Source organism: Actinokineospora xionganensis (genome assembly GCF_014323725.1).
Taxonomy (GTDB): Bacteria; Actinomycetota; Actinomycetes; order Mycobacteriales; family Pseudonocardiaceae; genus Actinokineospora; species Actinokineospora xionganensis.
In genome coordinates, this window is sequence record NZ_JABVED010000007.1 from 227,851 (window position 1) to 285,383 (window position 57,533).

The following is a 57,533-nucleotide window of genomic DNA, read 5'->3' on the forward strand; positions in this document are numbered from 1 at the left end:
GACCCGCGCGACGTCCTGTTCGCCACGGGCTCGGCGATGTTCGTCCGCGCGGGCGTGTACCGCGAGCTGGGCGGGTTCGACGAGAGCTTCTTCATGTTCTACGAGGACGTCGACCTCGGCTGGCGGCTGAACCTGCGCGGCTGGCGGGTGCGCTACGAGCCCAAGTCGCTGGCCTACCACCGCCACCACGCCTCCATGTCCGAAGTGGACACCAAGGACCAGTCCCGCGAGCTGTACCTGCTGGAGCGCAACGCGTTGGCGGCGCTCTACAAGAACCTCTCCGACGCCACGCTGGCCAAGGCGCTGCCCGGCGCGCTGGCCTTGGCGGTGCGCCGGGCGACCGCGCGCGGCGAGATCGACCCGACTCAGCTCGAGATCACCCGCCGCGGCCGAGGTGACGGCTCGGAGACCGTCCCGATCGCCCGCACGGCGCTCGCGGGAATGCTGGCGATCGACCAGTTCGTCGAGATGCTGCCCGCGCTGGCGGCGTCCCGCGCGGTCGAGCAGGCCGCCCGGGTGCGTTCGGACGCCGACCTGGTTCCCTTGATGCGCAAGGCGATGGAGCCCGCCTACCCGCTGCCGCGCTACCTCGCCGCGCACGAGGCGATCGTCGAGGCGTTCGGGCTGGAGCAGGCGTTCGGTGCGCGCAGGCGGGTCCTGGTGATCACCGGCGACGCGGTGTCAGAGCGGATGGCCGGTCCGGCGATCCGCGCGTGGAACATGGCCGACGTCCTGTCGGCCGAGCACGAGGTCCGGCTGGTCACGGTCAACCCGGTGTGCGCCCCGCCGCCCGCGGCTTTCCCTGTGGCGCAGTCGAAGCGGCGCGACTTGGAGTCGCACGTGACCTGGGCGGACGTGGTGATCCTGCAGGGTCACGCGATGGAACTGGTGCCGTCGCTGAAGAAGGCCGACTCCAGCAAGATCGTCATCTGCGACGTCTACGACCCGATGCACCTGGAGTTGCTGGAGCAGGGCAAGGACGAGGGCAACAACACAGACGAACAACGTCAGCTGGATCTCGTCGGTGCCACGAAAGTGATGAACAACCAGCTCGACCGCGGCGACTTCTTCATCTGCGCCTCCGAGCGGCAGCGACACTTCTGGCTGGGCCACCTGCTCTCCCTGGGCAGGCTCACCCCGGCGCTCTACGACAACGACCCGACGCTGCGCTCCCTGCTCGACGTCGTCCCGTTCGGGCTGTCCGGCAAGCCGCCACAGCAGAGCAAGTCGCCGATGAAGGGCGCGGTCCCGGGCATCGCCGAGGGCGACAAGGTCGTGCTCTGGGCGGGCGGAGTCTACAGCTGGTTCGATCCGCTGACCCTGGTCAGCGCCATCGGCGTGCTCGCCCGGCGACGCCCGGACGTGCGGCTGATGTTCCTGGGCATGAAGCATCCCAATCCCGAGGTGCCGGAGATGGACATCGGCGCCCGGGTGCGCGCGCTGTCCGGGCAGCTCGACCTGACCGGCAGGCACGTCTTCTTCAACGAGACCTGGGTGCCCTACGAGCAGCGGCAGGACTGGCTGCTCGACGCCGACTGCGGTGTCACCACGCACTACGAGCACGTCGAGACCACGTTCGCCTTCCGCACCCGGGTGCTCGACTACCTGTGGGCGGGCCTGCCGATCGTCACCACCGACGGCGACTCGTTCGCCGACCTGGTGCGGCAGGAGAAGCTGGGCGTGGTGGTGCCCGCCGAGGACACCGACGCACTGGCCGACGCCCTGGAGCGGGTGCTCTACGACGCCGAGTTCGCCGCCGCCTGCCAGGAACGCATCGCCGCCGTGCGCGAGCGGTTCACCTGGGAGAACGTGCTGGCCCCACTGACCGCCTTCTGCCGCGACCCGCGCCCGGCGACCGACCGCCTGCCGGGCTCGGAACCCCTGGTGCGCAAACCCGCCCTGGGCGCCGCGGGCACGGTTCGCCGGGACCTGGCGCTGGTCCGCGAGTACCTCGACGGCGGCGGCGCGACCGAGTTGGCCCGCCGCGCCGCGGGCCGGGTCCGCCGGGTCGCCCGTCAGCGGATGGCCGGACGCGGGGGGCGCGGAGATGGCTGACAGACCGATTCGGGTCCTCATCGACGGCACGCCGCTGTTGGGCTCGCGCACCGGCATCGGCCGCTACACCGCCGCACTGGCCGAGGAACTGGCGTCCTCACCGGATGTGGACATGCGCGCGGTGGCGTTCACCCTGCGCGGCTGGCGCAAGCTTCGCCACGTCCTGCCCCACGGCTCACAGGCACGCGGGATGCCCGTGCCCGCCCGACTGCTGCGCAAGGCCTGGCTGCGCGGCTCGTTCCCCCCGGTCGAGCTGTTCGCCGGGCTGACCGATGTCGTGCACGGCACCAACTTCGTGCTCCCGGCGGCGTTCCGGGCGGCGGGCGTGCTGACCATCCACGACCTCGCATTCCTGGACTACCCCGGCGACCTACCACCCAGCGACGCCGAACTCCCGGAACTGGTCCAGCTTTCGGCACGGCGGGCACACGTCATCTGCACCCCGACCAGGGCCGTCGCCGAACGGGTAGTAGAGCGCCTGGGTGTCTCGGACTCGAAGGTGCGGGTCACCCCCCTGGGCGTCGACCCCCAGTGGTTCGCCGCCCGCCCACCGAACGAGTCCCTGGTGGAGCGAGTCGGACTCCCGTCGGAATACCTACTGTTCGTCGGCGCGGCCGGCCCACGCAAGGCGTTGAGCTGGCTGCTTGACGCCCATGCGGCCACACCTTCACTGCCACCGCTGGTACTGGCCGGGCCTGGTCACACCGTTGGGTCGGAGCGCGTCATCTCGACCGGATATCTTTCCGAAGTGGATCTTCGGGGTGTGGTGGCAGGAGCCAGCGCGCTGGTGCTGCCTTCGCGTGATGAGGGTTTCGGGTTGCCGGTACTGGAGGCGATGGCCTGCGACGTACCGGTGGTGTGCTCCGACGTCCCGGCGTTGCGCGAGGTTTCAGGCGGCCACGCCACCCTGGTTCCGTTTGGAGACAAGGAAGCGATGGCCGTCGCCCTCACCGCCGCACTCGAGAATCCGCCCTCACCCGCGGTCATGTCCGCGCGACGGACCCACGCGGCCGCACACACATGGCGACGCTGCGCCGAGTTGACGATCGCGGCCTACCAGTCCACTTAGGACTCGGTGCGCCAGATCCGGTCGACAGCGATGCTCGCGAGCCGCCAGTCTCCGTCGCGACGAGCGGTGAAGCGGTAGATCCCACCCATTTCCAGCACGACCCGAGCGGCCGAGTCGACGAAGGTCCCAAGCAGATTGGCCCGCACAGCGGCGCGGTCTCCGTCGAGGTCGACCACCACATTTGTGATCAAGTGCTGGATGCGGTGGTACTCGCCATGATTCCTGGTCGCCTGTGCGATCACCGCGTCCCGACCCCGCGCCAGACCACCTGGCGTCGCCGCGGTGACGTCGTCCGCGAACAGTTCCTTCAGGTCGTCGAAACGGTGGTCGTCCAGGCACGCGCCGAGACGCGAGACAAGGTCGGTGATGGCCGCGCGATCCTCGATGACGCTCACGAAGCTCTCCTTCTGACATTTCGTTGGAATCACCAACGTTGGCATTGCCAACGTTAGCGAGTGGCCGCGGCCACCGTCAAGCGTTTACGGTGTTCGGCATGGACACTCGCTCGGCACCGGGCAGGCTGCGTTCGCTGACGAGCTGGCTGATCAACCAGAACGCCATCACCGCACGCAACCTCGTCGCCGCCCATCTGGCGGGCGCCGCGACCCGCCGCTACCACTACTCGATGCTGGCCGCGCTCGACGAGTTCGGGCCCGCGAGCCAGGCGGACCTGGGCAGGCGGTGCGGGCTGGACCGCAGCGACGTCACGGCCTGCGTCACCGACCTCGCGGAGCGGGAGTGGATCGAACGCGCGCCGGATCCGGTGGACAAGCGGCGCAACATCGTGCGGCTGACCAAAGCGGGTCTCAAGCAGCTGCGCGCACTCGACCGGGTGGTCGCGGACGCGCAGGACGAGCTACTGGAGCCGCTGTCGGCCGCCGAACGAGCGCAGCTCAACGAGTTGCTGACCCGTGTCGCCGACCACCACACGGCTACTGCTTGAACGCCGCCGCGTTCTCCTTGAACGCCCGCGCCAGGGACTCGCGCCACTGCGGCATCGGGGTGAGTCCCGCCTCGGCCCACGACGTGGGCGACAGCACCGAGTACGCGGGGCGCTTGGCGGGCGTCGGGTACTGCGCGGTCGTGATCGGCTGGACCCGAGACGGGTCGGCGCCCAACTCTTCGAAGACGGCGCGGGCAAAGCCGCACCAGGTCACCTCGCCCGCTCCCGTGCAGTGCGACACTCGACCCGTGGGAGCGTTTCCGGCGGCGATCTTGCCCGCCAGCTCGACAAGTCCGCGCGCCAGATCGCCGGTCCACGTCGGCGAACCCACCTGATCGTCCACAACGGACAGAGTGTCGCGCTGACCCTCCAGTCGGACCATGGTCTTCACGAAGTTGTTGCCGTGCGCCCCATACACCCACGACGTGCGGACCACCCAGGCCCGCGCGCCCGAGGCGAGGACCGCGTTCTCCCCGGCGAGCTTGGTGATTCCGTACACCGACTGCGGCCGGGTCGGACTGTCCACTTCATACGGCTCGGTCCCGTCCCCGGGGAACACATAGTCCGTGGACACGTGGATCAGCGGTACCCCGCGAGACGTGCAGGCGGCGGCGAGGACCCGCGGACCGTCGGCGTTGACCGCGACCGCTCGCGCGTGGTCGTTCTCAGCTTGGTCGACCGCCGTGTACGCGGCGGCGTTGATCACGACCGGCTTGCGCCCCTCGGCGCGGGCCCGGTCGGCCAGTTCCGCCACCGCCCGGATGACCGCGCCGGTGCTGGTGACGTCGAGCGTCGCCGAGCCGGGGGCGCTCACGGCCACGGAGTCGCTTGCCAGCGCGGCGATCTCGGCGCCGAGCTGCCCGGTCCCGCCGGGTACGAGGAGTTCCAGAGCCACGCTCAGCCTCCGGCCTTCAGCGGTTCCCACCAGCCGCGGTTCTCCGAATACCACCGCACGGTCGCGGCCAGACCCTCGGCGAACGGAACCCGCGGCTGGTAGCCGAGTTCCTCGGAGATCTTGGTGATGTCGACCGAGTAGCGCCGGTCGTGGGCCAAGCGGTCGATCACCGGCTGCACGAACGAGTCATCCGCGCCGGTCGCCTCCAGCAGCAGAGCGGTCAGCTCACGGTTGGTCAGCTCGGTGCCGCCGCCGATGTTGTAGATCTCGCCCGCGCGGCCGCCGTCGGCGACGAGCTGGATGCCGTGGCAGTGGTCGTCGACGTGCAGCCAGTCGCGCACGTTGAGTCCGTCGCCGTAGAGCGGGATCTTCTTGCCGTCCAACAAGTTCGTGGTGAACAGCGGGATGACCTTCTCCGGGTACTGGTACGGCCCGTAGTTGTTGGAGCACCGGGTGACGCACACCGGGAGCCCATGGGTGCGGAAGTAGGAGCGGGCCAGCAGGTCCGAGGACGCCTTCGACGCCGAGTACGGCGAATTCGGCTCCAGCGGGTGGGTCTCGGGCCAGGATCCCTCGTCGATCGATCCGTACACCTCGTCGGTGGACACATGGATGAACCGGCCGACCTCCGCCTCCAGCGCCGCCTGCAGCAGCGTCTGGGTGCCCAGGACGTTGGTGCGGACGAACTCCGCGGACCCGGCGATCGAGCGGTCGACATGGGACTCGGCGGCGAAGTGGACGACCAGGTCGACCCCGGCCATCGTCTCGGCGACCAGTTCGCCGTCGCAGATGTCGCCCCGCACGAAGCGCAGCCGGTCACTGTCGGCGACGGGTGCGAGGTTCTCGCGGTTGCCGGCGTAGGTCAGCTTGTCGAGGACCACGACCTCGGCGTCGACCAGCGTCGGGTAGACACCTGACAGGGCTTGCCGCACGTAATGCGACCCGATGAATCCGGCACCACCCGTGACCAGCACCCGCATGTCGCTTTCCACCGATCCTCTCGCTGTACAGGCCCCGAGTCTGTCATGCCAAACGGCATGAGCGCCCACTCATGCGGGTAATCGACGTGAGGGCCAAGAGCCATCCGGGTGGCCTCTGGGTAATCTGAGGATGGACGGGATGGTTTGGGGAGGGCGGCTCGTGACCGAGCGTGCGCAAGGGGGCGTGGAGACCGCGGCGGCGCCCGTCGCGGAGTCCGCCGACGCCCAGGCTTCTCCCGGTCCCTGGTTATGGTTCGGCACGATCCTCGGCCGGACCCTCGCGCTGCTGACCTCGATGGTCGTGCTGGCCGCGATGGGGTACGGCTGGTGGACCTTCGGCGACGTCGACGACCACACCGTCACCACCGACGTCATCGCCGAGAAGGTGGGCAACCAGCCGACACCGCTCGACGGCGCCATCGACATGCTCCTGGTCGGTATGGACAGTCGCACCGACGCCTTCGGCAACCCGCTGCCGAAGGAAGTCCTGCAGCTGCTCAACGGCGGCAAGGTCGACGGTGAGCGCAACACCGACACGATGATCCTGGTGCACATCCCGGTCGACGGCAGGCGCGCGATCGCGTTCTCCTTCCCGCGTGACTCCTGGGTCGACGTCGGCGAGGGATTCGGCAAGCACAAGCTCAACTCCGCGTTCGTCTACGCCTACACCGACGCGCGCAAGACGCTCAGCGAGCAGGGTGTCACCGACCCGAGGGAACTCGAGACCAAGGCGACCGTCATCGGCCGCAAGAACCTCATCTCCACGATCGAGCGACTGGTCGGCAACGCGGTCACCATCGACCGGTACGCCGAGGTCAACCTGGCGAGCTTCTACGAGGTCACCAAGGCCATCGGCGGCGTCGAGGTGTGCCTGAACAACGCCGTCAGCGAGCCGAAGTCGGGGGCGAACTTCGCCGCGGGCCGCCAGGTCATCTCCGGCAAGGAGGCGCTGTCGTTCGTGCGGCAGCGCTACGAGCTGCCCAACGGCGACCTCGACCGGATCGTGCGCCAGCAGGTCTTCCTGGCCGCGCTGGCCGACAAGGTGCTGTCGGCGGACATGCTCACCAATCCGTCGCGGGCGCGCGACCTCATCGGCGCTGTCCAGCGCTCGGTGGTGCTGTCGAAGAACTGGAACCTGTCCCAGTTCGCCTCGCAGATGCAGGGCCTCAGCGGCGGGAACATCGAGTTCCACACCATCCCGAACGACGGCCCGGCCAAGATCGGCGGCGCCGACGTCATCAAGGTCGACCCGGCGAAGGTGCACGAGTTCGTCGAGCAGCGGACCGGCGGCCCGACCCGGCCGACCTCGGGCAGGCCGACGGCGACCACCACCCCGTCGAGCAGCGACCCGTTCCCGGAGACCACGTCGGCGACGCCGTCGTCGACCAACGGCGTCATCGTCGACGTGCGCAACGGGTCGAAGACCAAGGGCCTGGCGGGCGTCGTGCTCGACGAGCTGAGCGGGCGCGGCTTCACTCGTGGCCAGGTGGGCGACAGCCCGGAGCAGATCGGCTCCGTCATCCGCTACGCGGCGGGCGAACTCGCCACGGCCAAGAGCATCGCGGCGGTGTTGGCGGGCCCGTTCGTGTTCGAGGAGGACCGGACGCTGAGCGCGCAGCGGGTGCGGATCGTGCTCGGCACCAGCTACCAGGCAGGCGACTCGCTGCGGCACGCGCCGATGCTGCGGCTGCAGCCCACGCCGACCGGATCGTCGAGCCCGTCCACCACCTCGTCGGTCAACCCGCCACCGAAAATCGAGGCGGGCGGCCTCAACTGCGTGAATTAGGGGTCATCACGCTGCGTGTCCAACTAGGCTGCGACCAGGCGTGGACACGGTCGATTGGGGACACAAAGTGACGGAGCGGACGCGGCGACGCCCGTGGCTGGTGCTCGGCCGGGTCTTGCTGGCGCTGGTGTCGACCGCGGCGCTGGTGGGCACCGGATTCGTGTGGTCGCGGGTCGACGCGCTGCAGGAGAGCGTCAACACGACCGACGCGATCGCCGCAGCGGCGGCCGGGCCGGACGCCCCCTCGGCTGACGACGGCGCGAACGACATCCTGGTCGTCGGCAACGACACCCGGACCGACCTCAAGGGCAGGCCCCTGTCCGCGCGGGTGCTGCGCGAGTTGCGCACCGAGGCGACCGACACCATCAACACCGACACCCTGATCCTGCTGCGCCTGCCCCGCAACGGCGGCAAGAGCTTCGCCATCTCCATTCCGCGCGACACCTACGTGAAGGTCCCGGACTACCGCGAGGAGAAGATCAACGGCGCGTACGGGGTCATCAAGGCCCGGCACGCGCGGCGGATGGTCGACGGCGGCGAGCGCGACCGGGAGAAGATCGAACGCGAGTCGGACAACGCGGGCCGCACCGCCCTGGTGCAGACCGTGCAGGGCCTCACCGGGGTGCGCGTCGACCACTACGTCGAAGTCACCCTCTACGGGTTCTACCTGCTCACCGAGGCCATCGACGGCGTCGACGTGTGCCTGAACCACTCGACCAGCGACCCGGACTCCGGCGCGAACTTCCGCAAGGGCCCGCAGACCGTGCGCGGCGGTGACGCGGTGGCGTTCGTCCGCCAGCGCAAGGGCCTGCCGCGCGGCGACCTCGACCGGATCGTGCGCCAGCAGACGTTCCTGGCCTCGGCGATGAACAAGGTGCTCAGCGGCGGGACGCTCGGCGACCCGGGCAAGCTCACCGCGCTGGAGGGCGCGGTGGCGAAGACCGTGGTCATGGACCCGGGGCTGCACTTCCTCGACCTGGTGAACCAGGCGCAGGCGCTGGCGTCGGGCGCGGTGGAGTTCGTGACGATCCCGGTGACCGGCGTGGGCGCGCGCAACGACCGGGGGCAGAGCATCATCACCGTCGACCTCGCCGCGGTGCACGCCTACATCAGCGGCCTCGCCACGGCCAACCCGCCGCCCGCCCCCGCGCAGCCGTCGACCGTCGGTGAGAACCTTGGTGGGGGCCGCCTGCTCGACTTCGGCGCACCCGCACCGCGGCGCACCGCGCTCGTGGCGCCGAACTGCATCGACTGACCGGAGACGTTTCCTGTGAGCCTGACCGACCTCCTCCTGCGTCCGCTGCGTGCGGCCTCGGCGAAACCGCTGATCACCCACTACGACGACACCGTCGGCAGCCGGGTCGAGCTGTCCGTCGCGACGGTGACGAACTGGGCGGCGAAGACGGCGAACTGGCTGGTCGAGGAGCACGACGTCGAGCCGGGCACGCCGGTGTCGGTGCGGCTGCCCGCGCACTGGCAGACCGCGGGCATCCTGCTGGGCGCGTGGTGGTGCGGCGCGCACATCACCGACGAGGACCCGGTGGTCACGTTCGTGGCGCCCGGCGAGGCGGGGGCAGGCGTGGTCGCGGCGGTGTCGCTGGACCCGATGGGACGCGACCTGGGCGGGTCCACCGACGGGGTGACCGACTTCGTCGGCGAGGCCCGGATGTTCGGCGACGACTACTTCGGGTCCAGTGTGGACGGCTCGACGCCTGCCCTGCTGGGGTCCACTGTGGACGAGGTGCTGGCCGCGGCGCGGCTGCTCGGCGCCGAATACGGTGCGGGGGCCCGGGTTCTGTGCACGCGGGAGTGGGCGATGCCCGATGGGCTGCTCGCGGCGCTGGTCGCACCGCTGGCGGTGGGCGGCTCGATCGTCCAGGTCAGCAACGCCGACCCGGCCCGTCTCGACGCCCACCGCGCAGCGGAGCGCACCACCGTCGACCTGTTCGCCTGACACACCCCTCGCGTATCAAACAGGAACCGGATCCTCGGCCAGCTCGCGCAGGTGACGAACCCTGCTGAACCACAGCAACACCGGATCCACCAGGGTCATTCCGCAGAACACGATCAGGGCGGTGCGCGTGTCCGCCAGGGTGGCGACCACGCCGCCCGCGAGCGCGCCGACCGGGATGGCGCCCCACGAGACGAACCGCACGGTCGCGATGACCCTGGACAGCAGCTCAGGCGGGCTCGCGACCTGCCGGTGCGTCCGCGCGCCGATGCTGAAGACCACAGTTCCGGCACCGAACCCGATGTTGCCCAGCGCGAAGAGCACCATCCCCCAGACGCCCGTGCCCAGCGGCATCAGCAGGGCGAGCGCGGCGCCGCCCGCGGACCCAACAATGATCGCCTTGGCGCTGCCCAACCGGCCGATCAGCCACGGCGCGAGCGCCGCGCCGAGCAGGCTGCCGACGCCATCCGCGGCGATGAGCAGGCCGACGAGCACCGGTGAGGCGAACAGGTCCCGGACCAGGAACACCGGGATGAGTGCCATGAACGCGCCATTGGCGAAGTTGCTCGTGGTCGCGGCGAACATGCACGGCCGCATGACCGGATGTCCGACCACGAACCGCCAGCCCTCGCGGATCATCGCGGCCATGCCCGGCCGGTCCTCGACCCGGGGAGCGCTCGCCTTGGGCAGGCCCCGCAGCAGGACGGCGGAGGTCAGGAAGCTGACCGCGTCGATGATCAGGGTGGGCACGGCGCCCACGAGTTGGACGACGACGCCCGCGAGGCTGGGTCCGCCGAGGCTGGTGACCGAGTGCGTGCCGGAGACCAGGCTGTTGCGGGCGGTCAGCTCGTCGCGGCTGACGATCTGCGGCAGGAACGTCATGTTGCCGACATCGAAGAGCACGTTCGCCAGGCTGATCACCAGCGCGGTCACGATGAGGTGGGCCAGGGTCAGCCGGTCCAGCCACCACGCCACCGGGATCGAGCCGATCGCCACGGCCCGAATGAGATCCATCGCCACCTGCGTCTCGCGCAGCGGCAGGCGCTGGACGATCACTCCCGAGGGCAGGCCGATCAGCAGCCACGCCAGATAGGAGGCGGCCGTGATGAGGCTGACCTCGAACGCCGACGCGCCCATGGTGCTCACCGCGACCAGGGGCAGCGCCACGGTCGTCACAGCCGTCCCCGTGTTGCTGATCGTCATGGCCGACCAATATCGCCAGAACACCGCCACCCCCAGTAAGTGAGTTCCCATTCGGAACGCACTATAGTGGTGGCAGCATCCGCGAAGCGAGGAGCATGAAGCACACCGAACTCTCCGACGCCGACTGCGCGATCGCCCAGGCGCTCAGCGTGGTGGGCGACTGGTGGACGCTGCTCGTCGTGCGCGACATCGCGGGCGGCATCACCCGGTTCGACGCCTTGCAGCGCGAACTCGCGGTCAGCCGCAAGACGCTCACCGAGCGACTCAAAGCGTTGGTGGAGCACGGAGTAGTCGAGCGACGGCAGTACTCCCAACACCCGCCGCGGTTCGAATACCACCTGTCCGACGCCGGCCGCGGGCTGCTGCCGGTGCTGATCGCGTTGCAGGACTGGGGAACCCGTCACGTCACCGGCGATGGCTCGCTCACCGCCACCACCACGCCGACTTCGACGGAGGCCGCTCGGGTACACGGCCTGGTGGGCCGCAGGATTCCGACGCTGACGCTGACGTCAGACCGCGGCGAACCGATGAAGCCTGTCGACGGGCGCTGGACGGTCCTGTACTGCTTCCCCGGCGCCTTCGCCCCTGGCGGGCAGGGCTATCCGCCGGGCTGGACCGACATCCCCGGGGCGGCCGGGTGCACCCTTGAATCGACGACGTATCGCGACCGGTTCACCGACTTCGACCGACTCGGCGCCGCGGTCCACGGCGTGAGCACCCAGCGGCCGGACCAGCTGCGGGCGTTCGCCGAACACGTCGACCTGCCGTTCACCCTGCTCTCGGACGAAGACCTGGCACTGGCCGCGGGCCTGCGGCTGCCCACGTTCCGGGCCGCGGGGGTCGACCGGCTCAAGCGGGCGACGCTCGTCGTCGACCCGGAGCGAACCGTGCGGGCGGTCCAGTTTCCGGTGGTCGACCCGGCGGCATCGGTCGACGAGACCCTTGCCCAGCTAACTTACTTCAAGTAAGTTACTCGAAAGTCAACAACTTCGGGAGGCGTCGGTGAGGTCGTTCGCGGGCAAGGTCGCAGTGGTCACCGGCGCGGGCTCCGGCATCGGCCGGGCGCTCGTCGTCGCCCTGGTCGCCGAGGGCGCCAAGGTGGCCGCCTCCGACATCGACGTGGCCGGGCTGGCGGAGACCGCGACCCTGGCGGGCGGCGAGGTCCGCACGTACAAACTCGACGTCGCCGACCGGGACGCCATCTACGCCCACGCCGAGCAGGTCGCCGCCGACTTCGGCAAGGTCGACCTGGTCATCAACAACGCGGGCGTGGCGCTGCAGGGCACGGTCGCGCAGATGACCGACGAGGACATGGCATGGATCATGGACGTCGACTTCTGGGGCGTCGCCCACGGTTCGCGCGCCTTCCTGCCGCACCTGGTCGCCTCGCGCGGGCACCTGGTGAACATCTCCAGCGTGTTCGGGCTGATCGGGGTGCCGACGCAGAGCGCGTACAACGCGGCGAAGTTCGCGGTGCGCGGCTTCACCGAGGCGCTGCGGCAGGAAATGCAGATCGAGGGGACCAAGGTCGGGGTGTCGTGTGTGCACCCGGGCGGGATCAAGACCAACATCGCCCGCAACGGCCGGGTGTCCAACCCGGACGACGCCGCCGCGTTCGTGAAGGCGCTGGACAAGGTCGCCATGACGTCCCCGGAGAGCGCCGCCCGCACGATCCTCAACGGCGTCAAGCGCGACCGGGCCCGCATCCTCATCGGCGCGGACGCCTACGCGATCGACGCGCTGCCGCGGATCTTCGGATCGTTCTACCAGCCGCTCGTGCGGATCGCGTCGAGCCGGTTGAACTCAGGCCGCTGACACGGTGACGGGAACGCCGTTGAGCACGGCGTTCCCGCTCACGTCGAGCACGGCCGGGTCGGTCAGGTCGTTGGCGCTGACCTCCGCGTAACCGTGCGGCAGGCTGACGACGCCGGGCATGATGTCCTCCGTCGCGGCGACCGTGGCCGTGACTTCGCCCGCGGCGGACCGCACTCTGACCGAATCGCCGTCGCCTAGACCGTGCCCCTTCAGGTCGTCGGGGTGCATGAGCAGGTGGCTGCGGGCCTTGCCTTTGGTCAGGCGGGGGATGTCGTTCATCCACGAGTTGTTGGCCCGCAGGTGTCGGCGTCCGATCAGCAGCAGCCCTTGCGGCGCGGTCATTTTCCCGACTTCGCGGGCGGCGTCGGCGAGGAACTTCGGGGCTATGTCGAGCTTGTCCAAGCCGCGCGGGGTGAGTGGTCCCAGGTCCAGGCCGTGCGGGTGCTTCTTCAGTGTCCGCAGGGATAGTTTGCGGGATCCGGTGCGCAGCAACAGATCCACGATCCGGGTCGGCGAGAGCCGCAGCAGCTGCGCCTTGAACCACTTGTCCCGGAACCGCTTCGCGTAGCGCAGGCCAAGTTCGCGGAAGATCTCCCAGTCGTGCCGGGCGCCCGCGGGCTTGGGGAACAGCGCCGGGGAGAACTTGGCCGTGTTGCGGACGGCGAGGGCATGGAAGACCAGGTCGTAGTGGTCGCGTTCCAGTGCGGTGGTCGGAGGGAGGATCACGTCGGCGTGCTTGGTGGTCTCGTTGATCTTCGGATCGACGGCGACCATGAAGTCGAGGGTGGACAAGGCTTTGTCGAGCTTCCCGCCGTCCGGAGTGGACAGAACGGGGTTGCCCGCGGACACCACCATGGCCCGTATCCCACCGATCTCCTCGGCGAGCGCGGCCACCGGCAGCTCACCCGCGAACTCCGAGAGACCCCTCACCGAGCTTCGCCACCGGTCCCGCCCGCCTGCGCTCGTGATCCGCAGCAAATCCACCGCGGGCTTGGTGAACATCGCGCCTCCGGGCCGGTCAAGGTTGCCGGTGATGACGTTGAGGACCTGGATCGCCCACTGGCACACCGCGCCGTGGGCCTGCGTCGAGACACCCGTCCGGCCGTAGGCGACCGCGGTGTCCGCGGCCGCGAATTCCTGGGCGAGCGCACGGATTCCTGTGACACCGGTGACGGATTCGGCCCACTCCACCGTGATCGGCTCGACGATCTCCCGCACCTCGTCGTAGCCCTCCACCTTCTCCAGGACGACTCCCACCATCGCCAACAGCAGCGCCGCGTCGGTGCCCGGCCGGATGAAGTGGTGCGTGTCGGCGATCTTCGCCGTCTCCGTGCGCCTGGGGTCGACCACGACCATCCGCCCACCCCGCTCCCGCAACTCCGCCCGACGCCGGGCGAAGTCGGGGACGGTCATGATGCTTCCGTTGGACACCATCGGATTCGCGCCGATGACCAGGAAGAAGTCGGTGCGGTCGATGTCCGGGATGGGAATCAGGAACTGATGCCCGAACATCAGCGACGCGACCAACTGGTGCGGCAACTGATCGACCGAGGTGGCGGAGAAACGGTTGCGGGTGCGGAGGAGAGACAGGAACGTCGTGCCGTGAGTCAGCGCACCAAGGCTGTGGACCGTCGGATTCCCAAGATAAACCCCGACGGCGTTGCGCCCGTGCTCATTCCTGATGGCGGCCAGCCGCTCGACAACCAGATCGAACGCCTCGTCCCACGAGATTTCTTCCCACCCGTCGGCGGTCTTCCGCACGGGGGTGCGCAGCCGCTCACCTTCGTGGAGGTCTTGGAGGGCAACGCCTTTGGGACAGATATGTCCACGGGAAAGCGGGTCGAGCCGGTCGCCCTTGATCGAGAGCACCCGCCCGGAGTCCACTTGGAACTCCAGACCACAGAGCGCCTCACAAAGCGTGCAACTCCCAAACCTGGTCTCCGCCACACCCCCAGTCTCGCCCCCCGCCCACCCCCAGTCCACCCCCGCACCGGCGAGTCGCCCCCTCCCAGCAACTGAGTCGCCCCTTCCGGCAACCGCGTTCGACATTCGCGCGTTCCGAACGTGCGACACACGTGCCCGATGGGGCGACTCGTGGGTGGGTCAGCCCATGCTCTTCTGGCCGTCGAGGGCTTCCCGGATGATGTCCGCGTGCCCGGCGTGCTGCGACGTCTCCGCGAGGATGTGCAACAACACCCGCCGCGCCGACCACCGAGCCCCCTTCTCGAACCACGGCGCCTCGGGCAGCGGGTGGTCGACATCGAGATCGGGCAGCGAGGCGACGATCTCGTCGGTCTTGCGGGCCACCTCCTGGTACCGGGCAAGCGCCCCGGCCAGCGTCTCCCCCTCCACCAACCGGTGCCCGTTCGCCCAGTCCTCGTTCCCGCCTGCCATCGCGGCGGGCCCCTCGACGATGAACCGCGCCCAGCTCTCCTCGACGTCGGCGACGTGCTTGATCAGCCCACCGAGCGTCAGCTCACTCACCGTGGTGCGCAGCTTGGCCTGCTCCTCGGTGATGTTCTGCACGGTGAAGAGGAGGAATCCCCGGTGCTTGCCCAGGGTCTGCAGCAGGTCCGCGCGCTCGCCGGTCAGGGTCGGGGTGGTCTGAGCGATGGTCATCTCGTTGGCCTTCCTCGTTGTCTGTTACTGAAAACGATAGAAGACCTTCCGGACAGCTTCGGTCCTAAAGAACAGACTTATTCGAACCAGTACGCGGATTCCAGCGCGGGCTCGGTGACCTTGAGGTCGATCGTCGGGCTCACAGCCACAGCACCCCACGGCCCGCGCCCACCGCACCTGCGCCCGAAGCTCGGCGACGTCGGGAAAGTCCGGCGACAACATCGCCCGGAGGGCAGCCCGCCCAACGGCGGTCAGCAGTTGATCCACCTGCGGCGGTTAAGTGCGACCAGGCTCCGAGCACACCTGATTTCCACGGACCTGCGTCAGCCCCGGCCCGAAGAGTCCCGGCCGGGGCTGACGAGAGTCCGCTTTTAGCCCTTGAGCAGCTGTCGGGCCATGACCATGCGCTGGATCTGGTTGGTGCCCTCATAGATCTGGGTGATCTTCGCGTCGCGCATCATGCGTTCCACGGGGAAGTCGCGGGTGTAGCCGGCACCGCCGAACAACTGCACTGCGTCGGTCGTGACCGACATGGCGGTGTCCGAGGCGAAGGTCTTGGCGGCGCTTGAGGCGAACGAGGCGTCTGGTTCGCCGCGTTCGACCTTCGCCGCCGCGGCGTAGACCAGGTGGCGGGAGGCTTCGATCTTCATCGCCATGTCGGCGATCATGAACTGGACGCCCTGGAATTCGGCGATGGCCTTGCCGAACTGCTTGCGGTCACGCACGTAGGCGATCGACGCGTCGAGTGCGCCCTGGGCGATGCCGAGGGCCTGGGCGCCGATGGAGTGGCGGGTGTGGTCGAGGGTCTTGAACGCGAGCTTGAGGCCCTGGCCCGGGTCGCCGATGATCCGGTTCTCCGGGATGGCGCAGTCCTCGAAGTAGATCTCGCGGGTGGGCGAGCCCTTGATACCGAGCTTGCGCTCCTTCGGCCCCACCACGAAGCCCGGGTCGTCCTTGTGGACCATGAACGCGGAGATGCCGTTGGCCGGACGGTCGGCGTTCGGGTCGGTCACGGCCATGACCGTGTACCAGCTGGACTCGCCCGCGTTGGTGATCCAGCACTTCGTGCCGTTGAGGACCCAGTGGTCGCCATCGAGCCTGCCGCGGGTGCGCATCGACGCGGTGTCCGACCCGGCCTCGCGCTCCGACAGCGCGTAGGAGGCCATCTCGCCCGCGGCGATCGAGGGGAGGACGAGCTTCTTGAGCTCCTCGGACCCACCCAGGATCAGGTTCATCGTGCCGAGCTTGTTGACCGCCGGGATCAGCGACGAGGACGCGCACACCCGGGCGACTTCCTCGATCACGATGTTCGTGGCGATCGAGTCCGCGCCCTGGCCGTCGTAGGCCTCGGGGATGTGCGGGGCCGCGAAGCCCGCCTTGGTCAGCGCCTTCTGCGCCTCGACCGGGTAGCGCTCGTTCTCGTCGACGTCGGCCGCGTGCGGCGCGATCTCCTTCTCCGCCAGGTCGCGAACGGCCTCGCGCAGCGCGTTGTGCTCGTCGCCGAGCTGGTAGAGACCGAAGCCCGCGTCCACGTCTTACCTCCAGGAAATCGTTGAGTCCACGAATGATGTTAGTACGCGTTTACTTGGATGTCCTTGTGTCTTGCCGCACCGCTTCCCAACAAAGTTACCACCGGGTAACTTGACCCCTATGACAAGTCTGCTGTTCAACCCCTCGGACTATGACCCGCGACACTTCGACGCGGAGACCCGCAGGCTGCTGCGCGCGACTATCGACTGGTTCGAGCAGCGCGGCAAGCGGACGCTCGTCGAGAAGTTCCACGCGAAAGAGTTCCACGCGGACTTCCTGGAGTTCGCCGCCAAGGAGAACCTCTTCGCGACGCTGCTGACCCCGGCGGCCGACGCCAAGGGCGACCCGGACAAGCGCTGGGACACCGCCCGGGTGGCCGCGCTGTCGGAGATCCTGGGCTTCTACGGGCTGTCCTACTGGTACCCGTGGCAGGTGACCATCCTCGGGCTCGGCCCGGTCTGGCAGAGCGCGAACCCGGCCGCCCGCGAGCGCGCCGCGAAGCTGCTCGCCGACGGTGGGGTGTGCGCCTTCGGCCTGTCCGAGAAGGACCATGGCGCGGACATCTACGCCACCGACATGGTCCTCACCCCGGACGGCCAGGGCGGCTACCGCGCCACCGGCGGCAAGTACTACATCGGCAACGGCAACGTCGCGGGCGTGGTCTCGGTGTTCGGCCGCATCGAGGGCGTCGAGGGCCCTGACGGCTACGTGTTCTTCGTGGCTGACAGCAGGCACGAGAACTACCACCTGGTGAAGAACGTCGTGCCGTCGCAGATCTTCGTCTCCGAGTTCCGGCTCGAGGACTACCCGGTGACCGCCGACGACATCCTGCACACCGGCCCGGCCGCGTTCGACGCCGCGCTGAACACGGTCAACGTCGGCAAGTTCAACCTGTGCTTCGGCGGTATCGGCATCGCCGAGCACGCGTTCTACGAGGCCATCACGCACGCGCACAACCGGATCCTCTACGGCCACCCGGTGACGGACTTCCCGCACGTCAAGGCCCAGTTCGTCGACGCGTACGCGCGCCTGGTCGCCTCGAAGCTGTTCTGCGACCGCGCGGTCGACTACTTCCGCTCGGCGAACCCGGACGACCGCCGCTACCTGCTGTTCAACCCGGTCACCAAGATGAAGGCGACGACCGAGGCGGAGAAGATCATCGCGCTGCTGACCGAGGTGGTCGCGGCCAAGAGCTTCGAGGCCGACAGCTACCTGACGGTCGCCGCGACCGATATCCGCGGCCTGCCGAAGCTCGAGGGCACCGTCGCGGTGAACCTGGCGCTGATCTTGAAGTTCATGCCGAACTACCTGTTCGCGCCCACCGAGTACCCGCCGGTGCCGACCCGCCAGGACGCCGCGGATGACGAGTTCCTGTTCCGCCAGGGCCCGGCCCGCGGCCTGGGCAAGGTCCAGTTCCACGATTGGCGCGAGGCGTACCGGACGTTCGTGCACGTGCCCAACGTCGAGCGGTTCGCCCTGCAGGCCGAGGGCCTGGCCGAGTTGCTGATGACCGCGCCGCCGTCGGCCGAGCAGCAGAAGGACCTGGACTTCTTGCTGACGCTGGGCGAACTGTTCACGCTGGTCGTCTACGGGCAGCTGATCCTGGAGCAGGCAGAGCTGACCGGGGTGGACCCGCTGGTGCTCGACCAGATCTTCGACACCTTCGTGCGCGACTTCTCCGGCTACGCCGTGGCCCTGCACGGCAAGCCGTCGACGACGCTGCCGCAGCAGCAGTGGGCGGTCGGCCAGATCCGCAAGCCGGTCGTGGACGCCGAGCGCTTCGCGCACGTGTGGTCGCAGGTGGAGAACCTGTCCGGCGCGTACGAGATGCGGCCGTAGCTCGAGCGGTGGCCCCACGCACCAGGCGGCGGGGCCACCGCTCAGGTCAGGTCTGCGAGGTCTACGGAAAGGTCGAAGGGATCGGTGACCAGCAGCGTGCCGGTATCCACACCCGCGACCGCGTAGGTTCTCGTCGTCGGATCGAGCCGATACCGGAAGACGGTCAGCTTCTTCTCGTCCATCTCGGCGCTCTCGATCCGCCAGAAATACGGGATCTCAGAGGCAGCGTACTCGGCGGGCTTGTCGGTCTGGTCGGTCGTGATCGATCCCGGCGACATGATCTCGACGACCAGGAGGCAGTGCTGGGGACGCAGCACCGCATCGTCTGGGAGCATTCCGTCATAGACGACGATGTCGGGTCGTCGGTTCAACAGTGGAACATCGCGCAATCGGAGATCGACGTCAGTGTCGACAGCGAAACGCCGGCCGCAAACCTCCTCCAGAGCGTTCGCCAGGCGGCGTGCGGCTCGCTGGTGCGGGCGACGTGGGGCGGCGTTCACGACGATGGCTCCGTCGATGACCTCGATACGGCGACAGACCTCTTCTGGCAGCGCCTCGTAGTCCGCCGCGCTCAGCCCCTCGGGGCGTAAGACCATCCAGTCAGGCAGCGCCGTCACGTCGACCTCCTCCCGCGTCGTCACAACAAGGGTAGCCGGTCCCAATCACACGACGCACGACTCAGAGCGATGCGCGCAGGGCGGCATCCTTCTCCAGAACCAGCTTCTCCAGGTCGGCCTGGAACGTCGCGACCCGCTCCCGCAAGGCCGGGTCGGCCGCCGCGAGGATGCGCACAGCCAGCAGGCCCGCGTTGCGCGCGCCCGCGACCGAGACCGTCGCGACTGGAATGCCCGCGGGCATCTGCACGATGGAGAGCAGCGAGTCCATGCCGTCGAGGTACTTCAGCGGCACCGGCACGCCGATGACCGGCAGGACCGTCGCGGAGGCGACCATCCCCGGCAGGTGGGCCGCGCCGCCCGCGCCGGCGATGATCGTGCGCAGGCCGCGCTCGGCGGCGGAGTTGGCGTAGTCGAGCATCCGCTGCGGGGTGCGGTGCGCGGAGACCACGCTGACCTCGTAGGGCACGTCGAACTCGGCGAGCGCCTCGGCGGCGAGCTTCATCACCGGCCAGTCCGAGTCGCTGCCCATGATGACGCCGACCAAGGGGGTGGAAGACACATTCACTCCTAGTGGATCTCGTACCCGTCAAGCCATTCGCCGTGCGAGAGCCAGTGGGCGGCCAGGTTGGCGCGCGTGCGCACGTCCGCCATGGCCTCGCCGAGCATCGTCACGTGGCCGATCTTGCGACCGGGACGCTCCTGCTTGCCGTAGTAGTGCACGTGCGCGTCGCGGTATCGCGCGAAGAGGTGATGCAGGCGTTCGTCGGCGCCCATGGCCGGGGCCTGCGGCGCGCCCAGGACGTTCACCATGACGACGGCGGGCGCGAGGGGATCGGTGTCGCCCAGGGGGTAGTCGAGGACGGCGCGCAGGTGCTGCTCGAACTGCGACGTCCGGGCGCCCTCGATGGTCCAGTGCCCCGAATTGTGCGGGCGCATCGCCAACTCGTTGACGACGATCCCGCCGTCGGTCTCGAACAGTTCGACCGCCAGTACGCCGACCACGTCGAGCTCGGTGGCGACCCGTAGCGCGAGGTCCTGCGCGGCGATCGCGTCGGCCTCGGACAGGTCGGGGGCGGGGGCGAGCACCTCGACGCAGATGCCGTCGACCTGGACGGTCTCGACCAGCGGCCAGCAGGCGCCCTGGCCGAACGGCGAGCGGGCGACGAGCGCGGCCAGCTCGCGGCGCAGGACGACCCGCTCCTCGACCAGCAGCGGGGTGCCCGCGGCCAGCAGGTCGGGGACGAGCGCGGCGGCGTCGGCATCGGAGTCGAGCATCCAGACGCCGCGGCCGTCGTAGCCGCCGCGGGCGGCCTTGAGGACGCACGGGGTGCCGAACTTGACCACGTCCTCGACCGAGGTGACCTCGGCGAACGCGGGAATCGGCAGGCCCAGCTCGGCGAGCTTGTGCCGCATGACGAGCTTGTCCTGGGCGTGCACGAGCGCGTCCGGGCCGGGCCGCACGGTGACGCCGTCGGCGATCAGGGCGCGCAGGTGCTCGGTCGGCACGTGCTCGTGGTCGAAGGTGAGCACGTCACAGCCCTGGGCGAAGCCGCGCAGGGCGTCGAGGTCGGTGTGGTGGCCGAGCGTGACGTTGGGCGAGACCAGGGGGGCGGGCTCGTCCGCGGAGACCGCCAGGACATGCAGCGACTGGCCGAGGGCGACGGCCGCCTGATGAGTCATCCGGGCCAGCTGTCCGCCGCCCACCATCCCGACGACGGGAAAACCGGTACGTGAGTCCACGACCGAGAACCCTAACGCCGCGCCTGTCTGATCAGGACAATCGCCCCCGCCACGAGCGGGACCAGCAGGTAGGCGCTGCCGACGACGTACTCCAGCGGGTTCCAGTCGAACTCGACCGCCTTGCCGTTGCGCATGGCCAGCAGGACGCAGCTGGCGAAGACCGCCACGACCGAGCCCACGCCCGCCGCCTCACGCCACGTGGGCGCGCGGTCGGGCAGCCGGGAGAGCAGGAACACGACGAGCGGCACCACCCAGACCCAGTGGTGCGACCACGACACCGGGCTCACCAGCAGCCCGAGGAACGCGGTTACCAGCAGCGCGGGCAGCGCCCGGTTCTGAGTGTGCAGCCTGCGCACCCACATCAGGCACGGGATGGCCAGCAGCGCGCCGATCGGCAGGGCGACCCGCAGCGTCCAGTCGGCGTTGTCGGTCAGCCGCAGCAGCAGGCCGTTGATCGACTGGTTGCCCGCCCAGTAGATCGGCCCGATGCGCTGCGGGTCGCGCACGGCGTGGCCCCAGAACTGGAAGACGTCATGCGGGACGAGGACGAACATCAAGCCCTGCAACACGAAGAAGGTCACGACCGCGCGGACGGCGTCGGCTTTGCGGCCGATCGCGAGCAGGTGCGGCACGAAGATCAGTGGGGTCAGCTTGATCGCGGCGGCCACTCCGATCAGGACGCCGCCGAACCGGGTGCTCTTGGCGCCCACCAGCAGGACGTCGACCACGACCAGGGCCATGAGGACGAGATTGATCTGACCGAGGAACACCGTGCGCCACACCGGTTCGATGCCCAGCAGGACGATCCCGAGCACGGCGGTGGTCCGGGCCGGGTCCATCCACTGTGGACGGCTGGGCAGCGCCTCGACGGAGAGCTTGATGACCCACGCCATCCCGATGATGGACACCGCGCCGAGCACCCCCCAGGCGACCTGGGTGGGCACCAGTGCCAACGGCACGAACATGAGCGTCGCGGTCGGCGGGTAGGTGAAGGGCAACCGCGCCCACGACGGCTCGTCACTGAGGAAGGGCAGGTCATAGAGCGGCTCGCCGTGCAGCAGGGCGACGGCGCCGGACCGGTAGACCGCGTTGTCGACACCGAGATGCCAGCCGAGCAGCCACCCCACGACGCCCGCAACCACACACACCATGGGGAAGATCGACACCGCTGCGGCTGATCGCGGCCGGACGTCCAAGACAGAGGCGGTCACGCGCGAGAGCAAATCATGGAGCCGATCAAGACTCGCGCACCGCTCCCCCAGGATGAGATCAGCACCACCAGCCCCGGTGCCGAGAGTCGTCAGGCGCGGCGGACGGCGTGGACCAGGGATTGGGCGGCTTCCTCCGCGCACGGCAGGCGTTCGACGCGGACCTCTGCCCGGCGGGCGCCGCGTAGGTCCGGGTCCACCGCCAGGCGGTCGGCTATCCGCATGCGGGCCTCGAAGGTCCGTTTGGGCAGTGCCGCGTCACGTTCGGCGAGGACCACGGCTACCGACGGGCCGATCACGGCCAAGGTCTCGCCGCCGTCGAAGACCGAGCGCAGGACGTCGCCGACCAGGATCATCGCCATCAGCCTCGGCCAGCCCGCGACCTCGGTCAGGTCCAGGGTGACCACGAGCAGCACGTACCGGTCGGCCGGGTGGAAGCCCTTGCGCCTGCCGAGCCGGTACAGCTCGCCCAGCCGGATCCGCAGGTACTCCTCGGTGGCCAGCCCGGTCAGCGACTCGCCCGGCTCGACGCCGCGCAGGTCGCCGAGGGTGGCGTCGGCCCATGCGACCGCCACGGCGCGCAGCAGCCTGCTCGGGGTGGCGTCCGGGTCGGGGGCGACCAGACCGCCGACCTCGGCCGGATTGGTCACCACGGCGTGCAGGGCGGCCAGGTCGGTGAGGGTCTCCTCGAGACCGGCCCCGGAGCGGGCGCGGGCCCTGCCCAGTTCGGCGAGGGCGCCCGCGAGTTCCGCCTCGGTCACGACGCTGGCGCAGACCTCGTCCACCTCCGGCACTCCCCAGTCGTTCGGGAACCGCCAGCCCGCGGCGAGGCTGGCCGTGCGCCAACGCGCCCGCAGGACCCTGAGCTGGCGGTCCGTACCGTCCGCGTCGCCACGGTGCCACCGTGAACCCGCTTCTCGTACCGACACGCTGAGAGTCCCTTCTTCGGTGGTCCACGAAAGAAACGCCACCGACAGCGTTCCGTGACGCCATTCCGGAGAATCGGGTGGCCCTCCCCCGCGTGAGTGAGGAGGTGACGGTTCCTTACTCATCCGTCACACTTGGTCGCGATGCTGTTTGCGCGCAGTGCGAATTAGGGAGGACCGTGTCGACCGTCCCGGCTGAACTCGACGGCCCGAGCGATGCCGAACTGATCGATTCGGTCCGTGCGGGGACCGTGTCGGCCTACGGCCCGCTCTATGAGCGGCACGTCGGCGCGGCGCGCAACCTCGCCCGTCAGCTGGCCCGGTCCTCCGCGGAGGCCGACGACCTCGTCTCCGAGGCGTTCGCCAAAGTCCTCGACACGCTGCGCCAGGGCCGCGGGCCCGACTCGGCCTTCCGCGCCTACCTGCTCACCGCGCTGCGCCACACCGCCTATGACAAGACCCGGCGCGACAAGAAGGTCGAGCTGTCCGACGACGTCAGCCAGGTCAGCGGGGTCAACCCGGACGCGGTGAGCGTCCCGTTCACCGACACCGCGGTCGCGGGCCTCGAACGCAGCCTCGCCGCGCAGGCGTTCTCGATGCTGCCCGAGCGCTGGCAGGCCGTGCTGTGGCACACCGAGATCGAAGGCCAGTCCCCCGCCCAGGTCGCCCCACTGCTCGGCCTCACCGCCAACGGCGTCTCCGCGCTCGCCTACCGCGCCCGCGAGGGCCTGCGCCAGGCCTACCTGCAGGTCCACCTCGCCGAGACCACCGCCGACCGCTGCCGCTCCACCGCCGACCGGCTCGGCTCCTGGGTGCGCGGCGGGCTGTCCAAGCGGGAGACCGCGCAGGTCGAAGCCCACCTCGACGAGTGCGAGCGCTGCCGCACACTGGCCGCCGAACTGTCCGACATCAACACCGGCCTGCGCGTCAGCGTCGCCCCGCTGGTGCTGGGTCTGGGCGCCACGGCGGGCTACCTGGCCGCCGCCAAGGCCGCCGCCGGATCCGCTGCCCTCGCGACCGCCGGTGTCGCCACCGCGAGCGCGGGCGCCGGAGCCGCGGGGGCCGCCGCGAGCGCGCCCCGGCAGTTCCTCGGTGTCGCCGCCTCCGGTGTGGCCCTGGCCGCCGCCGTCGCGGTCGGGCTGGCGTCCTCGCCGTCGGGCCAGCAGATCCCGGCGGCCGCGCCCGCGCCCACCACCCAGGCCCCGCCGCCCGCACCGCCCGCGCCACCCGCCACCCAGGCGCCCGCCCCTCCCGCGCAGGTCCCGCCGCCCGCACCGGTGCCGGAGCGGGTGCCCGAGCAGGCGGTACCGCCGCCCGAGCCGACACCGACGGCGACCCCGGCCCCGGCCGACCTGTCCGCCGAGGGACCCGCGCAGGCGCTCTCGCTGGTGCCCGGCGGCGACCCGGTCGACCTGCCGATCACTGTGCGCAACACCGGCGGCAGTGTGTCGAAGCCGATCAGCGCGACCCTGAACCTGCCGCCCGGCGTCCGCGCGATCTCCGGCCCGAACAAGCTGACCCACAACGCCCTGCTGCGCTTCGACGCGCCTCGACAGTCCGCCCAGCGCAGCGACTCCGTGCGCTGCCCGGGCGGCACCGGGTCGGTCACCTGCGGGACAGCCGAGGGGCTCAACCCGGGCGACTCGGTCACGCTGGTGTTCCGCCTGGTCGCCGATTCCGGCGCCACCGGCGGACAGATCACCGGCACGGTCAGCGCCGGGCAGCAGCTCACCGTCTCCGTGTCCGTCCCGGTGGTGGTCAAGGAGCCCGCGACGACCGACGGCGTCGACGTGCGTGCCCACGCGACGGCCGACGGCTGGTTCTCCCAGCTGTGGCCGTGGGAGCGGGAAGTGCTGCTCAAGGTCCGGGTGGTCAACACCGGCACGAGCACCAAGGCGGTCTCGCTCGGCGTGGACGAGGGCGGGCACCTGATCACGTCGACCCGGCCGGTCCAGTGCGCGGAGACGCCGTCGCAACTGGACTGCGCGACCGAGCCACTGGCGCCGAACCAGGGTGTCAACGTGGTGTTCCGACTCGGTCGCGGCCACGACCACCCGCACGACGGCAAGGCGCGCAGGATCACCGTCACCGCCGTCCTGGGCACCGCGACCGACCAGGACACGGTCCGGATCCCCTGGAGCCACGGCCCGGGCTGGCCCGGCCACAACTCGGCCACGGCGACCAACACCAAGCCGACGTCCGACGCGGTCGAGCCGACGAAGCACCCCGTGCCGACCAGGACGACGAGTCCCGCTCCGACGCCGACGCCACCCGCGGTGGTGGTCCCGACCCCGACGCCGGAGCCCCCGCCGTCGACCGAGCCGGGCACCATGCCGACCCCCAACTGCGTCGGCGGCGACCACCGACCGAAGCGCTGGGATGTGCCCTGCCCGAGCTGACCTGGCCCGGACCGCCGGACGCGCTGAACCCGAGGCTCCGTAGACTGCCGGGGTGACCGTCGTCGAGTCCGTGCTGGCCCGCGTTCCGGGGCCGCTGCGCAAGGTGCTGATAAAGCACCGCGAGATGCTCAAGTTCGCGATTGTCGGCGGCACGACGTTCGTCATCGACAACGTGATCTGGTACGTCCTGAAGTTCACGGTGCTCGAGGACAAGCCGATCACCGCGAAGGCGATCGCGGTGATCGTCGCGACGATCGTGTCCTACATCCTCAACCGCGAGTGGTCCTTCCGCACCCGCGGCGGCCGGGAGACCCACCACGAGGCCGCGCTGTTCTTCCTGATCAGCGGCGGTGGCGTGGCGATCAACCTGATCCCGCCCTACATCTCGCGCTACGTGCTTGATCTGGAGACCCCGCACGTCAGCCTGCTCGTGCAGGAGATCGCGGACTTCGCCAGCGGGTCGATTCTCGGCATGCTGCTGGCGATGTTCTTCCGGTTCTGGGGCTTCCGGAAGTGGGTCTTCCCCGATGAGCTGGGCGCGCGCGAAGGCACGCGCGTCTACGACGAGGACGAGCCCGACACCGAGTCCGAGGAAGCCCTGGGCCACTCGTGAGCTGTTCGGCCTCCCCGGAATTTTCTGTTCGGGTCACCACCGCGCTATAGGTGCGGATCGTCGGTGACCGTGCTCAGCCGTCGTCACGGTGCCCCTTAGGTGCAGGCAAGTCGTCGCAAGGTTTCGACTGCGGCTACCTGGGCGCCCCGTCTGTGGACCAGCGGACTCCCCGCACGTCGCCCGCCTTCGGGACGGGCAGGAACACCGTGAACGTCGCCGGGCGCGCGGTGGACAGCTCCAGCCTGCCGCCGTCGGAGTCGACCAGCGCCCGTGCGAGCGCCAGCCCCAGGCCGGTGGAGCCCGCCCCGGACACGCCCCGGTCGAAGATGTGCGGCGCCAACTCCTGCGGCACCCCGGCGCCCGCGTCCGTCACCTCCACCACGACCGTGTCCGCCCGGGTGAGGTCGCCGTTGCGGGCCGACAGGGTCACCGTGCCGCCGCCGTGGCGCAGCGCGTTGTCGAGCAGCACGCCGATCGCCTCGCGCAGCCGGGCGGGGGTGGCCTTGGCGAGCAACCCCCCGGGCAGCCGCAGGCGCAGCGACCGGCCCTGGGAGCGCAGCGGGCCGCGCCACTCGTCGGCGATGGCGGCGAGTTCGGTCGACAGGTCGATCGGCTCGGCGTCGACCGCGCGGGCCTCACGCGCGGCGGCGAGCAGTTCGTCGAGGACACCCGCCAGGCGCTCGGCCTGTTCCAGGGCCGCCCCGGCCTCGGCGGCGGTCTCCGCGTCCGGGGCCGCGGCCAGGGCTTCGAGCCGCAGCTGCAGCGCGGTGAGCCTGCTGCGCAGCTGGTGGGACACATCACTGACCAGGTCGCGTTCGCGCTGCACGAGCAGGGCGAGCGCGGTCGCCGAGGTGTCGAGGGCTTCCGCGACCAGGTCGAGTTCCTGCAGGTCGTAACGGGTCGGGTCGAGCCGGAAGTCGCCCGCGCCGAGGCGGGTGGCGCGCTGCGCGACGTGCCGCAGCGGGCGGGCGAGCCTGCGCGCCGTCGCCGTCGCCACCACCGTGCCGATGCCGACCGTGAGCGCCACGACCAGGGCCACGAGGATGGCCACCTGGGTCTGCCTGGTCCGCATCGGACTGGCGTCGACGGAGAGCCGGACCTGGCCCTGGCCGACGATCGGCACGACCTCCGAGACGGTGTCCGGCGGCAGCATCGGCCCGAGGGTCCATTCCCCCTCACCGGGGAGCACCACCGTCAGCCTGCCGTTGGGCGGCACGGCGAGCTGCACCGTGGTCAGGTCGACGCCCCGGCCGTGCGCGATCTCGTCGTCGAGGGTGGCCGCGATCTGCTGGCCGCGGGCGACGAGGTCCTCCCTGGTCAGCGACTCCACGACCTGCAGGGCCGTGTAGCCGAGCGGGATGCCGAGGACGAACGCGGTGACCAGCACGGCGATGAGGATGGCGCGGAGGATGCGGCGGCGCATGGCTACTCGGCGTTGAACCGGAAGCCGACGCCGCGCACGGTCGCGATCCGCCGCTCCGCCGGGCCGGGGCCGCCCTCGCCGAGCTTTCGGCGCAGCCAGGACATGTGCATGTCGAGCGTCTTGCTGCTTTTCAGCTCAGGGTCGCTCCAGACCTCGATGAGGATCTCGTCGCGGGTCACGACCTTGCCCGCGCGCTGGATCAGCACCCGCAGCAACTCGAACTCCTTGTTGGCCAACGTGATCTCCACACCGTCGACGGTGACCACCCGGGCGGCCAGGTCCATCCGCACCCCGTTGACGTCGATCGCGCCCGGCGCCTGGCGGCGCAGCAGCGCGCGGATCCGGGCGAGCAACTCGGCCAGCCGGAACGGCTTGGCGACGTAGTCGTCGGCGCCCGCGTCGAGCCCGACGACGAAGTCGACCTCGTCGGCGCGGGCGGTCAGCATCAGCACGGGGAGGCTCCGGCCTGCCGCACGCAGCCTGCGGCACACCTCCAGGCCATCGATTCCGGGAAGGCCCAAGTCGAGCACGAGCAGGTCGGGGTGGCTGGTGGAGGCCACCTCGAGCGCTCGGTGTCCGTCGCCCACCACCTCGACCTCATAGCCCTCCCGCTGCAGTGCCCGGGAAAGCGGGTCGGCGATGGAGGCATCGTCCTCGGCCAGCAGCACCACGCTCACGGGGCTCAGCGTAGGCGTGACACGATCGGAGCTGTGTCAAGCGACCTCACCTTCGCCCTGCGGCTGGCCGACGCGGCCGACGCGATCACCCGTTCGCGCTTCCGGGCCACCGATCTGGTGGTCGAGCGCAAGCCCGACCGAACCCCCGTGACCGACGCCGACACCGCCGTCGAGGACGCGGTGCGCGCGTTGCTCGCGGAGGAGTTCCCCACCGACACGGTCGCGGGCGAGGAACGCGGCGGCACCGTCGGCGCGGGCCGGGCGTGGGTCCTCGACCCGATCGACGGCACCAAGAACTTCCTGCGCGGCGTGCCCGTGTGGGCGACCCTGATCGCGCTGGTCGAGGACGGCTCGCCGACCGTTGGTGTCGTCAGCGCGCCCGCTCTGGGCAGGCGCTGGTGGGCCGCGCGCGGCGAGGGCGCCTGGATGTCCACCGACGGGGTCCCGCGGCGCATCGGCGTGTCCCGCGTGCGCGACCTGGAAGACGCCTACCTGTCGACCACGGACCTCGGGTCATGGACCAAGTACCACTCGCGGGAGCGCTATCTCGCGCTCCTCGACGCCTGCTGGGAGAGCCGCGCGTTCGGCGACTTCTACCAGCACTGCCTGGTCGCCGAGGGCGCCATCGACATCGCGGCCGAGTGCATCGTCAACCCCTGGGACGTCGCACCGATGCAGGTGCTGATCGAGGAAGCGGGCGGCCGGTTCACCGACCTGAGCGGCGTGGCGACGTTCGACGGCGGGTCAGCCCTGTCGACGAACGGCCTCGTCCACGACGCCGCGCTCGGCCTGCTCAAGCACGCCGACGACACCGCGCACGACCTGTGACCAGGTGAGCCTGCCGAACAGGTAGTGGCAGGCGACGGTCTCGCTGGTGAAGCGGGCCCAGTCGTAGCGGTTGCCCTGCTCGCGCCAGAACACCTCCCACCCGTCGCCGTCGCTGTCGCGCAGCAGACACCAGGTGTTGTCGGCTTCGACGCCGACCGAGACGATCCCCTTGGGGATGCCCACGGCGCGCAGCAGCTCGGTGATCGACTCGGCGTTCACTGTTGGTCTCCGTGGGTCGTGTCGGCCAGGTAGCCCAGGGCGAGCAGGTCCGCCGCCGACTGGGTCGCGCGATACCGCTCCCCGCCTCCCGACTGCCCGAACCAGGGCGCCGACACCGAGCGCCAAACCGGGATCGGGCGCAGCACCCGGTAGCGGCGATAGCCGGCTTCCAGGTGGGCGGGTGGCAGTGAGCGGGCGCCGAACCTGGTGGCGGCGGCGGAGAAGACCCGGCCCTCGGGGGTGCCGAATCGGTCGAGCTCCGTGCCCTCGGCGAGGACTTCGGGCTCGCCTTCGGCGCTCCCGCCTTCGGGGTAGAGCTCGCCGGGCGGCCACGCGTACTCGACGGGGTGGGCGTCGCGGACGAGGAAGCGCCGGTCCCAGTCCCGCTCGTGCTCGCCGCCGAGCGGGTCGTACCCCTCGGTCAGCTCGGCGGGCGCGGGCGCGCCGTCCGACGGCGCCGCCGGTTGGCGGGTGGTGAGGTCGATCAGGCGGGACTCGGGGTGGTCGTCGGCTTCGAACCGCAGGCCCGCGGCGTAGTCCAGTTCGGCGGGCGGGGCCGGGAGCTGGCGCGCGGGGTGGCTTGTGGCTTTCGGGAGGTGGCCGATGGGGAACATGTGGACCAGGAACAGGGCCAGTGAGCCGGTGGAGACCGGCGGCTCCTGATCGTGCTGGTCGGGTGCGGGCACGTCGACCGCCGCGACCGCGAACCCGGCGGGCCGCGACACGCCGGGCTGCTGGGCGGGACCCGCACCCTGCCGCGACGGGGAGTCCGGCGCGCCCGGGTGACCGGCGCCGAGCCGAGACTGGATGTCCTGCGCGCCGCCCGGCTGACCCGATCCCGACCGCGACTGGGTGTCAGCCGCGCCCGCGTGCGGTTGCCGCGACTGGGTGTCCTGGTGGTCGCCGGGTTGCTGCCGGTTGGCCTGCTGGGCTCCGGGCGCACCGTCGATGGGAGGCCTGCCCGCGGACTGGCCCCCGCTGTACTGGTTGGGGGCGAAGCCGAGCATCGCGGCGGAGCCCGCCGCCTCCTCCGCCTGCCTGCCCGATCCTTCCGACCGGACCGGCATCCCCGGGCCGCCACCCGGCTTGCCACGCTGGTCGGGGACAGGCACCGCGGTGCTCTCGCGTCCCGGTCCGGGCTGCGGCTGGCGACCGCCACCGGCCGCCGGAGCGCCACCGACGGCACCGCCGCCGAGCACACCGCCGCCCACCGGCCCGCCCGCGAGTCCACCCGCGACCGCGCCGGGACCCGCGGGCGCGGCGCCCGCAAGCCCACCGCCACCGGGCACACCGCCCACACCTGGGGCGGCGGGCTGGCCGGACTGCGGCTGCGCGCCCGCCGAGGGTGCCGGGGCGTCGAGGACGGCGGCGGAGGCGGCCTGGACGGAGTCGTTCGCGACGGCCGGGAAACCGGTCGGCGGGGTGGGCGCGTCGGCGATGGCGTCCATCGGGAGGCGGATCGGACCGGTGCCCGCGTTGGCGTCGCCGTAGAAGTCGACCACGTTCGCCGGGTCCGCGGTCTCGGCGACCGCACTGGTCGCGCCGTCCGCCGCCTGCATGAGGCCGGGGGCCATCCCGAGCGCTGCCTCCGAGACGCCGTGGGTCGCGCCCGCGACAGCGCCGGTCACGCCACCCACTGCCTCGGTCACGCCACCCACCGTCTGGTTCACACCACCGACAGCCGTGTCGGCCACGCCCGCGACAGCGCCGGTCACGCCACCCACGGTCTGGTTCACGCCACCGACAGCCGTGTTGGCCACGCCCGCGACAGCGCCGGTCACACCGTGCGCTGTCTGGGCCAGTCCCTCCACCGCGCCACCGGCGGTCCCGACGACGCCCGCCGAGAGTCCGGTGGCAGCGTGGCCCACTGCCTGGGTGAGACCCGAAGTCGTGTTCACGGCGGTGTCGACAAGGGCGCCGGTCGTGCCGATCACCGTCTGCCCGAGCCCGTCCACGACCCCGCCGAGCAGCGAGGCGCCGTGCGCGCCGGGGTTCGCGTTGACCACGTCCCGGACGGCCGACACGTCCTGCCCCGAACTCGGCTGGACCGCGCTGATCAGGGTTTCGGTGATGGCGGCGACGTTGACCGCCGTCCCCCGGATCGCCGTGTCCAAGCCCAGCAGCGCGGTCGGGTTCCCGGCCGCGGCGGCCTGGTTCGCGGCGTCGCTGTTCTTGGCCAGGGCCACCAGGTCGCGGACGATCTCGACCTTCGCCGCGCCCACCTGCTCGGCGGCGTGCTCGAGGCGGTCGGCCGCGCTGACGCAGTCGCGGGCGGTGCCGGTCAGGTAGCCGGTGTCGGGTGCCACGAACCGGGTCCAGTGGTTCGCCGCGGCCGTGCCGGTCTCGCCCTCGACGGCCGACAGGGTGGTCCGCGCGACGGTGTCGGCGTCGCCGGTCAGGGTGGACATCTGGGTGCCCGCGTCCCGCCAGGCCTGGGCGGCTTCGCGCATGGCGTCCTCGTCGGCCTGCGGCCAGGTGACGCCCGCCGCGGTGGCGACGTCGGCGAGTTCGGGGGGCAGTTGGATTCCCACGTGTCCCCCTACAAGCCGAGTCTGCCGACGTTGTCCTGCTCGCCCTCGGTGTAGGCGCCCGCGTTGGCGGTGAACCGCTCGCCGACGTCACCCAGCTTTCCGGCGAGACCACCCAACGCGGTGAGCGCCTCGTCGGCGGGGACGGCGTGGACGGCGCCGAAGCTCTGACCGATCGCGTCGGCGCCCCAGCACTCGCCGAGGGCGGCCAACCGGTCGGCTAGGTCGCGGTGGATGGTGTCGACCCGCTCGGCCAGACCCGCGAACTGACCGGCGTTGGCGGCGAGTTCGTCGGCGGAGACGCGGAAACCCTCGGTCATGAGCGCCCCGATTCGAGCCAGTGGACGTCCTCGAAGCTCTCGTCATCGATGACGGGGTCCGGGATGGTCTCGGTCGGGGTGAGGTCGGCGGTGCCCTTGATCAGCGCCTCCGGGTCGGTGCCCGCGGGCAGGACCGGCGCGACGACCTCACTCATCGCGCGGCCGGCCTTGAGGGCGGCGTCGGCCGCGGCGCGGACGATCACGGTGGACAACTCGTGCGGCCGGTAGGTGCGGTACGCGGTGTCGGCGATCTCCAGCCCGGTCAAGGCGCCCTGCGCCGACACGGTCACCGTGACCAGCCCGCACGGGCTGGTCGCCGACTCGCTGATACCGGCGAGCGCGCGGTGCACGCCCGCCAGTTGATCACGACTGCGGCGGTAGTCCGCTAGCAGGTCTTCGACCTGGGCCCGGTGGTCGGCCACCTAAGCCACCTCCGCGTGTAGTCGTCACATTCGCGCGTTGGACGCCCGGGCGGCCAGCCCGGTTCCCCTCCGTTCGGGTGAAACCCGGCACGCTCACCCAGTCGGGCCAGGCGTGGCCGGTCCCGCCCCCGCCTAACGAGCGGCACGCCGCGAGGACGCGGAGATCTGCCTATCCCCGCAGGGCCCGCACGACCCGTGAGGGACTCGGCCTGCCCAGCCGCTCGGCCATCCACGCGCTGGTGTCGGCGAGTTTGTCCAGGTCCACGCCGGTTTCGACGCCGAGGCCGTCGAGCATCCACACGAGGTCCTCGGTGGCGAGGTTGCCGGTCGCGGACTCCGCGTACGGGCAGCCGCCGAGGCCGCCCGCGGACGAGTCGACGGTGGTGACGCCGAGGCGCAGCGCGGCCAGGGTGTTGGAGAGCGCCTGGCCGTAGGTGTCGTGGAAGTGCACGGCGACCGCGTCGACCGGGACACCGTCGAGGGCGACGGCCGCGATCACGGCCTCGACCTGGCCGGGCGTGGCGACGCCGATGGTGTCGCCGAGGGAGAGCTGCGAGCAGCCCATGTCCATCAGCCGCTTGCCGACCGCGGCCACCTGCTTGGGCTCGACCGGGCCCTCCCACGGGTCGCCGAAGCACATCGAGACGTACGCGCGCACGTCCAGGCCCTCGGCGCGGGCGCGGGTGACGACCGGGTCGAACATGGCGAACTGCTCGTCGAGCGAGCGGTTGAGGTTCTTGTTGGCGAAGGTCTCCGTGGCGCTCCCGAAGATCGCGATGTCGCGCACCCCGGCCGCGAGGGCGCGGTCGAGGCCGCGCTCGTTGGGCACCAGCACCGGGTAGCGGACACCGTCGACCCGCGTCAGCGCGGCCAGGAGGTCCTCGGCGTCGGCCAGCTGCGGCACCCACTTGGGGTGCACGAAGCTGGTCGCCTCCAGGATCGACAGGCCCGCGGCTGCGAGCCGGTCGAGGAACTCGATCTTGACGTCGACCGGGACGACCGACTGCTCGTTCTGCAGCCCGTCGCGCGCGCCGACCTCCCAGATGGTCACCCTGGCCGGGAGGCCGTCAGCGGGGACGACCATCGGCAGACCGACCTCGCGCGCGCCCATTACCGGCGTCCGCGGGCGTCCCCCGCGTCGGGGAACTGCTGGGTCTCGAAGCCCGGGGCGCCCTGGCGGTGGAAGTCGTCGTTCGGGTTGTCGTTGACCTCGCGGTAAAGCAGGGTCTGGACCTTCTCGACGTTCGGGATGTCGTCGAAGGTCAACGGGTCCTGCGCGGAGGACTCCATGATCAGCGTGCCGCAGCCGACGATCCGGTCGATCAAGCCGTGCTCGAAGCGCACACTGCTGATCCGCGAGAGCGGGATGTCGATGCCGGTGCGGTTGACCACGCCGACGCGGTACATGACGCGGTCGGTGGTGACCACGAAATGCGTGGTGCGCCAGCGGATGAACGGCGCGATGAACAGCCACGCGATCAGCAGGACCGCGACCGCGGCGATGATGATCTGCGCGATCATCGCCCACGACAGGTCCTGGACCAGGATGGCGCCCCAGATCGCGAGGCCGAGCACGACCACCAGGATCAGGTAGGGAAGCAGCAGCATCTTCCAGTGCGGGTGCTTGTGCAGCACGACGCGCTCGCCGTCGCTGAGCAGGTCGTCCGGATATGCCACGGTTTCCTCCCGATCACCACTGATGACGCGGCTACCGTACCGGCGCACGGCTGCGAAGCGCGTGGAACTCACCAAACTGTCATCATGCGCCGCGAAGGTGCACCACGTCGCCCGCCGAGACCGTTCTCGCCGTGCCCGCCGCGTCGACGACGAGCCTGCCGTCGGTGTCGACGTCGATGGCGATGCCCTGCAGGTCGTGGCCCTCGGGCATCTCCACGCGCACTCGCTGGCCGAGCGTCGAGCAGTGGCTTCGGTATTCGGCGAGCAGCCCGGCCGCCGCCAGGTCGCCATGGGCGTCGCGCCAGGAGCGTTCGGCCTCGTCGAAGGCGCGCAGCAGGGCGATGGCGACTTCGGCGCGGTCGCCCGACCCACCCTCCTCGGCCAGCGACGTCGCGGGCAGCCCGCCCGGGCCGGGCGGCACGTCGATGCCCAGCGGGCCGACGTTGAGTCCGATCCCGACGACCACGGCGGTGTGCTGCCCGCCGTCGACCTCGGCCAGCACACCCGCGCACTTGCGCATGGACGTACCCGCGAGCAGGTCGTTCGGCCATTTCAGCGCCGCCGTGACCCCCGCGTGCCGAGCGGCGCGCACCAGCGCGATCCCCGCCACGAGGGCCAGCGACCCGTAGCGGGCGGGCGGCACCCCATCGGGGCGCAGGAGCACGCTCAGGTAGAGACCTGCGTCCGGCGGCGACACCCACTCCCGGCTGCGCCGACCGCGCCCGGCGGTCTGCGACTCGGCGATGAGGACCGTCCGGTCGGCCGCGTCGGCGGTGGCCAGGAGGTCGGCGTTGGTCGACCCGGTCGTGTCCACCACATCGAGTGCCGCGTACGCGCCCGCGGGCGCGACAAGAGCCGCGCGCAGAGCCTCCGCATCGAGAGCTGCCATGCCGGTCAGCGTAGATCCGTTCGCCAGGTCCGGCCGCACGGACGCGCGGTCACACAGGAGCGCGAAGAGAGGTCGCGGGGCTTGTTCAGCCGCACGATGTGCTTGTCGACCAGGTGCAGATCATGCGGAAGCAAGCTTGTCAGAACGACAGTTCCGTATCCGCGGTGTTACTCGGTGGTGTCGTTCCGCCCACCCGAACGGCGTGATGTCGAATACGCCAGGCCCCTCCGACCTGCTCCGGATCGCTAGGCTGCCGCCTCATGAGCAGCGCGACCGAGCCGATCGGAAAAGCCCCGGTGGACGAGCCCGATATCCACACCACGGCGGGCAAGCTCGCGGACCTCTATCGCCGCAACGACGAAGCGGTGCACGCGGGGTCGGCGCGGGCGGTGGAGAAGCAGCACGCCAAGGGCAAGATGACCGCCCGCGAGCGCATCGACATGCTGCTCGACCCCGGTTCGTTCATCGAACTCGACGAGCTCGCGCGGCACCGGTCGACGAACTTCGGCCTGGAGAAGAACCGCCCCTACGGCGACGGCGTGGTGACCGGCTACGGCACGGTCGACGGCCGCCCGGTGTGCGTGTTCTCCCAGGATGTGACGGTCTTCGGCGGCTCGCTCGGCCAGGTGTACGGCGAGAAGATCGTCAAGGTCATGGACCTGGCGATCAAGACCGGCCGCCCGATCATCGGCATCAACGAGGGCGGTGGCGCGCGCATCCAAGAGGGTGTGGTGTCGCTGGGCCTCTACGGCGAGATCTTCACCCGCAACGTGCGCGCGTCCGGCGTGGTCCCGCAGATCTCGCTGATCATGGGCGCCAACGCGGGCGGGCACGTGTACTCGCCCGCGCTGACCGACTTCATCGTGATGGTCGACCAGACCTCGCAGATGTTCATCACCGGGCCGGACGTGGTCAAGACCGTCACCGGTGAGGAAGTCACCCTCGAGGAGCTCGGCGGCGCGCGCACGCACAACACCAAGTCCGGTGTCGCGCACTACATGGGCGCCGACGAGGAGGACGCGATCTCCTACGTCAAGGAGCTGCTGTCCTTCCTGCCGTCGAACAACCTGTCCGAGGCGCCGCTGTTCCCCGGGTTCACCGAGGAGGGCTCGGTCAACGACAACCTGACCGACACCGACCGCGAGCTCGAGACGCTGATCCCGGACTCCGCGAACCAGCCGTACGACATGCACGAGGTGATCACCAGGGTCGTCGACGACGGCGAGTTCCTGGAGGTCCACCCGCTGTTCGCGCCGAACATCCTGGTCGGCTTCGGCCGGGTCGAGGGGCACAGCGTCGGCATCGTGGCCAACCAGCCGACCCAGTTCGCGGGCTGCCTGGACATCGACGCGTCCGAGAAGGCCGCCCGGTTCGTCCGCACCTGCGACGCCTTCAACATCCCGGTGCTGACCTTCGTCGACGTCCCCGGCTTCCTCCCGGGCACCGACCAGGAGTGGACCGGCATCATCCGCCGCGGCGCGAAGCTCATCTACGCCTACGCGGAGGCCACGGTCCCGCTGATCACGGTCATCACCCGCAAGGCCTACGGCGGCGCGTACGACGTCATGGGCTCCAAGCACCTCGGCGCCGACATGAACCTGGCGTGGCCCACCGCCCAGATCGCCGTCATGGGCGCCTCCGGCGCGTCCAACATCCTGCACCGCAAGACCCTCAAGAATGCTCTGGACGCGGGCGAGGACGTCGACGCCCTGCGCGCGAAGCTGGACCGCGAGTACGAGGACACCCTGCTCAACCCGTATGTGGCGGCCGAGCGCGGCTATGTGGACTCGGTCATCCCGCCGTCCTACACCCGCGGCTACGTCGCCCGGTCATTGCGCATGCTGCGTGACAAGCGGGAGACTTTGCCTCCCAAGAAGCACGGCAACATCCCGCTGTAGAGCCAGTGACACAGGAGAGCCCGTGAGCGACCAACCCCTGCTGCGCATCGTCCGCGGCACCCCGGACGACGTCGAACTGGCCGCCCTGACGGCGGTGGTCGCGGTCGCGGCCTCCGCATCGGGGGAGGAAGAGACAGAGACGTCGTCGGCATGGTCGGCCAAGACAACCTTGGTCCGCAGGCAACTGGACCACGGCCCCGGCGCTTGGCGCGCGTCGGGCCTACCGCGCTGATCCAGCACTGGCGATTTTGGCTTTTAATCCCTGCTCCTCCCCCTGCACCCTCGTCCTGGCCGCTTTCAACTCTCGATCATCGGTGTCAAGGGTCAGCTTGCTGATCGCGCAGCGACGGCGCTCGCGCCGCCCTTGACGCCGATGATCGAGAGTTAAACAAATATGGCTGAGGGAGACTATTCCCCTTGTGGCTTAAGGGATCTGCACGCGACCGTGGCGTCGATCTGTCTCGTTTGATGGGTGCAGTCGCCCCCGATACGCGCCAGATGCTTCACTTCCGAGTGAAATCGGCGGCCTGCGGGAGCGACCATGGTGAGCACTGAGCGGCGGTCGTGGGTCGCGCTCATGGCGCTGTGTGCGTGCTTCTTCATGGTGATGCTGGATTCCACGATCGTCACAGTGGCCATCCCCGCCATCCTCACCGGCCTCGACGCCAACCTCAACGAGGTCATCTGGGTCAACAGCGTCTACCTGCTGGCCAACACCGTCCCCCTGCTCCTCACCGGCCGACTGGGCGACCGGTACGGGCCCAAGCGGGTCCTCATCGTGGGGCTGGTCATCTTCCTCGCCGCCTCCCTCTGGTGCGGGCTCGCCACCTCCGCCGGGTCGTTGATCGCCGCCCGTGCTGTTCAAGGGCTTGGGGCGGCGGCGATGACGCCGCAGACGTTGACGTTCATCACGCGGTTGTTTCCGCCCGAGAAGCGGGGGACGCCGATCGCGGTGTGGGGCGCCGTCGCGGGGGTCGCGACAATCACCGGGCCGGTGATCGGGGGACTGCTTGTCGAGCAGTTCGGGTGGCAGTGGATCTTCCTGCTGAACCTCCCGATCGGCGCCGTGGGCCTGGTCGTCGGGCTGGTGTTCCTTCCCGACTGGCTGCCGAACGGGCGGATCCGGTTCGACACCCTGGGTGCCTTGTTGGCCTCCACCGGGCTGGCGGCGCTGGTGTTCGGCCTGCAGAACGGGCAGCACTACCACTGGGGGACGGTCGTCGGGCCCGTCGGCGTGCCGCACGTGATCGGGGTCGGGCTGCTGCTGATCGGCGGCTTCGTCATCTGGCAGCGGCGGATGACCGACGAGCCGCTGGTGCCGCTCGGCCTGTTCGCCAACCCCACCTTCGCCTTCGCCAACCTCACCCACGGCGCGCTCGGGTTCGCCGTCACCGGGATGTTCCTGCCGCTGGTGATCTACGTGCAGTCCGTCCTCGGCCTCGGGCCGGTGGAGTCGAGCCTGCTGTGCGCGCCGATGGCCGTCGCGGCTGGTGCGGCGGCCATCGCGGCGGGCCGGATCGGCGGGAAACGCCTGATCATGAGCGGGTTGGGTGCGCTCGCGGGCGGGACGGTGCTGATCGCGGCGCTGGCTGAGCCGGACACCGAGCCGATGGTGCTGGTGCCCGGCCTGGTCATCGCGGGCGTCGGGATCGGGCTGGTGTACTCGCCGCTGACCGCGGCGGCCACGTTCGGGCTGCCGGGGCACCTTGTCGGCGCGGCTTCGGGGGTGTTCAACACGTCCCGGCAGGTCGGCGGGGTCCTGGGGAGCGCGACAACCGGGTTGCTGCTGCAGGTCGGGCTCAGCGTGTCGGTGCCGGAGGCGGCCCGGCAGACCGCCAAGTCGCTGCCGCCGCGCTACGTCGAGGAGTTCGTCCGGCGGGTCAGCGACGCGGCCAACACGGCCAGCCAGTTCCGCCAGACCGGCCCGCAGGTGCCTGCCGACTGGTCCCCGTCGATCGCCGCGCGGGTGCGTGACCTCGCGACGGACGCCTACGCTCTGGGGTTCACCAACGCGGCCAAGGCGACCCTGGTGCTGCCCGTCGTCGTGCTGGTTCTCGGCATCCTCTGCGCCGCGGGCATCCAACCCCCAAGTGGTAACGCGAAGAACCTGGACTATCGCCCGGAACGCGCGACTCCGTAGCGTCGCCCCCATGACGATCAGGCGATCCCTGCTCACTGTCGCGGCCGCCGTCGGCGCCGTGCTCGTCCCGCTCAGCCCGGCCGTGGCCGAGCCGCTGGAGAGCACGCCGGTCTACTCCTACGCCGACGCCGTACGCGAGACGGTCTGGGTCGACACCGGGCTGACCTCGCCGCAGGGCGCTCGGGTGCGGGTCGCCGCCGACATCATCCGGCCGCGCGAGGCGCAGGCCACGGGCGTCAAAGTGCCGGTGATCATGGACGCCAGCCCGTATTACACCTCCGTGGGCCGCGGCAACGAAAGCCAGAAGAAGACCTACGACTCCGCGGGCCGCCCGATCCAGTTCCCGCTCTTCTACGACAACTACTTCGTCCCCCGCGGCTACGCGATCGTGCTGGTCGACCTGTCCGGCACCGCCCGCTCCAACGGGTGTGTCGACGTCGGCGGCCGCTCCGAGGTGGCCTCCGCCAAGGCCGTGGTCGACTGGCTCAACGGCCGCGCCACCGGCTACACCTCCGCCACCGGCTCGACGCGGGCGAGCGCGTCCTGGTCGAGCGGCGCGGTCGGCATGATCGGCAAGTCGTGGGACGGCACGATCGCCAACGGGGTGGCCGCGACCGGGGTCGACGGGCTCAAGACCATCGTCGCGATCGGCGCCATCAGCTCCTGGTACGACTACTACCGAGCGCACGGCGCGACCCTGACCATGGGCACCCCGTCCGGACTCGCCTCCCGCGTGGAGAACTCGGCCGCGGCGACCAACTGCGCCACCGTGAAGTCCACTTTGGACAGCGGATCCCCGTCGAGCGGCGACCTGACGGCGATGTGGCGCGAGCGCGACTACGTGCCCGACGCCGCGAACGTCAAGGCGAGCATGTTCGTCGTGCACGGCGTCAACGACCTGAACGTGAAGTCGATCAACTTCGGCCAGTGGTGGAACGCCCTGCCCGCCACCGTCGAGCGCAAGATCTGGCTGACCCAGGCCGGACACGTCGACCCGTTCGACTTCCGCCGCGCGGTGTGGGTCGACACGCTGCACCGCTGGTTCGACCACTACCTGATGGGCATCGACAACGGCATCCAGAACGAGCCGCGATCCACCGTCGAGCACCAGCCGGACGCCTGGAAGGACGACGTGGGCTGGCCCGTCGTCACCACCCCGAAGCACCTCTACGCGCACGCGTCGAGCACCGCGGGCGTCGGCACGCTCAGCTCCGCCGCGCCGCCGCCCACCGAGATCCCGGTGTGGGCGCGGTTCACCGACAACCGCGGCAGCGAGTACACATGGGTCAGCAACCCGACCTCGACCTCCTCGGCTCGCCTGATCTACAGCTCGCCCGCGCTCACCGCCGACAACCGTGTCTCCGGCACTCCGCGGATCACGATCACCGCGACGTCGTCGTCCAGCGCCGCCCGGCTGACCGCCGTCCTGGTCGACCTCGGCCCGTCGACGATCCGCTACTACCGCGGCTCCGGCGAGGGCATCACCACGCTGGCCACCCGGTCCTGCTGGGGTGAGAGCGCGACCGGCGACAGCGCCTGCTTCCTCGACACGGCCACCAACAAGGCCACCACCAGCGCCAACATCATCAGCCGCGGCTGGGCCGACCTCGGCCACCACGCGTCCCTGGACTCACGCAAGACGCTGTCCCCCAACACGCCCTACAAGATCACTTTCAACCTGGCGAGCACCGACCAGGTCATCCCCGCGGGCCACAAGCTCGCGCTGGTGATCGGCAGCACCGACAGCGCCTACATCGGCTCGGTGGGCAGCTATCCGAAGCTCGCCGTCGACCTGACCAAGACGGTCCTGCAGATCCCGATGACAGGGTCCTTCTAGGCTTACCGGCATGCGCTTCGTTCTCGCCTCACAGTCCCCCGCCCGCCTCGGCTTGCTCCGCGACGCGGGGATCGATCCGGTGGTCCGGGTGTCGGGTGTGGACGAGGAGGCGATCGAGGCGTCACTGCCGGACGCGAAGCCCGACACGGTGGTCGTCGCGCTCGCCGAGGCCAAGGCGCGGGCGGTGCTGGCCGACGTCGTGGCCGAGCACCCGGACGCGCTCATCGTGGGCTGCGACTCGATGCTGCACTTCGACGGGCAACTGATGGGCAAGCCCGCCACGGTCGACATCGCGCGCGAGCGGTGGGGCCGGATGGCGGGCAACACCGGCGACCTGATGACCGGGCACGCCGTGCTGCGGGTCGAGGGCGGCGAGGTCACCGCGACCGCGGTAGGCACCGAGAGCACGGTGGTGCGCTTCGGCAAGCCCACCGAACGCGAACTGGAGTCCTACCTGGCCTCCGGCGAGCCGCTGCGGGTCGCGGGCGCGTTCACCCTCGACGGGCACGGCGGCTGGTTCGTCGACGGCATCGACGGCGACTCGTCCGGGGTGATCGGGATCAGCCTGCCGCTGATGCGTCGGCTGCTCAACGAGGTCGGCCTCAGCGTCGTCGATTTCTGGAGCGCTCCCACTGTGCCGCCTCCCCGGAATTTTTGAGCCTGGCCACCTGGGAGCGAACCTCCGGAATGTCGGTGACCGTGGTCAGCTTGCGTCACGGTGCCCCTTGGCAGCGTTGGTCGTCGGTCAAGGACAGTCGCAGAGCAGGACGGATGGCGCGCTGATCTAGCCAGGTCCAAGTCCCGGAGTTCGCGCGACTTCGGCATCGCCGTTCTCGCCGGGCTGATCCTCGGCGCGTTACCCGGCTTCCTTTTGCATCGACGAGATCCTCACCGCCCGACCGCCCCACCCCTCCTCGACACCCCCGAGCCGGCCCCCACAAAGGAACCCGCCCTCGTCTGACCGTCAGGGGCAGTCGCGGAGTTGGGCGGAGGGCACGCTGATCTGCGGGTAGCCGGGGAGTTGCTCGATGCGGCCGTAGGTGCGGGTGCAGCCGATCTCCTGGCCGCTGAGGCCGAACACCTGCGCGTACACCGGACGCTTGGCGCACGAGTCCTGAGCAGGCGGGCAGTCGTACTGGGCGGCGATGACCTCCGGCGAGGAATCGCTGACCACGTTGTTGAGCACCAGCAGACCCGCCGACGACAGATACGCGCGCTCCTGGGCGTTCCACTTGTCCGAGCGGCCGACGACGACCTGACCCGTGGTGCCCTCCGGCCCCTCCCCGCGGACGAGGCAAGCCGACGCGGAACCTGGCACGCACTGCAGCGAGGTCGGGGTGAGCGTCACACCCAGCTCGGTGACTGTCGTCTCGATCACCTGACTGGCTGACGGTCCGCCGATGCGCAATCGCCCCGAAGTGGCCCCGGCGTCGGCGATCAGCTCGACGAAAGTGCCCCCCACGGTGGTCGACGCTAGCACCTGGCAGGGCTCGCGAAGGCACCCGGAAAGGCCGACACCCGGGGTCGTCGGCGGGGCGGAAACGCTGCTCGACGTGGGTGTCGACACCCGCTCCGACCTGGCCTTGAGCACCGCGGCACCGATCAGCGAGGTGGCGGTCACCAGGCCGCACAGCAGCGCGGTCACGACCACCGAGCGGGGCATCCGTCGGGCCATGGCGCTGTCACCTCCTGGGGTGCGGTGAGAACTGGGCACAGTATCCACACACATGTGGGGTTGCTCTCGGTTCACTAATGGCGTTGGGTCCGTAAACTCCCCCCAAGCCCGCGAACTAGGAGGAACGGCGTGCCCGAGTCGGCAAAGACGCTGAGCAAGGTTCTCATCGCCAATCGCGGCGAGATCGCTGTCCGCGTTATTCGTGCCTGCCAGGACGCCGGTCTGGGCAGCGTGGCCGTCTACGCCGAGCCCGACCGGGACGCCCCGTTCGTGCGGCTGGCCGACGAGGCCTTCGCACTGGGCGGCAACACTCCCGGTGAGAGCTACCTGTCCTTCGACAAGCTGCTCGACGTGGCCAAGCGCTCCGGCGCCGACTCCGTGCACCCCGGCTACGGCTTCCTGTCCGAGAACGCCGAGTTCGCCCAGGCGGTGCTCGACGCGGGTCTGATCTGGATCGGACCCACCCCGCAGGCCATCCGCGACCTCGGCGACAAGGTGACCGCGCGGCACATCGCGATGCGCGCGGGCGCGCCGCTGGTGCCCGGCACCAAGGAGCCGGTCAGCGGCGCCGAGGAGATCGTCGCGTTCGCCGAGGAGCACGGTCTCCCGGTCGCGATCAAGGCCGCGTTCGGCGGCGGCGGGCGTGGCCTGAAGGTGGCCCGCACGATCGAGGAGATCCCCGAGCTGTTCGACTCGGCGGTCCGCGAGGCCGTCACCGCCTTCGGCCGCGGCGAGTGCTTCGTCGAGCGCTACCTGGACAAGCCCCGCCACGTCGAGGCCCAGGTGCTCGCCGACCAGCACGGCAACGTGGTCGTCGTCGGCACCCGCGACTGCTCGCTGCAGCGCCGCCACCAGAAGCTGGTCGAGGAGGCCCCGGCCCCGTTCCTCACCGACAGCCAGCGCGCCGAGATCCACTCCTCGGCGAAGGCCATCTGCAAGGAGGCGGGCTACTCCGGCGCGGGCACGGTGGAATACCTGGTCGGCACCGACGGCACCATCTCGTTCCTCGAGGTCAACACCCGGCTGCAGGTCGAGCACCCGGTCTCCGAGGAGACCGCGGGCGTCGACCTGGTCCGCGAGCAGTTCCGCATCGCCGCCGGCGAGAAGCTGCGCTTCACCGAGGACCCGGAGCCCCGCGGCCACTCGATCGAGTTCCGCATCAACGGCGAGGACGCGGGCCGCGGCTTCCTGCCCGCCCCGGGAACCGTCACCAGGTTCGTCACCCCCGACGGCCCCGGCGTCCGCGTCGACGCGGGTGTCGAGTCCGGCACGGTCATCGGCGGCCAGTTCGACTCGCTGCTCGCCAAGATCATCGTCACCGGCGAGAACCGCGACGAGGCCATCGCCCGCTCCCGCCGCGCCCTGGACGAGTTGGTGGTCGAGGGCATGGCCACCGTGACCCCGTTCCACCGCGCCATCGTGCGCGACCCGGCGTTCATCGGCGACGGCAAGACCTTCTTCGTCCACACCCGCTGGATCGAGACCGAGTTCGACAACACCATCGAGCCCTTCGTCGGCGGCGCGGAAGCCGCGGAGGAAGAGCAGCCCCGCCAGAACGTCGTGGTCGAGGTCGGCGGCAGGCGGCTCGAGGTCTCCCTCCCCGGCACGTTCTCCCTTGGCTCGGGCGGCGGCGGTGGCGCGGCGGCGAAAGCCAAGCCCCGCAAGCGTTCCGGCGGCAAGGGCGGCGCCGCGGCGTCCGGCGACTCGGTCACGGCACCGATGCAGGGCACCATCGTGAAGATCGCGGTGGAGGACGGCCAGACCGTCGAGGCGGGCGACCTGCTGCTGGTGCTTGAGGCGATGAAGATGGAGAACCCGGTCACCGCCCACAAGTCGGGCACCATCACCGGCCTGGGCATCGCGGTCGGCGAGACCGTCACCACCGGCACGGTCATCTGCGAGATCAAGGACTGACACCGCACGACACAGCCACGAAATCGGGGACCTGCCATCCGGCGGGTCCCCAATTTCGTCAGGGCACCCTTAATCCCGCACTCGGCGAGGACTGAGAGCGACCTCAGCTCAGGCTCCACAGGTTTCCGTAGGATCGACACATGGCCCACGACCCGCAGCCCAACATGCGCATCGGTGATGCCGAGCGTGAGGACGGCCTGCGCGCGCTGGGCGAGCACATGGCCGCGGGCAGACTGACCGTCGACGAGTACGGCGACCGCAGCGCCAAGGTGGCGACCGCGCGAACGCGCGGTGAACTGCTGTCCCTGTTCACCGATCTTCCCGACCCCCGGCCACGCTTTCTCGCTCCCCCACCGGCTTTCGTGGCGCCCATGCCCCCCGTGCCCTACCTGCCATCGCGTCCCCTGGGCCTGCGCCTGTCCTCCGCGCTGGTCCCGATCGCGATGATCGTGGGCGTCGTGATGGCCTTCCGGTTCGGCTTCTTCCCCCTCATCGCCCTGCCCATCATCGTCGCCGTCCTCGTCAACCGGTCCAACAACGACTGGCGGCGCAGGCATCTCGGTCGGGGTGGGCACTGAGCGGGCCGGAGTTGCTGCTGCTCGACCTCGACGGGGTCCTGCGCGGGTTCGACTCCTTCGACGACGCCGAGTTCGGGCTGGCCGCCGGGTCGGTCGCCGACACCGCGTTCTCCCCGGAGCTGTTGACCCCCGCCATCACCGGTCTGGTCAGCCACGACCGCTGGCTGGCCACGGTCGCGCGTGAGCTCTCGGGCGGTGATGTGTCCAGCGCGGCGGCCGCGGCCGCGGTGTCGGCCTGGTCCCGGCCTGGATACGTGATCACGACCGCGTTGACGCTGGTCCGGGCGGCGCGGACGCGGTGCCGGGTCGCGCTGCTGACGAACGCCACCACCCGCCTCCCGCAGGACATGGCGCTGCTCGGGCTCGACCGGGAGGTGGACGGGGTGATCTCGTCGGCCGAGACCGGTGCGCGCAAACCCGAACCCGAGGCCTACCTGGCCGCCCTGGCCCTGCTGGACGCCACGGCGGGAACGACACTGTTCTGCGATGACAGCGAGGCCAACGTGCTGGCCGCGCACGCGCTGGGCATCGCCGCGGCCCACGTGCCGGACACCGACTCGCTGCGCACGGCGCTGTCCGTGCATGGGCTGCTCGGCTGAACAGCTAGCGTGGCGCCCGTGGAAATGGTGGAGATCAACGCGGGCAAGTACTACCTGAGGGCCCTGCGCGCGGACGACCGGATCGATGACCGGCAGGCCATCATCGAGGGTTTCGCCGACCCGGAGAGCAAGCGCTGGATGTCGCACCTCGACCTCTCCGACCTGCAGCGAGCCGAGGCCTACATCACCCGGCGCGCGCAGGGGTGGGCCGAGGAGACGAGGTTCTCCTGGGCCGTGGCCGAGCCGACCACCGGCGACCTGCTCGGCGAGGTGCTGCTCAAGCGGGTCGACTGGGACAACCACACCGCCGAGGCGGGCTGCTGGGCGCACCCGTCGGCCCGGGGCCGCGGCATGACCACCGAGGCGCTCGGCGCGGTCCTGCGCTTCGGCTTCGGCGCGCTCGGGCTGCGTGAGGTCTTCTACAAACACCACCCCGACAACAAGGCGTCGCGGCGGGTCGCCGAGAAGCTCGGTTTCACCGTGCTCTCCGAGGACGCCGAAAACTCGGTCTTGGTGCTGCGTAACGCTTGAGCGCTCACGGACGGTACCTAGATCGGAACCCGCCGGAGTTCCCGCGCGTCCACAACAGGGGTATCGAACAGTCGAATCCGAGTGTCGACTCTCGATAAGGTGGACGCAGCACAGGTAGTGACGGGGAGGCGCGACGTGCCGGACACGCACGGGCACAACCACAAGGACCTGCTCGACGTCGAGCCGAACGCCGTCCCCGCCCTGCGCGGCGCGTTCGTCTCGGCGCTCGACCAGGTCGACCGCCAACTCGAACTGGCCGCCGCCGAGGTCAGGGTCGCCGCGTGGGCGAACGACCCGGTGAGCCAGGACGCCGCCGAGGGGATCAACGCGCTGTCGGTCGACACCGAAACCGCCGCGCTGGAGCAGCTGCGCTCGTTCCGCACGCAGTTGGGGACGGCGGTCGACACGCTCGACAAGATCGCCGCGCGGTACCGGCTGCTGGAGGACGACAACCGAGCGAACGTCAGTCACACCGGCCAGGGCTGAGGGGGACGAGATGACCGAGCAGACCAAGCGCTGGCGCGGTTTCACGCACGAGGAGCTCTACCGCCTCTTACATGAGGGCCCGGGCGCGCAGGCGTCAGCCGACCCGGGCCGCCGGTGGGCGGAGTTGGCGAGCACCCTGTCCGATGTGGGCCAGGACCTCGCCACCGCGCTGGACAGCTCCGGCGCGACCTGGTCGGGCCGGGCGGCGGGCCGTGCCTACGAGCGGCTCACCCCATTGGCGGCCTGGGCGACCGCGGCCGGGGAGTCCGCGGCCGAGATGCGGGTCGCCGTCGAGAACCAGGGTGACTACGTCGCCAAGGCGCGGGCCGACATGCCGGTGCCCGAGAACGTCCCCCAGCAGCAGCCGGACCCCACGATCGCACCCGCGATCCAGGTCGTCGGTGCGCAGACCGACCCGGAACCCATCGAGGCCGCGCGGTCGACCGGCGAGCAGCGGGCGTTCGAGGTGATGGCCGCCTACGCGGAGGTCACCGCCGCGAACGTGACCGCCCTGTCCGCGTTCGAACAGCCCGCGGAACTGCTCGACAGCGGCCGGGAACGGCACGGCAACCGCGGCCACGGCATCGGCCTGTCCGCGGTCGTGTCGACCATCGCGTCGGCCGTCGCGGCCGCGCTGCCCCCGCTTGACGAGAAGCCGCGCGGGCGCCACTCGCCACATGTCCGCGACGTCGTGGGCAACCAGGGCGTCGTCCTGTCGGGGGCGACGCTGCAACCCGAGCCGGCTCGGCGGACCGTGACCCCGGGTATGTCGTCGGGGACGGCGCCGGTCGAGGCACACCCGGCGATCGGGGCGGCCCCTGGTCCTGCTCCGAAAGCTCGGGAAGACCGTAGTTCGGCTCGAGGCGTACCGGCTGTTCCCGCTGCTCCGGCCGCTCCCGCGATCGGTGATCTGGCGGCGACGCCTGCCGGGGCGATGGCGGGTCATGCCGGGGCGCCGGTCTCACCCACTGGGGCGGTGGCGCCGACCACCGCCGACAAGATGGCGATGCGGCGATTCGGGACTGAGGCGTTGGGGTCGAGCCAGTGGTTCGCGGAGACGGAGTCGGCGCCTAGTCGGGATGTTTCGGGGCGGCGGCGTGATCTCGGATCCGCGGCGCCGGTCACTGAATCCGTTGTGGTGGATGGGGAGGATCACCAGTTGCCGCCCAACGTCATCGGCGGCTGACGTTCGCCGGCCTGCTTTGCGGGTGGGCCTGCTTGGGATTGGCCCGTGGCGTTTTGTGCAGTTGGGTAGGCGTGATTAGGCGTGGTCATGCCCCGCGCGTCTTATGTCGACAAGGCGCCTTCGACCGATCGCCGCCCAGGTCCTAGACCACCGGCTCCACCAAGTGCGGCCGGGCTTCTGGGGCCGCCGACCGGGTGGCGTCCGCTGCCTGGTCGTCGGGTTGGGTTTGGGAGTCGCGTTCCGCTTCCACGCGGGACAGGTAGACCTCGACCTCCCTGGTCACGTCGTCCGGTGACCAGCCGAGGGTTTCGCCCATCAGCTCCGCGACCTGCCTGGCGCAGTCCACTCCCCGGTGTGGGTATTCGATCGAGATGCGGGTTCGCCGGGCCAGGGCGTCCTCCACGTGCAGCGCGCCCTCGTGGCCGGCGGCATAGACGATCTCCACTTTCAGGTAATCCGGGGCCGAGTCCAGTGGCTTCAGCAGTTCCGGCCTGCCCGCGCCCAGGTTGAGGACCTCGTGCACCAGCGAGCCGTACCGGTCGAGCAGGTGTCGGACCCGGTAGGGGTGCAACCCGTGTCGGGCGGCCAGCAGGTCCACCTGGTTCACCAGCGCGTGGTAGCCGTCGGCGCCCAGCAGCGGCACGCGGTCGGTGATGGACGGCTGGAGCCTGCCCGGCAGGTCCACGGAGGCCGCGTCGATCGCATCGGCCGCCATCACCCGGTAGGTCGTGTACTTGCCGCCCGCGATGGCGACCAGGCCCGGCGCCACGCGGGCCACGGCGTGCTCGCGGGACAGCTTGGAGCTCTCCTCGCTCTCGCCTGCCAGCAGCGGGCGCAGGCCGGCGTAGACGCCCTCGATGTCGGCGTGGGTGAGCGGGGTCGCGAGGACTGAGTTGACGTGGTCGAGGATGTAGTCGATGTCGCGCTTCGTGGCCGCGGGGTGGGCGAGGTCGAGGTTCCAGTCCGTGTCGGTGGTTCCCACGATCCAGTGGTTGCGCCACGGGATCACGAACAGGACCGACTTCTCCGTGCGCAGGATCAGCCCCGATTCCGAGACGATCCGGTCGCGCGGGACCACGATGTGCACGCCTTTGCTCGCGCGCACCCGGAAGCGGCCGCGGCTGCCCGAGACGCGCTGCAGCTCGTCGGTCCAGACGCCGGTGCAGTTGATCACCGCGTTGGCGCTGACGTCCACTTCGCGCCCGTTCTCGACGTCGCGCACGCGCACGCCGCGGACCCTGTCGGCCTCGTGCAGGAAGTCGACCACCTGGGTGGACGTCCTGATCACCGCGCCGTAGTGGGCGGCGGTGCGCGCGACCGTCATGGTGTGGCGGGCGTCGTCGGCCTGGGCGTCGAAGTAGCGGATGCCGCCGATCAGGGCGTTGCGCTTGAGCGCGGGCACCATGCGCAGCGCGCCCGCGCGGCTCAGGTGCTTCTGGCCCGGCACCGAGCGGGCGCCGCCCATGGTGTCGTAGAGCAGCAATCCGGCCGCGGTGTACGGGCGTTCCCAGATCCGGCGGGTCAGCGGGTACAGGAAGCTGACCGGCTTCACCAGGTGCGGCGCGATGAGCGTCAGCATCAGCTCGCGTTCCCGCAGAGCCTCGCGGACCAGGCCGAACTCCAGCTGTTCGAGGTAGCGCAGGCCGCCGTGGAAGAGTTTGCTCGACCGGCTCGACGTCCCCGACGCCAGGTCGCGGGCCTCCACCAGGGCGACCGTGAGCCCCCGGGTGGCCGCGTCGAGCGCGGCTCCGGCGCCGACGACCCCGCCGCCGATGATCACCACGTCGAAGGTGTCCGAGCCCAGGCGCTCCCAGGCACGCTCGCGGGCGGCGGCGTCGAGTCTGCCGCCGAACGGGTCCGAATCGGAACGATTTTCGGCCGTCCTTGGCTTGCGAGTCGCCACGGTCCGCCTCCCTGATCACGCGGGCAAACACGACCACGATCACGCTACCGCGTCCGGCCCGCTGGGGCATTCGACTGATGGACAGTGCACACCGGCCCGGGTAGCGTCCGAATCCCTCAGGGTAGGCATCGCCGCCGCGCCCGTGCCAGGCAACTCGGCTGCCTGCCCCTTCGCTACTGGGAGCGAGAGGGAGATCAGCCATGGACCTCAATTTCGGCGAGATATTCCTATGGGAACTGATGGGCACCGCCGCGCTGACACTGCTGGGCTGCGGTGTCGTCGCGAACGTGGTGCTCAGAAAGTCGCTCGGCTTCGGCGGCGGCTGGCTGCTGATCAACATCGGCTGGGGTTTCGCCGTCTTCATCGGGGCGAGCATCGCCAACCCGACCGGGGCGCACATCAACCCGGCGGTCACGCTCGGACTCGTCTCGGCCGACAAACTCGGCTGGGACAAGGTCCCGGCCTACCTGGCAGGCCAGTTCACCGGCGCTTTCCTGGGCGCGGTGCTCTGCTGGCTGGTCTACAAACTGCAGTTCGACGACCACGACGAGCCCGAGAACACCCGCGGCATCTTCGCCACCGGCCCGACCGTCCCGAACTACCTGTGGAACCTGGTCACGGAGATCGTCGGCACGTTCGTCCTGGTGTTCTGGATCCTCACCAGTCCCACGATGACCAACGAGGGCGGCGTCCCGCAGTTCGGCAACGCCGCGCTGGGCTACGCGGCCGTGGCGTTCGTCGTCATCGGCATCGGCGCCTCGCTCGGTGGCCCCACCGGCTACGCCATCAACCCGGCCCGCGACCTGGGCCCCCGTATCGCGTACGCGATCCTGCCGATCAAGAACAAGGGCGGAGCGGACTGGAACTACTCGTGGGTCCCAGTCGTCGGCCCGTTGGTCGGCGCCGTGCTCGCCGGCCTGCTCTCACAGATCCTGCCTTCCTGATCGACCAGCTCCGAAGGGCGAATGACAGATGACCAAATACGTGGCCGCGATCGACCAGGGCACTACGTCCACCCGCTGCATGATCTTCAGTCACGCCGGCGAGGTGGTCGCGGTCGACCAGCGCGAGCACAAGCAGATCTTCCCCAAGGCGGGCTGGGTCGAGCACGACCCGAAGGAGGTCTGGGAGAACACCCGGGCGGTCGCGGCGGGCGCGCTCGCCAAGGCGGACCTGCACGCCTCCGACATCGCCGCGGTCGGCATCACGAACCAGCGCGAGACCGCGGTGGTGTGGGACCGCGAGACCGGCGAGCCGGTGTACAACGCGATCGTCTGGCAGGACACCCGGACCGACCGGATCGCCACCGACCTCGGCAACCTCGGCGGCGGCCAGGAGCGCTACCGGGCGAAGACCGGCCTCCCCCTGGCGACGTACTTCTCCGGCCCCAAGATCCGCTGGATCCTCGACAACGTCGACGGCGCGCGCGCCAAGGCGGAGGCGGGCAAGCTGCTGTTCGGCAACATGGACACCTGGGTGCTGTGGAACATGACCGGCGGCGTCGACGGCGGCGTGCACGTCACCGACCCGACGAACGCGTCCCGGACCCTGCTGATGGACCTGTCGACCCTGTCGTGGGACGCCGACATCGCTTCGGAGATGGGTGTTCCGCTGTCGATGCTGCCGGAGATCCGGTCGTCGTCGGAGGAGTACGGCAAGGTCCGCGAACGCGGCGCGCTCGCCGGTGTCCCCATCGCCGGAATCCTCGGCGACCAGCAGGCCGCCACCTTCGGCCAGGCGTGCCTGTCGCCCGGAGAGGCCAAGAACACCTACGGCACCGGCAATTTCGTCCTCCTCAACACGGGCACCGACCAAGTGATGAGCGAGAACGGTTTGCTCACAACGGTTTGCTACAAGATCGGCACGCAGGCGCCGGTGTACGCGCTCGAAGGATCGATCGCGGTCACCGGGTCGCTGGTCCAGTGGATCAGGGACAACCTGGGGATGATCAACTCGGCGGCGGAGATCGAGGAACACGCGCGCACGGTCGAGGACAACGGCGGCTGCTACTTCGTGCCCGCGTTCTCCGGCCTGTTCGCCCCCTACTGGCGCTCCGACGCCCGCGGCGCGATCGTGGGCCTGACCCGGTTCGTCAACAAAGGACACCTCGCGCGCGCGGTCCTGGAGGCCACGGCTTTCCAGACCCGCGAGGTCATCGACGCCATGAACGCCGACTCCGGGGTGCCGCTGACCGCGCTCAAGGTGGACGGCGGCATGGTCGGCAACGAACTGCTGATGCAGTTCCAAGCCGACATCCTCGGCGTCCCCGTCATCCGCCCGGTGGTCGCGGAGACGACCGCGCTGGGCGCGGCCTACGCGGCCGGACTCGCCGTCGGGTTCTGGGAGAGCGAGGACGACATCCGCAAGAACTGGGCCAAGGACAAGGAATGGACCCCGGCGATGGCGGACGACGCGCGGGAGAAGACGTTCGGACAGTGGAAGAAGGCGGTGACGCGCACCTTCGACTGGGTGGAGCAGGAAGACTGAGTGTCAGGCCAGGTCGGGCTGATCCCGACCTGGCCCTCACTTCCGGCGCCGTGTCGACAAGTCGGACTGACAGATTCCGCACGAACCCACTTCCGCAAGGCGTTGGAACTGGCCAAGGCGGGCGACCGTAGGCCTGACTTCCCGGACACACGGCAGCGTCGCGCTCCAGCCTGCCCGGCGGTCGCGCACCCAGCCCATGGGTGCGCGACCGGCTGCTCCTGGTCCGCGGGGCGCTATCTGCGGATCGCGATATGACTGAATCCGCCAAGGCGCGGGATCTGGCCGATGCCGCCACAGCGAGGGCAGAAGTCGCGACGGTTGGGGGCCAAGCCCGAGCCCAGGCATTCGGGACATTCGATTCGGCGAGACATCGCGCCTCCAAAGGGGTTCCGGGCCTGTTTTGGCCCGGGCTATCAGACGTACCGCCTCAGTAGGTCGAACCCCAGCTAATCCGGCGATGTTCACCCGTTCTTGCAGCTCGTTCGACACCGCCATGACGGACAGTGTCAATCCGCGCGCTCAGTTGGGTTCACACCAAGCGCGATGTCGGTAAATCACATTCTGGTTTACTCGGATCATGAACGTCACACGAAGGTCCGCTCTGGGCCTCGGCGCCGTTGTCGGCGCCACCGCACTGGGGGTCGGCGCCACCACACCGGCGTCGGCGAGCACTCCTGCCACGGCAGCGCAGGCCTGCTCCAAGATCAAATCTGTTTACGACCGCGAGACAACCCGGGCCGCGGGCACCTGGTCGTCCTTCATCACCGTGACCGGGGAGGCCACGCCCGCCGTCGAGGCGCTGGCGGACCAGGTCGTGGAGGCCTACAGCGTCAACAAGATCGCGGTCGCCACGGCCGTGCTCGACAAGATCGACCGTGGGCTGCTGGCACTCGACCAGCGCGTCGACGTCACCGCGGACATCGTCAGCCACGACGGCGACGGGATCTTCGGCTACGACGGCGCGTACCCGAGTTCCGTCACCCTCGGCCACGTCCTGGCCAACCTGCTCACCGTCTCGGACAACACCGCCGTGCGGCTGTGCGGGCTCGTCGTTCCGGCCGCCGAGCTCAACGAGATCCTGCGCGCCAAGGGTTTCGTGCACACCCAGGTCAAGCCGGTGGCGAACCCGAACCGGTTCTACCTCGGCACCACGACCGCGCGTGAGACGCACACAATGCTGCAGCGGCTCGTCGACGGGACCTTGCTCTCGGCCACGTCGAGCGCCTATGTGCTCTCGCTGCTGTGCTCGCTGACCTCGTTCACCGACGGGATCCGGCTGAACATGAGCTCCGCGGAACGGGTGCGCGTGGCGGCCAAGGCGGGCTGGTTCGCCGACGGCCGCAACGAGGCGGGCATCGTCTTCGACACCGCGGGCAAGGCCGCCATCACCTACGCCCTGTTCGCCTCCGGGCAGTTCAGCGGCGACGCGGCGGCCAACGCCGACAACTACAGCGCCACCCACCCGGCGCTGCGGGCCCGACAGGCCATCGGCCGCACCCTGCTCGACTCGGTGCCGCCGGTCAGCGCCCCGACCGCGCGCAAGTTCAGCGTCCCGCGGTACCACCCGTCCAACGGCGGCTGACCCGGCGACCTGGCGGCCCGGGCGACCGGGCCGCCAGGTTGACCACGTCGGGGCGTTCAGCCAGTCCGTCAGTCCAGGTCGTCGTGGCGCATCAGCTGGCGGCCCGCCTCGGTGATGGAACCCGAGAGCGACGGGTACACCGAGAAGGTCAGCGCCAGGTCGTCCACCGTCAGCTGGTTCTGAACCGCGAGCGCGATAGGCAGGATCAGCTCGCTCGCACTCGGGGCCACGATCACACCGCCGATGACCACACCGGTCGCGGGGCGACAGAAAAGCTTCACGAAACCGCGCCGCAGGCCCTCCATCTTGGCTCGGGCGTTGGTGGCCAGCGGCAGCATCACGGTGCGCGCGGGCACCTCGCCGGAGTCGATGGCCTGCTGGCTGATGCCGACGGTCGCGATCTCCGGGTGGGTGAAGACGTTGGCGGCGACGGTCTTGAGCTTGATCGGCGCGACACCCTCGCCCAGCGCGTGCCACATCGCGATGCGGCCCTGCATGGCCGCGACCGACGCCAGCATCAGCACACCGGTGCAGTCACCCGCCGCGTAGACACCGGGGACGCTGGTGCGGGAAACACGGTCGACGTTGATGAAGCCGCCGGGACCGAGGTCGATGCCGATCTTGTCCAGGCCGATGTCGCTGGTGTTGGGCACCGAGCCGACCGTCATCAGCGCGTGCGACGCCTCGACGATCTCGCCGCCCTTGAGGTGGACCTTGACGCCGGTGTCGTCGCGCTCGATCTTCTCCGCGCGGGCGTGCTTGACCAGGGTGGTGCCGCGCTCGGAGAACACGTCCTCCAACACGGCGGCGGCGTCGGCGTCCTCATGCGGCAGGACGCGGTCGCGGCTGGAGATGACGGTGACCTTGACGCCCATCTCGATGAACGCCGAGGCGAACTCGGCGCCGGTCACCCCGGAGCCGACGACCACCAGGTGCTCGGGCAGCTCGGGGAGGTCGTAGATCTGCCGCCAGTCGAGCACCCGCTTGCCGTCCGGCTCGGCGCCCGGGATGACCCGCGGGTTCGCGCCGGTGGCGATGAGGACGACGTCGGCGTCGAGGACCTCCTCGGTCCCGTCGTTGCCGGTGACGGCGACCCGGTGGGCGGCCATGCCGGGGCGGTCGTTGCAGAAACGGCCGTAGCCGGTCAGCAGGCGCACACCCTCACGCTGGATGCGGTTACGGATGTCGGCGGACTGGGCGAGGGCGAGCCCGCGCACCCGGCCGCGCACGACCGGCAGGTTGACCGAGGAGTCGACGTCCTCGACGCCGATGCCCAGCTCATCGGCATCGCGGAAGGCCGAACGGGCGCCCGCGGAGGCGATGAACGTCTTCGACGGCACGCAGTCATAGAGGACGCAGGCCCCGCCCAGTCCGTCCCGCTCGACCACGGTGACATCGGCGCCGTGCTGGGCCGCGACCAGGGCCGCCTCGTAACCCGCGGGGCCGCCACCCATGATCACGATCCGGCTCACGTGCGTCCTCCTCATATGCGCGCTCACGTCCGCGAATACGGTACGCGCGGGACGCAGGTCACATCTGGTCGGATGGAAAAGGCCCGGCTTCCCTGCCGATGATCGGTTGTGTCGCTACTCTGTCGGAGTGCCGCTTTACGCCGCTTATGGGTCGAACATGGACCCGGCCCAGATGATGCAGCGAGCCCCGCACTCGCCGATGGCGGGAACCGGATGGCTGGTGGGATGGCGGCTGACCTTCGGAGGCGAAGACCTCGGTTGGGAAGGCGCCCTCGCCACCATCGTCGAGGACCCGGACTCGCAGGTGTTCGTCGTGCTCTACGACGTCACCGACGACGAACCGCTGCTCGACCGGTGGGAAGGCTCCGAGCTGGGCCTTCACTCGAAAATCCGGCTGCGGGTGCAGACCCTTGAGGGGTCGGTGCTCGCGTGGCTCTACGTCCTCGACGCCTACGAGGGCGGTCTGCCCTCGGCCCGATACCTGGGGGTGGTCGCCGACGCGGCAGAGGCCGCGGGCGCCCCCGCCGACTACGTCGCCGACCTGCGGGTCCGGCCATGCGACGGCATCGGGCCGGCAAACGGCTGACCGACCACAACCAGCGGGCCCGCCACACGTCTTCTCGGTTATGACCGAAATCACGGTCAGACGCTCGCCGAACGATTCGGCCGGTGCGAGGAGAGATGGCGATGAAGGCTCGAAGATGGACCAAGCGACTGACCACCCTGGCGGTCACCCTCGGCGCGGCAGCCGCGGTCGCGGTAGTGGGCCCGTCGTCGGCAGCGGCGACTGAGGGGTACTGCGGGATCAGCTGGGGCTCCCTGGCGAAAACCGCGTCATCGACCGAGGTCGCGCCCCTGGTTGGGGTCCGCGGCGGCAGGCACTACTGCTGGGACCGGCTCGTCGTCGACATCCGCTCCGGCGGGGCCGACGGCTACCGCGTCCAGTACGTCAGCGAAGTCACCCAGGACGGCTCCGGCCACGTCGTCCCCCTGCGTGGCGGCGCCAAACTGCAGATCATCGCGATCGCCCCGGCATACGACGGCTCCGGCAACTCGACCTTCAACCCGGCGAACCGCAGCGAACTCGTCAACGTCGCAGGCTGGCAGACCTTCCGCCAGGTCGCGTACGCGGGCAGCTTCGAAGGCCAGACCACCATCGGTCTCGGCGTCCGGGCCCGCCTCCCCTTCCGCGCCTTCACCCTCAACAACCCCGACGGCGGCTCCCGCATAGTCATCGACGTAGCCCACTTCTGGTAACCCGCGAGTCCAACGTCCAAAACAACGAGTCCAACGTTCAGAACAGTGAGTCCAACGTTCGGCTCAGGCGCATTTGAATCTCCGGGCGGTGAAGGCCGCCCGGAGATCGCCCATGAGGCGTTCCGGCGAGCGCAAGTCCGCCACATTCGCACGAACGATCAACCAACCACGTGAACGCAGATCAGTATCTCGCTCGGCATCTCGCTCAACACGAGCCTCATGAGCGACGTAGCCGTCGTATTCCAGTGCGATCATGGGTTCCTCCCAGGCGAAATCGAGCCGGTAGCGTTCACGGCCGTGGATGTCCGTGACCGGCACTTGAGCTCTCGGGACCGGCAACCCGTCGTCGAAGAGGGCCAGCAACAACGCACTTTCAGCTGGAGACTCAGGTTTACCGGTGGCGAGATCCATCAGTGCCTGCGCCCGCCGCCGTCCGCGTGGGTCTCGACGGGTGTCGATTCGGTGCCGGATCGCCGCGTGCAATTCGCCTCGATCGGCGGGCTGCACCAACGCCAGTGCCTGGTCAGCACAGGCGAGCACGGTCGGCCGATGACCTCCACAGAGGACCTCGGCGATGGCGAAGTCCAGACCGACCACCCGCAGCCCGGCCAACTCGGTCGTGTCGAGGCCGTCCAGGATTCCGCTGTGGACAGCTAGTCCCGCTCGGCCGCGTATGGGGCGGTGGTAGCTAGTCAGTATGTGCACGACGCCGATATCTGCTGCGGTGCAGCCATAAAGCCAGGCAGCCGTTGGGCCGGTGAGTGCCGACCCCGGTCCCACATGAAGCAGTCCCGCAGCGGCGCGCGTGGGCATCTCA

At 70.1% G+C, this 57,533-nt stretch carries 53 protein-coding genes (2 of these 53 only partly in view); 28 read left to right on the forward strand and 25 right to left on the reverse strand.

The window, feature by feature from the left end; translation table 11 throughout:
- Positions 1-2,055, forward strand: partial view of a glycosyltransferase gene (locus tag GPZ80_RS14630; RefSeq protein ID WP_187220891.1) — the 3' portion only. It extends 477 nt beyond the left edge of the window; the window shows 2,055 of its 2,532 coding nt (coding positions 478-2,532); its start codon lies off the left edge, out of view; its stop codon occupies positions 2,053-2,055.
- A complete protein-coding gene (locus tag GPZ80_RS14635; RefSeq protein WP_187220892.1) occupies positions 2,048-3,124 on the forward strand; it encodes a glycosyltransferase family 4 protein in 1,077 nt (358 codons plus the stop codon). Before GPZ80_RS14630 ends, GPZ80_RS14635 begins: the two co-directional genes overlap by 8 nt.
- Here GPZ80_RS14635 and GPZ80_RS14640 read toward each other — a convergent pair.
- Positions 3,121-3,519: a nuclear transport factor 2 family protein gene (locus GPZ80_RS14640; protein WP_187220893.1), complete on the reverse strand. Its 399-nt coding sequence runs from the start codon at positions 3,517-3,519 to the stop codon at positions 3,121-3,123. The genes GPZ80_RS14635 and GPZ80_RS14640 overlap by 4 nt on opposite strands.
- Before the next feature lie 98 nt (positions 3,520-3,617).
- Here GPZ80_RS14640 and GPZ80_RS14645 point away from each other — a divergent pair, with 98 nt between their 5' ends.
- Positions 3,618-4,067 (forward strand): MarR family winged helix-turn-helix transcriptional regulator, encoded by a 450-nt coding sequence (locus tag GPZ80_RS14645; RefSeq protein WP_187220894.1) that lies wholly within the window; start codon positions 3,618-3,620, stop codon positions 4,065-4,067.
- On the opposite strand, the gene rfbD is transcribed toward GPZ80_RS14645, so the two are convergent.
- Both rfbD and rfbB read right to left on the reverse strand, forming a co-directional pair.
- The gene (rfbD, locus tag GPZ80_RS14650; protein WP_187220895.1) at positions 4,057-4,962 is read right to left on the reverse strand and encodes a dTDP-4-dehydrorhamnose reductase; all 906 of its coding nucleotides are present in this window, start codon (positions 4,960-4,962) and stop codon (positions 4,057-4,059) included. The two genes, GPZ80_RS14645 and rfbD, sit on opposite strands and share 11 nt — an antisense overlap.
- A gap of 2 nt (positions 4,963-4,964) precedes the next feature.
- Positions 4,965-5,942, reverse strand: a complete 978-nt coding sequence (gene rfbB, locus GPZ80_RS14655; RefSeq protein WP_187221007.1) for a dTDP-glucose 4,6-dehydratase — start codon at positions 5,940-5,942, stop codon at positions 4,965-4,967.
- A gap of 160 nt (positions 5,943-6,102) precedes the next feature.
- Between rfbB and GPZ80_RS14660 the strand changes: the two genes are divergently transcribed.
- The 3 genes from GPZ80_RS14660 to GPZ80_RS14670 all read left to right on the forward strand — a co-directional run bounded on the left by GPZ80_RS14660 (position 6,103) and on the right by GPZ80_RS14670 (position 9,682).
- Positions 6,103-7,728: an LCP family protein gene (locus tag GPZ80_RS14660; protein WP_222719285.1), complete on the forward strand. Its 1,626-nt coding sequence runs from the start codon at positions 6,103-6,105 to the stop codon at positions 7,726-7,728.
- A 67-nt stretch (positions 7,729-7,795) separates the two neighbouring features.
- A complete protein-coding gene (locus tag GPZ80_RS14665; RefSeq protein ID WP_187220897.1) occupies positions 7,796-8,983 on the forward strand; it encodes an LCP family protein in 1,188 nt (395 codons plus the stop codon).
- Positions 8,984-8,998: 15 nt separating this feature from the next.
- Positions 8,999-9,682: a TIGR03089 family protein gene (locus tag GPZ80_RS14670; protein WP_187220898.1), complete on the forward strand. Its 684-nt coding sequence runs from the start codon at positions 8,999-9,001 to the stop codon at positions 9,680-9,682.
- A gap of 15 nt (positions 9,683-9,697) precedes the next feature.
- Here GPZ80_RS14670 and GPZ80_RS14675 read toward each other — a convergent pair whose 3' ends face one another.
- On the reverse strand, positions 9,698-10,933 hold the full coding sequence (locus GPZ80_RS14675) for an MFS transporter (protein WP_187220899.1): 1,236 nt from the start codon (positions 10,931-10,933) through the stop codon (positions 9,698-9,700).
- Between the two features lie 44 nt (positions 10,934-10,977).
- On the opposite strand from GPZ80_RS14675, the gene GPZ80_RS14680 reads away from it, so the two are divergent.
- Positions 10,978-11,850: a winged helix-turn-helix transcriptional regulator gene (locus GPZ80_RS14680; protein ID WP_187220900.1), complete on the forward strand. Its 873-nt coding sequence runs from the start codon at positions 10,978-10,980 to the stop codon at positions 11,848-11,850.
- Between the two features lie 34 nt (positions 11,851-11,884).
- The gene (locus tag GPZ80_RS14685) at positions 11,885-12,697 is read left to right on the forward strand and encodes an SDR family NAD(P)-dependent oxidoreductase (protein WP_187220901.1); all 813 of its coding nucleotides are present in this window, start codon (positions 11,885-11,887) and stop codon (positions 12,695-12,697) included.
- Here the strand turns inward: GPZ80_RS14685 and GPZ80_RS14690 are convergent.
- The 3 genes from GPZ80_RS14690 to GPZ80_RS14700 all read right to left on the reverse strand — a co-directional run bounded on the left by GPZ80_RS14690 (position 12,686) and on the right by GPZ80_RS14700 (position 16,848).
- Positions 12,686-14,680 (reverse strand): molybdopterin-dependent oxidoreductase, encoded by a 1,995-nt coding sequence (locus tag GPZ80_RS14690; protein WP_312880327.1) that lies wholly within the window; start codon positions 14,678-14,680, stop codon positions 12,686-12,688. The two genes, GPZ80_RS14685 and GPZ80_RS14690, sit on opposite strands and share 12 nt — an antisense overlap.
- A gap of 120 nt (positions 14,681-14,800) precedes the next feature.
- Positions 14,801-15,316 carry a DinB family protein gene (locus GPZ80_RS14695; RefSeq protein WP_187220903.1) on the reverse strand — a complete coding sequence of 172 codons (516 nt, stop codon included), beginning with the start codon at positions 15,314-15,316 and terminating at the stop codon, positions 14,801-14,803.
- Between the two features lie 371 nt (positions 15,317-15,687).
- A complete protein-coding gene (locus GPZ80_RS14700; RefSeq protein ID WP_187220904.1) occupies positions 15,688-16,848 on the reverse strand; it encodes an acyl-CoA dehydrogenase family protein in 1,161 nt (386 codons plus the stop codon).
- Positions 16,849-16,966: 118 nt separating this feature from the next.
- On the opposite strand from GPZ80_RS14700, the gene GPZ80_RS14705 reads away from it, so the two are divergent.
- Entirely contained in the window at positions 16,967-18,685 is a 1,719-nt protein-coding gene (locus tag GPZ80_RS14705; protein WP_187220905.1) for an acyl-CoA dehydrogenase family protein, read from the forward strand.
- A gap of 41 nt (positions 18,686-18,726) precedes the next feature.
- Here the strand turns inward: GPZ80_RS14705 and GPZ80_RS14710 are convergent, their stop codons facing one another.
- The 5 genes from GPZ80_RS14710 to GPZ80_RS14730 form a co-directional block, all read right to left on the reverse strand.
- Positions 18,727-19,302: a Uma2 family endonuclease gene (locus GPZ80_RS14710; protein WP_312880328.1), complete on the reverse strand. Its 576-nt coding sequence runs from the start codon at positions 19,300-19,302 to the stop codon at positions 18,727-18,729.
- 61 nt (positions 19,303-19,363) lie between these two features.
- Positions 19,364-19,831 carry a 5-(carboxyamino)imidazole ribonucleotide mutase gene (gene purE / locus GPZ80_RS14715; protein ID WP_187221009.1) on the reverse strand — a complete coding sequence of 156 codons (468 nt, stop codon included), beginning with the start codon at positions 19,829-19,831 and terminating at the stop codon, positions 19,364-19,366.
- 38 nt (positions 19,832-19,869) lie between these two features.
- Positions 19,870-21,042 (reverse strand): 5-(carboxyamino)imidazole ribonucleotide synthase, encoded by a 1,173-nt coding sequence (locus GPZ80_RS14720; RefSeq protein ID WP_187220906.1) that lies wholly within the window; start codon positions 21,040-21,042, stop codon positions 19,870-19,872.
- A gap of 11 nt (positions 21,043-21,053) precedes the next feature.
- Entirely contained in the window at positions 21,054-22,253 is a 1,200-nt protein-coding gene (locus tag GPZ80_RS14725; RefSeq protein WP_312880329.1) for a glycosyltransferase 87 family protein, read from the reverse strand.
- A gap of 89 nt (positions 22,254-22,342) precedes the next feature.
- Positions 22,343-23,179, reverse strand: coding sequence for a GGDEF domain-containing protein (locus GPZ80_RS14730; protein ID WP_187220907.1), 837 nt, complete (start codon positions 23,177-23,179; stop codon positions 22,343-22,345).
- A 176-nt stretch (positions 23,180-23,355) separates the two neighbouring features.
- Between GPZ80_RS14730 and GPZ80_RS33380 the strand changes: the two genes are divergently transcribed.
- Positions 23,356-25,575: a sigma-70 family RNA polymerase sigma factor gene (locus tag GPZ80_RS33380; protein WP_187220908.1), complete on the forward strand. Its 2,220-nt coding sequence runs from the start codon at positions 23,356-23,358 to the stop codon at positions 25,573-25,575.
- Between the two features lie 52 nt (positions 25,576-25,627).
- On the forward strand, positions 25,628-26,188 hold the full coding sequence (locus GPZ80_RS14740; RefSeq protein WP_187220909.1) for a GtrA family protein: 561 nt from the start codon (positions 25,628-25,630) through the stop codon (positions 26,186-26,188).
- A 133-nt stretch (positions 26,189-26,321) separates the two neighbouring features.
- Here GPZ80_RS14740 and GPZ80_RS14745 read toward each other — a convergent pair whose 3' ends face one another.
- Positions 26,322-27,611 carry an ATP-binding protein gene (locus tag GPZ80_RS14745; RefSeq protein WP_187220910.1) on the reverse strand — a complete coding sequence of 430 codons (1,290 nt, stop codon included), beginning with the start codon at positions 27,609-27,611 and terminating at the stop codon, positions 26,322-26,324.
- A gap of 2 nt (positions 27,612-27,613) precedes the next feature.
- Complete coding sequence (locus tag GPZ80_RS14750; RefSeq protein ID WP_187220911.1) at positions 27,614-28,288, reverse strand: response regulator transcription factor; 675 nt, start codon at positions 28,286-28,288, stop codon at positions 27,614-27,616.
- Between the two features lie 33 nt (positions 28,289-28,321).
- On the opposite strand from GPZ80_RS14750, the gene hisN reads away from it, so the two are divergent.
- Entirely contained in the window at positions 28,322-29,116 is a 795-nt protein-coding gene (hisN, locus tag GPZ80_RS14755) for a histidinol-phosphatase (RefSeq protein ID WP_376771678.1), read from the forward strand.
- On the opposite strand, the gene GPZ80_RS14760 is transcribed toward hisN, so the two are convergent.
- The 7 genes from GPZ80_RS14760 to GPZ80_RS14790 all read right to left on the reverse strand — a co-directional run bounded on the left by GPZ80_RS14760 (position 29,033) and on the right by GPZ80_RS14790 (position 35,180).
- Complete coding sequence (locus GPZ80_RS14760; RefSeq protein ID WP_187220912.1) at positions 29,033-29,335, reverse strand: hypothetical protein; 303 nt, start codon at positions 29,333-29,335, stop codon at positions 29,033-29,035. The genes hisN and GPZ80_RS14760 overlap by 84 nt on opposite strands.
- Positions 29,332-31,866 (reverse strand): glycohydrolase toxin TNT-related protein, encoded by a 2,535-nt coding sequence (locus GPZ80_RS33710; RefSeq protein ID WP_187220913.1) that lies wholly within the window; start codon positions 31,864-31,866, stop codon positions 29,332-29,334. The genes GPZ80_RS14760 and GPZ80_RS33710 overlap by 4 nt, the downstream gene beginning before the upstream one ends.
- 8 nt (positions 31,867-31,874) lie before the next feature.
- Positions 31,875-32,183, reverse strand: coding sequence for a WXG100 family type VII secretion target (locus tag GPZ80_RS14770; RefSeq protein WP_187220914.1), 309 nt, complete (start codon positions 32,181-32,183; stop codon positions 31,875-31,877).
- Complete coding sequence (locus GPZ80_RS14775; protein WP_187220915.1) at positions 32,180-32,605, reverse strand: YbaB/EbfC family nucleoid-associated protein; 426 nt, start codon at positions 32,603-32,605, stop codon at positions 32,180-32,182. The genes GPZ80_RS14770 and GPZ80_RS14775 overlap by 4 nt, the downstream gene beginning before the upstream one ends.
- 169 nt (positions 32,606-32,774) lie before the next feature.
- Positions 32,775-33,716 carry a hydroxymethylglutaryl-CoA lyase gene (locus GPZ80_RS14780; RefSeq protein WP_187220916.1) on the reverse strand — a complete coding sequence of 314 codons (942 nt, stop codon included), beginning with the start codon at positions 33,714-33,716 and terminating at the stop codon, positions 32,775-32,777.
- Positions 33,716-34,282, reverse strand: coding sequence for a PH domain-containing protein (locus tag GPZ80_RS14785; protein ID WP_187220917.1), 567 nt, complete (start codon positions 34,280-34,282; stop codon positions 33,716-33,718). The genes GPZ80_RS14780 and GPZ80_RS14785 overlap by 1 nt, the downstream gene beginning before the upstream one ends.
- Before the next feature lie 82 nt (positions 34,283-34,364).
- Positions 34,365-35,180 (reverse strand): biotin--[acetyl-CoA-carboxylase] ligase, encoded by an 816-nt coding sequence (locus GPZ80_RS14790; RefSeq protein WP_376771680.1) that lies wholly within the window; start codon positions 35,178-35,180, stop codon positions 34,365-34,367.
- Positions 35,181-35,431: 251 nt separating this feature from the next.
- Between GPZ80_RS14790 and GPZ80_RS14795 the strand changes: the two genes are divergently transcribed.
- The 5 genes from GPZ80_RS14795 (at position 35,432) to GPZ80_RS14815 (ending at position 41,704) form a co-directional block, all read left to right on the forward strand.
- Positions 35,432-37,069 (forward strand): acyl-CoA carboxylase subunit beta, encoded by a 1,638-nt coding sequence (locus GPZ80_RS14795; protein ID WP_187220919.1) that lies wholly within the window; start codon positions 35,432-35,434, stop codon positions 37,067-37,069.
- Between the two features lie 22 nt (positions 37,070-37,091).
- Complete coding sequence (locus GPZ80_RS32740) at positions 37,092-37,301, forward strand: acyl-CoA carboxylase epsilon subunit (RefSeq protein ID WP_312880332.1); 210 nt, start codon at positions 37,092-37,094, stop codon at positions 37,299-37,301.
- Between the two features lie 309 nt (positions 37,302-37,610).
- A complete protein-coding gene (locus GPZ80_RS14805) occupies positions 37,611-39,209 on the forward strand; it encodes a DHA2 family efflux MFS transporter permease subunit (protein ID WP_187220921.1) in 1,599 nt (532 codons plus the stop codon).
- 10 nt (positions 39,210-39,219) lie between these two features.
- Positions 39,220-41,046, forward strand: a complete 1,827-nt coding sequence (locus GPZ80_RS14810) for a Xaa-Pro dipeptidyl-peptidase (RefSeq protein WP_187220922.1) — start codon at positions 39,220-39,222, stop codon at positions 41,044-41,046.
- Positions 41,047-41,056: 10 nt separating this feature from the next.
- Entirely contained in the window at positions 41,057-41,704 is a 648-nt protein-coding gene (locus GPZ80_RS14815) for a Maf family protein (protein ID WP_187220923.1), read from the forward strand.
- Positions 41,705-42,010: 306 nt separating this feature from the next.
- Here the strand turns inward: GPZ80_RS14815 and GPZ80_RS14820 are convergent, their stop codons facing one another.
- A complete protein-coding gene (locus GPZ80_RS14820) occupies positions 42,011-42,721 on the reverse strand; it encodes a hypothetical protein (RefSeq protein WP_187220924.1) in 711 nt (236 codons plus the stop codon).
- A 129-nt stretch (positions 42,722-42,850) separates the two neighbouring features.
- Between GPZ80_RS14820 and GPZ80_RS14825 the strand changes: the two genes are divergently transcribed.
- From GPZ80_RS14825 to GPZ80_RS14850, 6 genes are all read left to right on the forward strand, one after another.
- Positions 42,851-44,635 (forward strand): acetyl/propionyl/methylcrotonyl-CoA carboxylase subunit alpha, encoded by a 1,785-nt coding sequence (locus tag GPZ80_RS14825; RefSeq protein ID WP_187220925.1) that lies wholly within the window; start codon positions 42,851-42,853, stop codon positions 44,633-44,635.
- 140 nt (positions 44,636-44,775) lie between these two features.
- Complete coding sequence (locus GPZ80_RS14830; protein WP_187220926.1) at positions 44,776-45,213, forward strand: DUF1707 SHOCT-like domain-containing protein; 438 nt, start codon at positions 44,776-44,778, stop codon at positions 45,211-45,213.
- 11 nt (positions 45,214-45,224) lie between these two features.
- Positions 45,225-45,812 carry an HAD family hydrolase gene (locus tag GPZ80_RS14835; protein ID WP_187220927.1) on the forward strand — a complete coding sequence of 196 codons (588 nt, stop codon included), beginning with the start codon at positions 45,225-45,227 and terminating at the stop codon, positions 45,810-45,812.
- Between the two features lie 24 nt (positions 45,813-45,836).
- Positions 45,837-46,343 (forward strand): GNAT family N-acetyltransferase, encoded by a 507-nt coding sequence (locus tag GPZ80_RS14840; RefSeq protein ID WP_222719352.1) that lies wholly within the window; start codon positions 45,837-45,839, stop codon positions 46,341-46,343.
- A gap of 135 nt (positions 46,344-46,478) precedes the next feature.
- Entirely contained in the window at positions 46,479-46,829 is a 351-nt protein-coding gene (locus GPZ80_RS14845) for a transcriptional regulator (RefSeq protein ID WP_187220929.1), read from the forward strand.
- Positions 46,830-46,839: 10 nt separating this feature from the next.
- Positions 46,840-48,015, forward strand: a complete 1,176-nt coding sequence (locus tag GPZ80_RS14850) for a PPE domain-containing protein (RefSeq protein WP_187220930.1) — start codon at positions 46,840-46,842, stop codon at positions 48,013-48,015.
- A 142-nt stretch (positions 48,016-48,157) separates the two neighbouring features.
- On the opposite strand, the gene GPZ80_RS14855 is transcribed toward GPZ80_RS14850, so the two are convergent.
- Positions 48,158-49,819 carry a glycerol-3-phosphate dehydrogenase/oxidase gene (locus tag GPZ80_RS14855; RefSeq protein ID WP_222719353.1) on the reverse strand — a complete coding sequence of 554 codons (1,662 nt, stop codon included), beginning with the start codon at positions 49,817-49,819 and terminating at the stop codon, positions 48,158-48,160.
- A gap of 299 nt (positions 49,820-50,118) precedes the next feature.
- Here GPZ80_RS14855 and GPZ80_RS14860 point away from each other — a divergent pair, with 299 nt between their 5' ends.
- The 3 genes from GPZ80_RS14860 (at position 50,119) to GPZ80_RS14870 (ending at position 53,987) form a co-directional block, all read left to right on the forward strand.
- Positions 50,119-50,862 carry an MIP/aquaporin family protein gene (locus tag GPZ80_RS14860; RefSeq protein ID WP_187220932.1) on the forward strand — a complete coding sequence of 248 codons (744 nt, stop codon included), beginning with the start codon at positions 50,119-50,121 and terminating at the stop codon, positions 50,860-50,862.
- A 28-nt stretch (positions 50,863-50,890) separates the two neighbouring features.
- Positions 50,891-52,405: a glycerol kinase GlpK gene (gene glpK, locus GPZ80_RS14865; protein ID WP_187220933.1), complete on the forward strand. Its 1,515-nt coding sequence runs from the start codon at positions 50,891-50,893 to the stop codon at positions 52,403-52,405.
- 577 nt (positions 52,406-52,982) lie between these two features.
- Positions 52,983-53,987: a serine hydrolase gene (locus tag GPZ80_RS14870; RefSeq protein ID WP_187220934.1), complete on the forward strand. Its 1,005-nt coding sequence runs from the start codon at positions 52,983-52,985 to the stop codon at positions 53,985-53,987.
- Positions 53,988-54,055: 68 nt separating this feature from the next.
- Here the strand turns inward: GPZ80_RS14870 and GPZ80_RS14875 are convergent, their stop codons facing one another.
- Positions 54,056-55,459, reverse strand: coding sequence for an NAD(P)H-quinone dehydrogenase (locus tag GPZ80_RS14875; protein WP_187220935.1), 1,404 nt, complete (start codon positions 55,457-55,459; stop codon positions 54,056-54,058).
- Positions 55,460-55,586: 127 nt separating this feature from the next.
- On the opposite strand from GPZ80_RS14875, the gene GPZ80_RS14880 reads away from it, so the two are divergent.
- Positions 55,587-56,045 carry a gamma-glutamylcyclotransferase family protein gene (locus GPZ80_RS14880; protein ID WP_187220936.1) on the forward strand — a complete coding sequence of 153 codons (459 nt, stop codon included), beginning with the start codon at positions 55,587-55,589 and terminating at the stop codon, positions 56,043-56,045.
- Positions 56,046-56,146: 101 nt separating this feature from the next.
- Entirely contained in the window at positions 56,147-56,716 is a 570-nt protein-coding gene (locus tag GPZ80_RS14885; RefSeq protein ID WP_222719288.1) for an AMIN-like domain-containing (lipo)protein, read from the forward strand.
- Between the two features lie 63 nt (positions 56,717-56,779).
- Here the strand turns inward: GPZ80_RS14885 and GPZ80_RS14890 are convergent, their stop codons facing one another.
- A protein-coding gene (locus tag GPZ80_RS14890) for an endonuclease domain-containing protein (protein ID WP_187220937.1) crosses the window boundary here: on the reverse strand, positions 56,780-57,533 show its 3' portion. Its footprint extends 149 nt past the window's final position; only the last 754 of its 903 coding nucleotides appear in the window; the start codon falls outside the window, past its right edge; the stop codon is at positions 56,780-56,782.

Excerpts from the sequence above, each read along its gene's own strand:
- GPZ80_RS14815 (WP_187220923.1), top strand. The coding sequence starts at position 41,057 with ATGCGCTTCGTTCTCGCCTCACAGTCCCCCGCCCGCCTCGGCTTGCTC.
- GPZ80_RS14680 (WP_187220900.1), top strand. The coding sequence starts at position 10,978 with ATGAAGCACACCGAACTCTCCGACGCCGACTGCGCGATCGCCCAGGCG.
- GPZ80_RS14675 (WP_187220899.1), bottom strand. The coding sequence starts at position 10,933 with ATGGGAACTCACTTACTGGGGGTGGCGGTGTTCTGGCGATATTGGTCG.
- GPZ80_RS14645 (WP_187220894.1), top strand. The coding sequence starts at position 3,618 with ATGGACACTCGCTCGGCACCGGGCAGGCTGCGTTCGCTGACGAGCTGG.
- GPZ80_RS14695 (WP_187220903.1), bottom strand. The coding sequence starts at position 15,316 with ATGACCATCGCTCAGACCACCCCGACCCTGACCGGCGAGCGCGCGGAC.
- GPZ80_RS14810 (WP_187220922.1), top strand. The coding sequence starts at position 39,220 with ATGACGATCAGGCGATCCCTGCTCACTGTCGCGGCCGCCGTCGGCGCC.
- GPZ80_RS14820 (WP_187220924.1), bottom strand. The coding sequence starts at position 42,721 with ATGGCCCGACGGATGCCCCGCTCGGTGGTCGTGACCGCGCTGCTGTGC.
- GPZ80_RS14705 (WP_187220905.1), top strand. The coding sequence starts at position 16,967 with ATGACAAGTCTGCTGTTCAACCCCTCGGACTATGACCCGCGACACTTC.
- glpK (WP_187220933.1), top strand. The coding sequence starts at position 50,891 with ATGACCAAATACGTGGCCGCGATCGACCAGGGCACTACGTCCACCCGC.
- GPZ80_RS14870 (WP_187220934.1), top strand. The coding sequence starts at position 52,983 with ATGAACGTCACACGAAGGTCCGCTCTGGGCCTCGGCGCCGTTGTCGGC.
- rfbB (WP_187221007.1), bottom strand. The coding sequence starts at position 5,942 with ATGCGGGTGCTGGTCACGGGTGGTGCCGGATTCATCGGGTCGCATTAC.
- purE (WP_187221009.1), bottom strand. The coding sequence starts at position 19,831 with ATGGGCAGCGACTCGGACTGGCCGGTGATGAAGCTCGCCGCCGAGGCG.
- GPZ80_RS14805 (WP_187220921.1), top strand. The coding sequence starts at position 37,611 with ATGGTGAGCACTGAGCGGCGGTCGTGGGTCGCGCTCATGGCGCTGTGT.
- GPZ80_RS14635 (WP_187220892.1), top strand. The coding sequence starts at position 2,048 with ATGGCTGACAGACCGATTCGGGTCCTCATCGACGGCACGCCGCTGTTG.
- GPZ80_RS14780 (WP_187220916.1), bottom strand. The coding sequence starts at position 33,716 with ATGGGCGCGCGCGAGGTCGGTCTGCCGATGGTCGTCCCCGCTGACGGC.
- GPZ80_RS14885 (WP_222719288.1), top strand. The coding sequence starts at position 56,147 with ATGAAGGCTCGAAGATGGACCAAGCGACTGACCACCCTGGCGGTCACC.
- GPZ80_RS14795 (WP_187220919.1), top strand. The coding sequence starts at position 35,432 with ATGAGCAGCGCGACCGAGCCGATCGGAAAAGCCCCGGTGGACGAGCCC.
- GPZ80_RS14840 (WP_222719352.1), top strand. The coding sequence starts at position 45,837 with ATGGTGGAGATCAACGCGGGCAAGTACTACCTGAGGGCCCTGCGCGCG.
- GPZ80_RS14850 (WP_187220930.1), top strand. The coding sequence starts at position 46,840 with ATGACCGAGCAGACCAAGCGCTGGCGCGGTTTCACGCACGAGGAGCTC.
- GPZ80_RS14830 (WP_187220926.1), top strand. The coding sequence starts at position 44,776 with ATGGCCCACGACCCGCAGCCCAACATGCGCATCGGTGATGCCGAGCGT.
- GPZ80_RS14745 (WP_187220910.1), bottom strand. The coding sequence starts at position 27,611 with ATGCGCCGCCGCATCCTCCGCGCCATCCTCATCGCCGTGCTGGTCACC.
- GPZ80_RS14770 (WP_187220914.1), bottom strand. The coding sequence starts at position 32,183 with ATGACCGAGGGTTTCCGCGTCTCCGCCGACGAACTCGCCGCCAACGCC.
- GPZ80_RS14860 (WP_187220932.1), top strand. The coding sequence starts at position 50,119 with ATGGACCTCAATTTCGGCGAGATATTCCTATGGGAACTGATGGGCACC.